This is a genomic window from Paenibacillus eucommiae, assembly GCF_017874215.1.
GTDB classification, from domain to species: domain Bacteria; phylum Bacillota; class Bacilli; order Paenibacillales; family NBRC-103111; genus Paenibacillus_AI; species Paenibacillus_AI eucommiae.
This window is the reverse complement of record NZ_JAGGLB010000001.1, coordinates 346,029-403,699: the sequence shown is the minus strand read 5'-3', so window position 1 is coordinate 403,699 and position 57,671 is coordinate 346,029. Positions and strand designations below refer to the sequence as shown.

General features: G+C 45.8%; 39 protein-coding genes and 1 pseudogene (2 of these 40 cut by a window edge). 35 read left to right on the top strand and 5 right to left on the bottom strand.

Features of this window, described 5'->3' with window-relative positions:
- From J2Z66_RS01325 to J2Z66_RS01270, 13 genes and pseudogenes are all read left to right on the top strand, one after another.
- Nucleotides 1-1,599 carry the end of a DUF4838 domain-containing protein gene (locus tag J2Z66_RS01325; protein ID WP_209968921.1) on the top strand. Its footprint begins 2,841 nt before the window's first position, so 1,599 of the gene's 4,440 nt are visible here — the last part of the coding sequence; its start codon lies off the left edge, out of view; its stop codon occupies nt 1,597-1,599.
- Nucleotides 1,600-1,680: 81 nt separating this feature from the next.
- A complete protein-coding gene (locus J2Z66_RS01320) occupies nt 1,681-3,795 on the top strand; it encodes a DUF4838 domain-containing protein (protein WP_209968918.1) in 2,115 nt (704 codons plus the stop codon).
- 205 nt (nt 3,796-4,000) lie between these two features.
- Nucleotides 4,001-4,912 (top strand): AraC family transcriptional regulator, encoded by a 912-nt coding sequence (locus J2Z66_RS01315; protein WP_209968915.1) that lies wholly within the window; start codon nt 4,001-4,003, stop codon nt 4,910-4,912.
- Nucleotides 4,913-5,127: 215 nt separating this feature from the next.
- Nucleotides 5,128-6,585: an extracellular solute-binding protein gene (locus tag J2Z66_RS01310; protein WP_209968912.1), complete on the top strand. Its 1,458-nt coding sequence runs from the start codon at nt 5,128-5,130 to the stop codon at nt 6,583-6,585.
- A 92-nt stretch (nt 6,586-6,677) separates the two neighbouring features.
- Nucleotides 6,678-7,610, top strand: a complete 933-nt coding sequence (locus tag J2Z66_RS01305; RefSeq protein WP_245375219.1) for a carbohydrate ABC transporter permease — start codon at nt 6,678-6,680, stop codon at nt 7,608-7,610.
- Between the two features lie 29 nt (nt 7,611-7,639).
- On the top strand, nt 7,640-8,476 hold the full coding sequence (locus tag J2Z66_RS01300; protein WP_209968907.1) for a carbohydrate ABC transporter permease: 837 nt from the start codon (nt 7,640-7,642) through the stop codon (nt 8,474-8,476).
- A 306-nt stretch (nt 8,477-8,782) separates the two neighbouring features.
- Nucleotides 8,783-8,974 (top strand): hypothetical protein, encoded by a 192-nt coding sequence (locus J2Z66_RS42370; RefSeq protein ID WP_245375191.1) that lies wholly within the window; start codon nt 8,783-8,785, stop codon nt 8,972-8,974.
- Nucleotides 8,975-9,012: 38 nt separating this feature from the next.
- Nucleotides 9,013-9,219, top strand: a complete 207-nt coding sequence (locus tag J2Z66_RS42365) for a hypothetical protein (RefSeq protein WP_245375190.1) — start codon at nt 9,013-9,015, stop codon at nt 9,217-9,219.
- 37 nt (nt 9,220-9,256) lie between these two features.
- Nucleotides 9,257-10,012 carry a barstar family protein gene (locus J2Z66_RS42360; protein WP_245375189.1) on the top strand — a complete coding sequence of 252 codons (756 nt, stop codon included), beginning with the start codon at nt 9,257-9,259 and terminating at the stop codon, nt 10,010-10,012.
- A 213-nt stretch (nt 10,013-10,225) separates the two neighbouring features.
- Complete coding sequence (locus J2Z66_RS01285) at nt 10,226-10,468, top strand: hypothetical protein (RefSeq protein WP_209968904.1); 243 nt, start codon at nt 10,226-10,228, stop codon at nt 10,466-10,468.
- 162 nt (nt 10,469-10,630) lie between these two features.
- On the top strand, nt 10,631-11,119 hold the full coding sequence (locus tag J2Z66_RS01280) for a pentapeptide repeat-containing protein (RefSeq protein WP_209968901.1): 489 nt from the start codon (nt 10,631-10,633) through the stop codon (nt 11,117-11,119).
- Between the two features lie 263 nt (nt 11,120-11,382).
- A pseudogene (locus J2Z66_RS44275) lies at nt 11,383-11,792 on the top strand (transposase); the annotation flags it as partial.
- Nucleotides 11,793-12,030: 238 nt separating this feature from the next.
- On the top strand, nt 12,031-12,276 hold the full coding sequence (locus tag J2Z66_RS01270; protein ID WP_209968898.1) for a hypothetical protein: 246 nt from the start codon (nt 12,031-12,033) through the stop codon (nt 12,274-12,276).
- A 452-nt stretch (nt 12,277-12,728) separates the two neighbouring features.
- Here J2Z66_RS01270 and J2Z66_RS01265 read toward each other — a convergent pair whose 3' ends face one another.
- The 3 genes from J2Z66_RS01265 to J2Z66_RS01255 all read right to left on the bottom strand — a co-directional run bounded on the left by J2Z66_RS01265 (nt 12,729) and on the right by J2Z66_RS01255 (nt 16,336).
- Nucleotides 12,729-12,929, bottom strand: coding sequence for a helix-turn-helix domain-containing protein (locus J2Z66_RS01265; protein WP_209968895.1), 201 nt, complete (start codon nt 12,927-12,929; stop codon nt 12,729-12,731).
- Nucleotides 12,930-13,115: 186 nt separating this feature from the next.
- Nucleotides 13,116-14,492: a response regulator transcription factor gene (locus J2Z66_RS01260; RefSeq protein ID WP_209968892.1), complete on the bottom strand. Its 1,377-nt coding sequence runs from the start codon at nt 14,490-14,492 to the stop codon at nt 13,116-13,118.
- Nucleotides 14,493-14,548: 56 nt separating this feature from the next.
- Nucleotides 14,549-16,336, bottom strand: a complete 1,788-nt coding sequence (locus tag J2Z66_RS01255; RefSeq protein WP_209968890.1) for a sensor histidine kinase — start codon at nt 16,334-16,336, stop codon at nt 14,549-14,551.
- A 157-nt stretch (nt 16,337-16,493) separates the two neighbouring features.
- Between J2Z66_RS01255 and J2Z66_RS01250 the strand changes: the two genes are divergently transcribed.
- From J2Z66_RS01250 to J2Z66_RS01240, 3 genes are read left to right on the top strand one after another with little or no spacing between them, the layout of a single operon-like run.
- Complete coding sequence (locus J2Z66_RS01250) at nt 16,494-17,798, top strand: ABC transporter substrate-binding protein (protein ID WP_209968887.1); 1,305 nt, start codon at nt 16,494-16,496, stop codon at nt 17,796-17,798.
- A 50-nt stretch (nt 17,799-17,848) separates the two neighbouring features.
- On the top strand, nt 17,849-18,739 hold the full coding sequence (locus J2Z66_RS01245) for a carbohydrate ABC transporter permease (protein WP_209968884.1): 891 nt from the start codon (nt 17,849-17,851) through the stop codon (nt 18,737-18,739).
- On the top strand, nt 18,736-19,575 hold the full coding sequence (locus tag J2Z66_RS01240; RefSeq protein ID WP_209968881.1) for a carbohydrate ABC transporter permease: 840 nt from the start codon (nt 18,736-18,738) through the stop codon (nt 19,573-19,575). The genes J2Z66_RS01245 and J2Z66_RS01240 overlap by 4 nt, the downstream gene beginning before the upstream one ends.
- A 7-nt stretch (nt 19,576-19,582) precedes the next feature.
- On the opposite strand, the gene J2Z66_RS01235 is transcribed toward J2Z66_RS01240, so the two are convergent.
- The gene (locus J2Z66_RS01235) at nt 19,583-21,109 is read right to left on the bottom strand and encodes a glycosyltransferase family 39 protein (RefSeq protein WP_209968877.1); all 1,527 of its coding nucleotides are present in this window, start codon (nt 21,107-21,109) and stop codon (nt 19,583-19,585) included.
- A gap of 204 nt (nt 21,110-21,313) precedes the next feature.
- On the opposite strand from J2Z66_RS01235, the gene J2Z66_RS01230 reads away from it, so the two are divergent.
- The 3 genes from J2Z66_RS01230 (at nt 21,314) to J2Z66_RS01220 (ending at nt 25,067) form a co-directional block, all read left to right on the top strand.
- The gene (locus J2Z66_RS01230; RefSeq protein ID WP_209968875.1) at nt 21,314-22,099 is read left to right on the top strand and encodes a class I SAM-dependent methyltransferase; all 786 of its coding nucleotides are present in this window, start codon (nt 21,314-21,316) and stop codon (nt 22,097-22,099) included.
- Nucleotides 22,100-22,266: 167 nt separating this feature from the next.
- A complete protein-coding gene (locus J2Z66_RS01225) occupies nt 22,267-24,348 on the top strand; it encodes a hypothetical protein (RefSeq protein ID WP_209968872.1) in 2,082 nt (693 codons plus the stop codon).
- Nucleotides 24,349-24,698: 350 nt separating this feature from the next.
- A complete protein-coding gene (locus tag J2Z66_RS01220) occupies nt 24,699-25,067 on the top strand; it encodes an NUDIX hydrolase (protein ID WP_209968869.1) in 369 nt (122 codons plus the stop codon).
- Between the two features lie 292 nt (nt 25,068-25,359).
- Here the strand turns inward: J2Z66_RS01220 and J2Z66_RS01215 are convergent, their stop codons facing one another.
- Nucleotides 25,360-25,575 (bottom strand): hypothetical protein, encoded by a 216-nt coding sequence (locus tag J2Z66_RS01215; protein ID WP_209968866.1) that lies wholly within the window; start codon nt 25,573-25,575, stop codon nt 25,360-25,362.
- Nucleotides 25,576-25,910: 335 nt separating this feature from the next.
- Between J2Z66_RS01215 and J2Z66_RS01210 the strand changes: the two genes are divergently transcribed.
- From J2Z66_RS01210 to J2Z66_RS01135, 16 genes are all read left to right on the top strand, one after another.
- The gene (locus tag J2Z66_RS01210) at nt 25,911-27,593 is read left to right on the top strand and encodes an extracellular solute-binding protein (RefSeq protein ID WP_245375187.1); all 1,683 of its coding nucleotides are present in this window, start codon (nt 25,911-25,913) and stop codon (nt 27,591-27,593) included.
- 149 nt (nt 27,594-27,742) lie between these two features.
- On the top strand, nt 27,743-28,600 hold the full coding sequence (locus J2Z66_RS01205) for an ABC transporter permease (protein WP_209969518.1): 858 nt from the start codon (nt 27,743-27,745) through the stop codon (nt 28,598-28,600).
- A 19-nt stretch (nt 28,601-28,619) separates the two neighbouring features.
- Complete coding sequence (locus tag J2Z66_RS01200) at nt 28,620-29,504, top strand: carbohydrate ABC transporter permease (protein WP_209968863.1); 885 nt, start codon at nt 28,620-28,622, stop codon at nt 29,502-29,504.
- Nucleotides 29,505-29,610: 106 nt separating this feature from the next.
- Entirely contained in the window at nt 29,611-31,362 is a 1,752-nt protein-coding gene (locus tag J2Z66_RS01195) for a sensor histidine kinase (RefSeq protein ID WP_209968860.1), read from the top strand.
- Complete coding sequence (locus tag J2Z66_RS01190; protein WP_209968858.1) at nt 31,363-33,009, top strand: response regulator transcription factor; 1,647 nt, start codon at nt 31,363-31,365, stop codon at nt 33,007-33,009.
- A 205-nt stretch (nt 33,010-33,214) separates the two neighbouring features.
- A complete protein-coding gene (locus J2Z66_RS01185) occupies nt 33,215-35,932 on the top strand; it encodes a cohesin domain-containing protein (protein WP_245375217.1) in 2,718 nt (905 codons plus the stop codon).
- A 143-nt stretch (nt 35,933-36,075) separates the two neighbouring features.
- A complete protein-coding gene (locus J2Z66_RS01180; RefSeq protein ID WP_209968853.1) occupies nt 36,076-38,013 on the top strand; it encodes an S-layer homology domain-containing protein in 1,938 nt (645 codons plus the stop codon).
- A 153-nt stretch (nt 38,014-38,166) separates the two neighbouring features.
- Nucleotides 38,167-40,188 carry a DUF5696 domain-containing protein gene (locus J2Z66_RS01175; protein ID WP_209968850.1) on the top strand — a complete coding sequence of 674 codons (2,022 nt, stop codon included), beginning with the start codon at nt 38,167-38,169 and terminating at the stop codon, nt 40,186-40,188.
- Nucleotides 40,189-40,209: 21 nt separating this feature from the next.
- Nucleotides 40,210-42,702, top strand: coding sequence for a glycosyl hydrolase family 95 catalytic domain-containing protein (locus J2Z66_RS01170; protein ID WP_209968847.1), 2,493 nt, complete (start codon nt 40,210-40,212; stop codon nt 42,700-42,702).
- A gap of 1,057 nt (nt 42,703-43,759) precedes the next feature.
- Entirely contained in the window at nt 43,760-45,373 is a 1,614-nt protein-coding gene (locus tag J2Z66_RS01165; RefSeq protein WP_209968841.1) for a type 2 periplasmic-binding domain-containing protein, read from the top strand.
- Between the two features lie 92 nt (nt 45,374-45,465).
- Nucleotides 45,466-46,374 carry an ABC transporter permease gene (locus tag J2Z66_RS01160; protein ID WP_209968838.1) on the top strand — a complete coding sequence of 303 codons (909 nt, stop codon included), beginning with the start codon at nt 45,466-45,468 and terminating at the stop codon, nt 46,372-46,374.
- A gap of 16 nt (nt 46,375-46,390) precedes the next feature.
- Complete coding sequence (locus tag J2Z66_RS01155; protein WP_209968834.1) at nt 46,391-47,266, top strand: carbohydrate ABC transporter permease; 876 nt, start codon at nt 46,391-46,393, stop codon at nt 47,264-47,266.
- 71 nt (nt 47,267-47,337) lie between these two features.
- Nucleotides 47,338-49,128, top strand: a complete 1,791-nt coding sequence (locus tag J2Z66_RS01150; RefSeq protein WP_209968829.1) for a sensor histidine kinase — start codon at nt 47,338-47,340, stop codon at nt 49,126-49,128.
- Nucleotides 49,129-50,184 carry a response regulator transcription factor gene (locus tag J2Z66_RS01145; protein WP_209968825.1) on the top strand — a complete coding sequence of 352 codons (1,056 nt, stop codon included), beginning with the start codon at nt 49,129-49,131 and terminating at the stop codon, nt 50,182-50,184.
- Nucleotides 50,185-50,270: 86 nt separating this feature from the next.
- On the top strand, nt 50,271-51,617 hold the full coding sequence (locus J2Z66_RS01140) for a neutral/alkaline non-lysosomal ceramidase N-terminal domain-containing protein (RefSeq protein WP_209968822.1): 1,347 nt from the start codon (nt 50,271-50,273) through the stop codon (nt 51,615-51,617).
- A 120-nt stretch (nt 51,618-51,737) separates the two neighbouring features.
- Nucleotides 51,738-57,671 carry the 5' portion of an S-layer homology domain-containing protein gene (locus tag J2Z66_RS01135; protein WP_209968818.1) on the top strand. It continues 1,521 nt past the right edge of the window, so the window shows 5,934 of its 7,455 coding nt (coding positions 1-5,934); its start codon is at nt 51,738-51,740; its stop codon lies beyond the right edge, outside the window.

The following is a 57,671-nucleotide window of genomic DNA, read 5'->3' as shown; positions in this document are numbered from 1 at the left end:
GAGTGGTATCTGGAATGGAAAAACAGAGACAAGCGCAGCAACTATTTAGACTTTTCCAAACATGGATATCTAAAGGAAATCACCAAAGAAGAATTGGCTGACAGCCGTAAGTTGCTGGAGAAAGTTGCAGCGCTTGCAGTCACAGATCCTCAAAAGAAGAGAGTTCAACTGCTGCTGCGCGCATTTGAGTTCTACGAGGCATCTGCTTTGAGCTATCCGAAGGATAAACCTGCTATACCTACTTCCGAAGAGGCTGCGATGAAGATGTTGGATGAAGTGAAGGTCAGCTATCAAATGGGGCAGGAACGTAATCAGCTTATAAATGAATTTGTCGAACTTTTTGATTCAGCGGATTCATCTATCGGCATATGGGATGGTATACAGAGGCAAATGATTTCTGTCCTGCAATCGTACGTAACCAACGAGCCTGAGGACGGGCCTGTACGCAGAGCTTTAAGAGCGTTTTTGAAGCAGATTCCGGGATTCCAGGGCATCGCGGAGCAGCTATCGGCCTATGCAGTCAAAACAAATGCCGGCAAAGAAACGATTCTGAATGCGCTGGATTTTCATGCCGGTCCTTGGACAGCAGCTGAGCCATTCTCCGATTTCCTGATCATGGACACAAAGGCCAGCCCGCCTGTAAAAACGAAGGTGTATCTCTTATGGGATGATGAGAATCTATACGTAGGCTATGAGAACTTCATTAATGAGGGTGACAAACTGGTTATCAGTGATAATGCGGATGACGGATGGTGGAGCAGCGGCTACGATGATTCCAATGAAACCTATATTACACCAGATCCAGACGCAGGAATGAAAGGATTCTTTACGAATCCCAAAGCTGTTAAATTTGTGATTGAAAAGACGAACACAGGATTGAAGTTGGTGACGGACGGCAACTGGGAAGCAAATGCGGTTGTGAATGAAGATCGCTGGAATCTTGTTCAGGTGATTCCATTCGCAAGTATAGGCGTAGATAACCCGAATGACAACCGAACCCTACAAGGCTTTTTCTTCCGTAATTATATCGGGGGTACAAACTGGATCAGCTGGGGAGGGGGGGCCACCTGGAAAACGAAATATTTTAACCCAGTTCATTTGGTCGAAAGTAAAAATCTGATCGGCAATCCGTCTTTTGAAGATGGCAATGGTGACGTTCCAGTTCTATGGAGTTCCTATGTTGTTTCTCCGTCTTATGTGAAGCGGTCTACTGTGCCTGTTGTTACGGGAGAGTACAGCATGATGGCTGATGGTTTATGGGGAGGCATGAGTCTTTATCAAGTATTGCCTGCCGCTCCGGGTAAGTACCGGGCATCCTTCTACTATTTCGTGCCAGGGAATACTGAAACGGAAGGTGAAATTTTCTGGATTGCTGGCGTTAGGAATAATACAGGAGATTATCTCCCATATAATAGGTCCGAGCAGATCCCACTGAAGCAGAATAAGGGGAATTGGAACTATTATGATTTCGAATACGAGATCAAGGCCGATTATGAAGGGGAGCAACCTGCCGATCAAGTCGTTAATCTCTGTATTTCGAATATGAAACCCGGAGAAAAGGTCTTTTTCGATGATGTAGCTGTTTATAAGATTGAGTAGTATAAATAAGTGATTGTAAGGCGGTCGGACGAAGGAAGTCCTGTCCGACCGCCTATCATTTGGCTGGAGGACTTGGTAGATATGAGTGGCGATACTAACAATAAATTGACGATTGTCGTACCGATTGCGGATGCGGAGAAGCTTATCCCTTACTGGGCGAACGAGGAGGCGGACATTGACTTCAGGCGGGAAGCTTTGCGGGCGGCGCGCTGCACGATCGCATACGCTGCGACCGAGCTGAAGCGCTGCATAAGCCGGACGATCGTTAACACTGCTGTTCATTATGCAGAGAAGAGACCGGCAACAGGCCGCTTCATCGAGCTTGCGGTTGCGAATCCTGCAAGTGTAGACGATTCGTTCTTGCTTGAACCGGACGGCGCAGGCATCGTCATTACCGGCATGGGGAGAGCGGGACTGCTCTATGGCGCATATGAGCTGTTGCGCTATCAGGGATGGCGCTGGTATGCCCCAGGTGAAGCGGGAGAAGTCGCGCCGCCGGAACGAGTCGGCGACTGGACGCTTCCCGAAAGCGCCGTTTCATGCAAACCGGCGATGTCGCTTGGTCGCGGGTTCGAGTTTGAGTACACCTCGCAAGAATCGGCGGCATTTTTCGTGTGGATGTCGAGAAACAGGCTCAATGTGGTGTCTTATCGCCCTTCCACAGTGGCGCTTTGTCGCAAGCTGGGTATGGTGTTCAAGATTGGTGGACATATATTCGAAGCGCTCCTGGATCCCGATCGCAGCCTTGCAGAGGGGGGGACGATATGGGAGAGGCATCCGGAATGGTATGGAATGCCCGCTAGCGGCAAGCGCACGAAGGAAGAGGCGCTTAATACGCAGTTCTGCGTATCGCGACCGGATCTTCTGCAATATTTAGGTGCGGCTCTGGTAAATCGTGTGAAGGCGGAGTGGAAAGAAGCTGATTTAATCGATGTGTGGGGCTTCGACACTTGGGGGAATTCATGTATGTGCGCGGATTGCGAGAAACTAGGCGGCAGTACAGACGCCTTGCTAAATCTTATTAGCGCGCTTCGGCGATCGATTGACGAAGCGCGCCGGAACGGGGAGATCGGACACGAAGTCAAGCTCATCCTGTGCGGCTATGAGGGTACCGACTCGTTATTCGGGCCAGATCGTCCGGTATCCGACAACTTGCGGCAGTCGGGAGATCGTGTCGTCTATGCTCCAATCAACCGCTGCTATGCACATGATTTTGACGATTGCGAATGTCCGGATAACGTACACTACCGAACCGCCTTGGAAAGCTGGCTGAATGAACGTGTCGAATTTCCGGTCACGATCAGCGAGTATTACAACGTTTCCAAATTTGAAGATCTTCCGTTGCTGTTTACGAAACGTATCGTTCGCGAGATTCCTGTCTATCACCGCATGGGGGTACGCGGCGCCACTTACATGCATGTGCCAATGATCAACTGGGGGGTACGAACGCTTACGCAACATTTGTATGCCCAGATGACATGGGACGTTGACACCGATAGCGATAGCTACATTTCGGAATACTTTGACCGCTGGTATGGTCCCTATGCCGGTATGATGAGTGAGGCATATTTGCGCATAGAGCAAGCGTGGTACGACATTGCCGATTGGCGCGCTTGGAAGCTGGATAGTATATTGTCGCTCTTGCTTGCATGGGACGGAGCGCCCCCCGATACGCAGCTAGCCGTTGGAGGTCACTTTCAGACTCAACAGACCGCGGCAGAGAAGGGGCGCGAATCGTTAATTTTGTTGGAAGAAGCGTTGTTATGGATTGACAAAGCCAGAATGAAAGAGAAGGCGGAAGCCGTATTCACGCCAAGGAACGAATATAAACGAGCAGTGAATCCACAAGAGCTTAGCATACAGCAATTATCCGAGCAGCAGTACGAGGTGCGTCTCGGAGAGGACCGGCGTATGCTGCTGTACGGAATTGACACGATGCGATTGATGACCGAGTTCGTTGTATATCATACTTCGCTGCTGAACAATGACCACAAGGGAGCGGATGACGCTTGGCTCACCATTGAGGCTACTGCCGAGAAAATGAATAACTATTACGTGCCGATCAAATACGTCGCTCCGGAAGACGGCGTTCTCAGAGCCGGACTCGTCAGCCAGGATGCTTTAACGCGCAGCCAATTGAGGGAGCTTGTCCGGCGGTGCCGGGCGTGGAGACTGTCGTCGGGCCTGCTGGTTTAATCGGCGTGTGATGAATGATGCCATAGAATGGAATTAAAACCGGGGGATTCCCCCGGTTTTGTTTGACATTATAGAAAGTACATAGTTAAAAAAACTAGAAAATATCCCAATTTGTGATAAAATAATTTTAGAGAGCGCTTACTTTCTCATTGCGTTATGCTATAACATATTGGGATAAAATGTATACATAGTCAGGGGGGGTTACATGCGATTCAATCAATTTGACATAGAGGAGCATCGGAATATATTGCTCTTTACACTTGACGAAAACAAACATGGAGATTATCCGTTTTTTATTCAAAACGTAGCTCTGGAAAATTTCGATGGAATCCTGCACCGGCATGAATATTTCCAAATTTATTATATTTCGAAAGGCAAACTAAAGCATCGAATTAATAATAAGGAGTTTGATTTGGTTAAAGGCGATGTGTTTGTCATCCCTCCATATACCCCTCACAGCGTTGCCACTTGTGACAATGTGCCCTGCGAGGCGATCGAGCTCGAATTCAAACCGGAATTTATTAACCAAAGCTTTAGAAACGATGCGGATGTTAAATCGTTCTTGGACTTTATGTATATTGAGCCGTTTATGGTAGTAAGACCGAGATTAAGCTTATCCGGAAAGCTTGAATTCGATGTGGAAAGCATTTTGAATGATTTTATGTATGAATTCAATAAAAAGAAGCCGGGTTTCGAGCTGATGACCAAATCGATGATTCTGAAATTGCTTGCCATGCTAGGCAGGGAGGCAGCCTATGAACATCATGCGCCGGAGAAGGTTACGCTTGTCGATAAACAGAGGGATTCGATACTGAAGGTCGTGAATTATTTAGAGGAACATTATACAGAGAAAATATATTTGGAAGATGCCGTGAAATTATCGCTCCTTAGTTATTCTAATTTTTGCATGGTATTCAAGAGTGTTACTAACAAGTCGTTTACCCGATATTTGAACGAACTGAGAGTGTCCAGGGCCAAAGAGTATCTGAAAAAGACGGATAATAAAATTATTGATATATGCAGTAAGTCGGGATTTGAAAATGTAACCCATTTCAACAGAACATTCAAACAAATTACGTCTTTGACTCCTAGAGAATATAAGCAAGTGAACCGATAGTCGCGGATTATGATAGGAATCAAGAACCTCAAAATTATGCAGAAAACTGCGTAGTTATTGAGGTTTTTTATTATATATAATATAGGATTCGTTGTAAAGTCAATGAAATATACGTTTGGTTAAGCCAAACATACGATAGGTTAAGAAATCGGGAATGGAAGCCACGTATAATGAAATCGTTCACAATATAATGCATATCAGAGGGGGGCCAAAGCATGAAAAGTTCCAAAAAAACAGTTGTGCTTGTTGTAGCTGTTTTGCTGCTCATCGTCAGCGTACTTGCGGGATGCGGCAGCGGTAAAGAGGTGAAAGACGGGGAAAAGAGCGACCCGACGTCAAACCTGACAGATCAGGGAAAGGAAGCCGAACAGCCGAAAGATAACCTGTACGACAACGGATTATCGAAGGATGACAAAGTATCGCTTAAAATTGCCGCAGCTGATCAAGGATACGGCAAGGAGATGTACGAATTCGCCGTTGCGAAATTTATGGAGATGTACCCGAATGTCAAGATCGAACTGACGGCTAGTCCGAAAATTAACGATATCGTCTCTGCGAAAGTTGCAGCAAACGATGATAACGACATGTTCGACCTCGTACTTGGCAAATACGGTTTTAACACCAGCATGATCAAAGGCGGTTTGGTCGAAGATTTGACCGATGTCCTGGATTTGCCGACATGGGACAATAAAGATGTCAAATTTGGCGCAGATTTAATGGAATCCGCGAAGAACCTGTACATGTATGACGGCAAGCTAAGGCTCATACCGCTTGATTTGTCACTGATCGGGATCGTTTATAATAAGAAGATGTTCGTGGAAAACGGCTGGAATGAAAATCCGAAGACATGGGACGAATTCCTGAAGCTGTGCGAAACGATCAAAAACTCGGGCAAAACGGTTCCGTTCGCATTCGGAGGCACTGTAGGATATTTGCCTTGGATGACGAATATGGCGGCTATTTATCACGACGGTTGGCTGGACAGGTACGTCAAGAGGGAGAAAGGGATTTACTCTGACCCTGCCAACCTCTCACCATTGGTCAAGCTCAAGCAACTAAAGGATAAAGGGTACTTCCTGAAAGGGACGGAAGCGCTCGATCATACGCAAAGTCAGATGGAATTCCTGCAAGGCAAAGCAGCGATGATTCCTACCGGCAGCTGGATCGAGAATGAAATGAAAAATTCGGCGCCGGCAGATTTCCAATACGGCTTTATGTTACAGCCTATAAATGATAAGCCTGTTACAACCCGGTATATTCAAGGCTTTGCCATCGGACTTTGGATGTATGAGAAGAAGCCGGACTTGAGCAAAAAATGGACGAAGGAATTCATCCGTTATTACTACAGCAAGGCAGTTCAAGGCAAGTTTATCCAAAATGGCGGCATTCCGGTCATGAAGTCGATGCAGATTGACGAATCGATGCTGCAGCTGGCCAGCCCGTTTAATCGGGAAGTGATGACACTGCTCTCAAGCAACGTGGAACTGAACTTGGCATTCTCTATGCTGCCTCCGGATAAGCTTACGGCCAATCCTAAATATCCGGATGCGGAGAATAAAGTGATGAGTAACGGATATTTGGAAGTATATATGGGCATCAAGACTCCGGAGCAAGTTGGTGCCGAAGCGGATGCGGAAATTGAGAAGGCTTGGGCGGAAGTCGGAGGGCGTTAAGCTGAATTAATCATACGACACGAATCCGAATGTAGGGTGTGTAACCTTTTATTCGGATTCTCAATCTTTCGCTAGGAGGCAGCAGATTGGAAATGAGCAGATTGCGCAACAACGTCAAGCTTCGAAAAAATATGGTCATTACGTTATATTTGGCACCTTCGCTTGTTTTGTTTTTCCTGTTTATATTGTATCCGAACGTACTTAGTTTTTATTATGCACTGCTGAAGTGGGACGGTTTATCGCCGATCAAGGAATTTATCGGTTTGAAAAACTTTATAGACCTTTTTAAGGACAAGTATTTTTACAATGCGCTGTGGAACAACCTGATTTATCTTGTCACCATCCCTATTTTAACGTTTGGGCTCGCTACCTTTTTCGCCATTGTGTTGACGCAGAGGAAATATAAGGAATCCGGATTCTATAAGGTCTTATTTTATTTTCCCAATGTGATGGCGATATCGCTGATCGGACTGTTGTGGATTTTTATTTACAGTCCCCGAAACGGGATTTTAAACAGCTTTATCAGCTTTCTCAGCATCAGTCAACTGGAAAACTTCCCTTGGCTCGGCAATACGGACACGGCCCTCTTGGCGCTCATTCTTCCTCAGGTGTGGGCCGGCGTCGGCTTTTATATGGTGTTAATGATGGCCGCCATCAATGGCATTCCCGTAACTTTATATGAAGCTGCCGATATAGACGGCGCCGGAAAATGGGTGCAAACGTTTAAGATCACCATTCCACTCGTGTGGGATATGATTCAGGTATCGTTTATTTTTGCGATTATCAATGTCTTCGGCTCGTTCCAACTGATTATGGCAACGACAGGAGGCGGTCCTCTGGGTTCAACCGAACTGCTCGGTTCTTATATGATCAGTTATATTATGCCTAGACTTATTGGCTCGACAGGTCAGTTTGTACCGGCTTTCGGCTATGCGTCCGCGATCGGGGTTGTAACCTTCTTTATCAGCTTGCTTGTCACCTTTATTTTAACGAAGGCGATGAAGCGTGAATCCGTGCAGTATTAGTCAGCTTCGATGATGGAGAGGAAAAATCGATGAAAATCAAGCATAATGTTTGGGATGTCGTCATCAGAATCATTTTGTTGTTCTGGGCGATTTTAATCATCCTGCCGCTGTTTTGGTTCTTATACGAATCGTTGAAAACAAATCAGGAATTTTTTATGAATATATGGGCATTGCCAAGCAAGCTGCAATTCAACAACTACGCAAAAGCCTGGAAGAGCGCCGGCATCATGATGTATATGGGCAACACGGTGTTTATTTTGGCGGTTACCTTGTTGTTATCCACCGCATTGGCGGGGATGGCTTCCTATATCCTTGCCAGATTCAAATTCAAGCTGAACAGGATCATCTTCTGGATGATCACGCTTAGTATGATGCTGCCGGGGATCAACGCGATTACAACGCAATTTATTTTAATGAAACAATTGAAGTTGACCGACAGCTTGTGGGGGCTATGCATTTACTTGACTGCGTCAGCCATTCCGTTCTCCATCTTTATTCTGACAGGGTTTATGAAAACGATTCCCCATGAGATGGAAGAAAGTGCGTATATGGACGGCTGCTCTTATTCCAGAACCTTTTTCAGCATCTTGCTGCCGATGTGCAAGCCTGGCATTGTCGCCATCAACATTTTCAATTTTCTTGGCGTGTACAACAGTTACTTGGCCCCACTGTTATTTATTTCGGATGAGAAAAAATACCCGATCGCGGTCGGGATCAGCAATTTGTATATCAAGATGATGTATCAAGCTGACTGGGTCACGCTGTTCGCCGGATCGGTCATTACGATGGTGCCGGTTATTTTGTTCTATACCTTGTTCCAGAAGCAGCTTATTTCGGGTACGACGATCGGAGCCATCAAGGGCTGAAGGTGATAAAATGCGCCTTGCCGTCAGCCTCGCTCGCTGGCGCTGAACATCTAAGAGAGGCAGAACCGTCCGCTGCAGTCGTGTTTGCGGTAAAATTTCTAAGACGCCATTCATTTTGAAGTCAAGCAGTTACAACGCTTCCCAAACCGCCTAACAGGTGGAAGGGGGGCGTTTTTTATTTCATTCAATCCCCCCCCATATCTTCCTTATTCCGGTTTTCAGAATTCCTCTTGTAAGTAAACAACAGATGTAAGATATTTAAAGGGAAATGACTTGCTGGCCAGAAAAAGTAAATAGGAGGGTACAATGGAGAGAGCGGAAAAAGTACATGGTGCTTACTCAAAAGTTTTTATTCAATATAATGACACTTTAAAAGACTTAGGCTCAAAAATAGAGAAAGGACTAAACATACCTACTTTAAGATATGAAAATATAGAAGATGAACCCTATGATTGGGTTGGTTACGCTGAGATTTTTGGCTTTGAAAAATTGAATTAAAAGAATTAAACAATGGAAAGTGGCAAGAATATCACTATTTGCTAGAAGCAACAACTACTGATTCATTGCAAGAGGTATTTAATGACCGTATGTTTGATATTTCACTTTGGATGGCACGGCATATTTCACTTATGTGTGAAGTAACCACTATGGCGGAAAATTTAGATAAACAAGCAGCTCAATCGTTTTATATGAATAAAATCACTTCAAAAAGAGAAAGTAGTTTTGTTGAAACAAAGCTTTAAGTTGCATATGATGCTTTATAAAGGGGATAGAGGCTAGATGATTAATAAATTTTCTTTAATAGATGCTGAAAATGGCTTGACTATTGGCAATTCCTCTGATTTGATTGGGTTGACTGGAAGTTGTATTGAGAAAATTGACGATGAGGATTTCCATAAAATTACTCTAGTAAATTTTCGATTTAATGAGAAATTTGTGGAGTATTGTAAGAAAAACAAAACATATATTAATAATTTATATCTAACTATATTAAACAATGAAGGGACTCCAATAGGGGCGTACTATTATGTTTTAAAAGAACCTCATTACTATCATAGGTCTGGGTTTGGTGAAGGTTTGATTAAGCTTGAATTCGTTGGAGCATTGTTACAAATAGCAACGGAAGATAGTTTGGCGATTTGGGATATGCGAAGATCGTTACTTTCTAAAAGTAACATATGGACAACGTTATCAAAAAAACTACGAATAGGATGGTTAGAAGTTGCCCGATTGTACTACAACACAAATCATAATTTTCAAGATCAACAGAATGGGAAATACTATATTGATGCAACAAATGTAACAGATTCGATTGATTTCTTTTGTGCATTAGGTGAGGCCATTAATGGTCCGGGTGGTTACTATGGTTATGATTTACAAAGTCTTGGGGATTGTCTTTGTGGAGGGTTTGGAGCAACACCACCATTTGTCATTTATTTGATTAACGCAAGTAGTAAGTGGGTAGAGTGTGACAGTTTCTTTCGCCAATTAGAAGATATATTTGCTAACAGAAATGTAACATTAGTCTGTAATTAATCACGTAAGGACCTTGAAGGAAATACTCTTTCAAAGTGGTAACCAAGTGGAATCCTTTATGCTTGCAAACACAAACAGGGATTGATTTTACAGAAAATCCACAAATGATTTTGAAGTATTGCACAATAATGTTGAGTAAGGAACTATGTTTAAGCTGACTAGAGGTTAAGGTTACTTCGATAGTCAATAGCTACTAAAGAAAGGGTGGATACTGTGAACTTCTGTTTGGTTTGTGGAAATAAACTAGAATCTCCGCAATATACATCGGATGGTAAACCAATGTATAATATTTGTCCGTGTTGTGGTTTTCAATCAGGCTTTGATGATGATGATAGAGGTATGACCTTTGAGGAGTATAGAAAAGCTTGGTTATCAGAGGGTGCCAATTGGTTTAACCAAAAGTCAAAACCAAGCGGTTGGGAATTGAAAGCACAATTAAAAAATATAAACCTTTGAAATAGTATTTTCTATTGACCACCTTGCGATTGACCTAAGTCAATAGAGTGGATGTTCTGAAAAGAGAATATCCTTAGCCAAACCGAAGAAGTAATCAATACATTTCTTGGGAAAACCTAAAGATTGATCCTAAGGACTGGGACAATAGATAGGAGGCAGGCAATGATAAAAATATTCAGTCATTCGTTGGATGAACCCATAACAATTAATCTTGAAACGCTTGATAATGCAATATTAGATGAATTTAATTTTCATCGAGCAATTCTCAATGAGCGTTCATTATTTAATGCAAGTCTTGTTAAAGCTGACTTGCGGAATGCTGAACTGAATGGTGCTAATCTTAGTAAGGCAAATTTTTCCGATGCCTCAATGATATTGTGCAGCCTTAATGGTGCTAATTTGCATAAGGCAGTATTGCATAGAGCGAGATGCTATTATGCTAGCTTTAATAAAACCAATCTAAGTTTCGCTGATTTTACAGATGCACAACTGGAGAATGCTAGCTTTGAAGACGCGATACTTTTAGGTGCAATTATGAACTGTAGTGGGTTAGATGAAGCGAATCTGAATGGTGCGAAGTATGATACACTGACAATTTGGCCACAAGGGTTCAAGCCTGATCTATTCGGAGCAGTATTGGTTACAAAATAAATATTCAAAAACCACCTTACGACTAACCCTCATAAGGTTCTTTTTTTGCGCCGCGGCGTAGTGCTTCGCGCTTTCCCTTGATTTAATAATACATAGTTAGTTCTCTCGGTGAGTAAGGTGTCGTTGTCCCGCTTTTCCATAGGCTTCTGCTCAATTACAAGGAAAAAAGACTGGGTGAATATGGCCACGATTGGGCATAAAACTCCCCGTAGTCGTCATCATTACCCTGGCCATAATTCTTGTACTTTGGTCGAGTCCTTATACTGGTGACGATGACAGGGATTGATCTGGTCACCTCAGCGGAGCTTGTGGCGGAGATTGGGGACATTCATCACTTTGCTAACCGGACAAACTGGCTCAGTTCGCCGGAATAGCACCTGTCAAGGCCGGCTCGGGAAATAAGTCACGTAATTGCAAGAGCAAGCAGGGCAATCGGGAACCGCATGCCACATCATAAAAGTTGGCGATTCGACATTTGGCCGTTACCAGAACGAAGAAAGAGCTGCGAAATCCATATTTTCATCAGTACTATGAACAAAAACTGAAGGCAGGTAAGACGAAACAACAGGCCACTGTATGCATCATGCGGAAGCTGGTGAACATTATCTATTATTTAATGAAAACAAATGCGGCATATATTATTCCAGAAGTATCCAATCAAGATGCCGGATGATACAATGAATGGATAGAGAAGAGAATAATCCTTCTAGATATATGGATGAAAGTGGACATAAACCTATGTATGTACATAAAAAAATCAGATTATTAATATTATGTGGTCTTAGGGGCATTCGGATATTTTCCATTTGGTTCTGCTATTGTTGGGGGACAAAAAGACTTCATGAAAATATTGAATTTCGAACCGCTCAGGGACTTGTATACAGCAGGGATCAATAGAAGGAAGTGTAATTTTGTCGATTATTCCAAAATCTTTGCATAGGATTCTTTCCCTAATAGCAGGTGCTTTCTTTATATATAAAGGAGTTGTGGGTCTAGTAAGTGGTGAGTTGTCACTGATGTCAAGGACTGGACTCAGATATGCTCCACTTAATGAAGATGAAGTTTTCAAATTTTCAATTTTGTTTATATTAATTGGAGTTTTAGGGATTTTTTTGCCTGTTAGAGATTTTATGAAAAATCACAAAAAGAAAGATTAATATTTTAAAGGCGCTAAGTTGCAATCGACCATCTTGGTGGAGCAAAAGCTACCTATAAATATAGGAGCGTGCTTTTTGGAGCGAGGTATGGGAGGATTAATAAAAAGATGAAGATTCTGTATAGCTTACTAAAAAAAACAATGCTTGCTATGATGATTTGTTTTCCTTATTTATTTATTGTTTTGCATCTAATCCTTAGTATTTTTATTGAAAAGGAAAGGAAGCTAACAAGAATAACATCCCCAATTATCATAGCCATAGCATTTATAGTAGTTGACTTCAATTTTGAACAAAGAATAATAATTACCATCATTGCATATATGATTACCATTATTACAAATATAAAAAGAGAACCACCACGATTAAAAAGGTGAAATCTTGCAAAGCCACCAGTGCTATAAATCTTAAGCTTGGTGGTTTTTTGTTTGTGGTTTGGTTGATTAAAGGAGAGATTAATCAATCTCTATTAATTTGTCAATGGAGATGTTTAAGGTCTTACATACGAGTTCCAAAGTCTCCAAGTAAACTCTGTCTACATTATTGGAACATAAATGGTTGACGGTGCTTGCACGAAGTCCTGTCATTCTTGCCAGTTCCCGTTGAGAAATCCGCTTCTGCTCTAACAATTGTCTTAATTTTACTCGAATGGCCATGTCTACCCTCCCATAGTTCAACACTTAACCCTAGTAAGTATGAACTGATTATAACAGTGCTTTGATAAAAATTATTGACCGTTTCGGTTAAGCGATACATAATGAAAATGGTAATTCGGCTAAGCGTTACGATAGTGCAGCCTAAGCCAATTGGAACTATGCCAAGGAGCACTTTTTGATCTATGTTTATCCATCCAAATCCTCTCCATTCCGATATTCAGTGGGCGAAAGCCCCGTCATTTGCTTAAATTTGCGGAAAAAATAGTTATGATCCAGAAATCCAACCTGGGCGGCTATTTCGAATCCTTTTAAAGAAGTTTGTCTAAGCAATGCTTTCGCTTTATCCATTCTTAGCCGATTGAGGTAATCGCTGAAATATTCGTCCGTTTCTTCTTTAAATAGGCGGCCTAAATAGAAGTTGTTTACACTAAATCGGGCTGCCAAAAGCTTTAAGGATAATTCCTTGGCATAATGCTCCTCCAGATAGCTTTCGACTTGCACGATAAGACGATTTTTTCTCTTCGTTGCTTGCTCTCCGATTTGCTCTTCGCTCTGCTCTCCAATTTGTTCTTCGGTTTGCTTTTCAGTTTGATTGCCCTGATTGATGGCTCTACCCATCTTATTGGCATCTGCAGCTCGCCCCAAAGTGCTGTCATCTACACATAAAGGACCGCCAGTCCGTTCGATACATTTGTGAAGACGCTTGGCTTCGGAATAGGAGAGATGGAGCCAATCCGCTTGCGGCTGCACGGAGCCTAATGTACAGAACCAGGGTGTTTTTAGGATACCTGCGAATCGTTCGGAAATTTCCCGCATCCACAGCAAATTAACCTGGGCATAGGCCGAAGCGTTATCGGCATCTGAGCTGCCATGAAGCAAAAGAACAATTTGTTTTTGTTCATTAAAAAAGGCAATGCCTTTATGCTCGGCCTGAAGCGCTTCTTGCATGCTGTTTAAAATGGCAAAGGAACGGAACTGCTCCTCAGCTTGGCTGAGCTCCCCATCCTTCAGATCGTGCCAAGAGATCAGGCCAGCCTGATAGAAATCGGCCTGCTGCAGATCCAGTTCCAAAAACCGCAGTTTTTGCCGAAGCTGATCCGCCTCTATCCGGTTGCTGACCCAGCGCAGTAATATGTTGTTACGCAGCAATTGAAACGATTCGCGCTGAAGCTGCTCGTGCAGCCACTGATTTCTGGTGCGCTCACAGCAGGTTTTCATAATCTCTTTGAGTTCATGGGGATCAACCGGCTTCAGTAAATAGTCCTCCACCTGAAATTTCATGGCCTGTCTGACATAAGCGTAATCATTATAGCCGCTGAGTACAATAAACTGAGTATTCCAGCCCCGGCTCCGGACCTGTTCAATAAGCTCCAAGCCGCTGCCTTGAGGCATCCTAATATCCGTTAGAATGATGTGAGGGGAGTGCTCTTCGAAAAGACGCAATGCTTCTATGCCACCTTCTGCTTCCCCAACAATCTCGATGCCCAGTTCATCCCAGTCAATCAGCTTTTTTAACCCTTCACGAATAAACCTGTCATCATCCACAATGAGCAGCTTGGTCATGGTACATTCCCTCCTTCGGCAGAAGCCGATTGGTCAATCTTCATTCATTTCCCTAATCATCGCCCACTAACTCCCTTCAGCATTTCAAAAGGCAGCTTAATAACCACTCCAAAGTCATGATTTTCTCTGACGGGGGCAAGGAATAGTCCATATTCGCTGCCGCAATAGTTTTTGATTCGCTCGTGGAGGTTTTTCAAGCCCAGATGCTCCTGAGGCAGGTAGTCTGGGTGTTCCAGCTTTTCCTGAAGCTGCTTTCGCGCTTCCTTATTTATGGGTTGTCCATTGTTGGACAGCTCGATGACAAGCACGTCCGCCTGCCGGGCAATGTGAAGAGCGATCACGGGCTGCTCCTGTTTCTCCAGTTCACCATGCTGAATGGCATTCTCGATGATTGGTTGAAAGCTGAATTTGAGCATATGACAATGGCTTAAATCCAGTTCTGACTCCACCTGAATGGCGATACGGTTAGATTTTCCCAGCATTAAAAGATCCAAAAAATACTCCGTATATTGCAGCTCTTCCTGAATCGGAATTACGTCGTCAGCAGTCCTTAGCATCCAGCGAAACAAAATGCCAAGCCGGTACAGTTTTTCCGCAAGCAGATTCTGATCCCCTATGACTGCCTGCATACGCAGCGATTCAAGGGTGTTATACAGGAAGTGCGGGTGCACTTGCATTTTCATCGCGGTGAATTCGGCGTCCCTTTTTTGAATATCGGCTACATATACGCGGTTAATGAATTGCTGCAGCTCGGATGTCATACGGTTAAAACCGATCATTAAATCATTAATTTCGTCTTCGCCCTGGACCTGTATTGGTTCGGTGAAAGGGTTGATTTGTACTTTTTTGAAATGTCGGGTCATTAGCTTTAGCCGTTTCACGATAATGTTCTGGATACTGTAAATCGCCACAAAACATATCACCCAACTGAAGCCTAGAATAAGGATAATATAAACAGCAATGTCCCCCAGCTTAGCTTGAATATCTGATTTGCTTTTGCTTCCAGTGATTTCAAGACCGCTTTGTTTTAAAGAAATCGTATGTTCTATATAAGGGCTGCTGCCCTTACTATCTTTATCCCGCTCGCCTTGCGGATCGCTTTCAAACAACAGCTTGCCTTGATGCTTAATAGTGAGCATGCTTTTCGTATCCTGCTTGGCTAGCACCGCATCGCTCAAAGACTTCATGTCGAGAATCATTAAATAGTAGCCGTATACCTGATCGGGCCGGATGCTTTTGAGATCGAATACGGGATTGGCAAAATAGATCAATGTTTCCTCAGCATTTGCTGTAGGTTGAAAGAGTCCACCGGCTTGTCCCAGGTATGGATTTTCATAATTTTGAGGAAACGACGAGAAAAATAAGGGCAGGTTAAAAGAATCATCCACTTGAAGCTGCTTGGGACCGGATTGTAAAAACAGCTTTTGATCCTGTACCCGGTAAAAAAGGAAGGCGTCAGCTTTGGGATTACGGCTTAGCATGAGTGATAATACGGTAGAAAAATAACGCTTTTCGAGTAATTTCTGCTGCTCGTTTCCCTCGGAGGGGATGTTGCCTGGAAGGAAATATTGATTGGTTTCTACCGTCTGGCCGACAACTGTATCTTTATAAATGGAGATGGTTTCCCGTTTGAACCGGTCGACGATATCCAGTAAGTTTAGCTCCAGCTTCTCCGTGTTCGTATTCAGCAGCTCCACTTCTCTTCGCTCCAGCAATTGATAAAATTTATTATAGGTCAGTAAACCAAGTGAAATGAAAACGGCCAGCAACGTTAAGCCAATAACGACATTCAGCTTGCGAAAAATAAAACGACCCAAATACCGCTTATACAAGCCTGCCAACATCTGAACAACTCCTTCCCCGGGAGGAAAGTGCCTAAGGGCGCTCAAAGGGTTTGATTCCTCCAGTAAATGTACTGTAATTGCTATGGAAACGCTTTTAAAGGCAGCGGTATAATGAAAATGTACTTCAAATATTAAAGACAATAGAGGGGGAAGTCAATTGAAAAAGTTCATGGTTACTTTGATTGCTATCATGCTGGTAATCAGTTTGGCTGCATGCGGCAGCGAAGGAAGCAAGACCAAGAATGGGCAGGGGACAGCTGGAGCGGGCAATGAAAATGGCGGTGAAAAGCAGGAGGTTGTGTTCCAGCTGTGGATCACTCCGAACCTGACTAAGGAATATTATGACGGCATTATCAAAAAGTTCGAAGCGGTCAACCCCGACATCAAGGTCACCACAATTCAGCCTCCGGCTAACGAGGGAACACCCGACAACTATTTGAAAACACTGCTTGCCGCAGGAGATTTCCCTGATATAATTCAGAATGCGACGACAAAGCTGTTTGTAGACGCCGATGCATTGCTGGAAATTCCAGTCGATAGCGAGATCGAGAAAATCAACAATTACCAAAACGACTTCATAGATGGCAAACTTTACAACATTTCGCCGATCAGAGAGCCGCATTCCTTTATTTTTTATAACAAAAAATTGTTCGCTGATGCCGGTATTACGGCACTGCCGACAACCTGGGCTGAGCTTGAGGCCGTAAGCGCGAAGCTGAAGGAGAAAGGCATCACACCTCTTCTAGGCTCCGGGGATTGGGTATCCGGGTTCCAAATGTCTCTCTTGACCTCACCGACAGTTTATAAGGATCAACCGAATTGGTATGCCGACCGTTATGACGATAAAGTGAAATTTAGCGATCCGGGCTGGATGGAAGCTGCGCAATATTATGCGGGTCTTGTGAATAAAGGTTACTTCAACAAGGGTGTACTCAGCATTGACTATGCGGCCGTAGAGCAAGAATTCCTCAAGGGCAACGGGGCGATGTACCCGATGGGCGTCTGGTTCTCCGCAGCAGAAGCGAAGGCGGTTAAGGATTTTGAAGTAGGCGTATTTCCGGCACCGACAAAGGATGGCTCCAAGTCGCTCGTGGGCGGCGAAAATGTAGGCGGATACTCCGTTTCGAAAAACAGCAAAAATCCCGAAGCAGCATTAAAGTTCGCCAAGTACATAGCACTTGACCCGGAAGCGCTCAAAGGCTTTCTGCAGGCGGATGGCTCATTTTCAAGTCTGAAGGATCCCGTTCAGTGGGATATGTCTCCGCTTCAATTGGAAATTGCCGAAATGCTGAAGGACTTCCCTTTAATGTCAGGCCACTGGAGCCTCAAGGCCGGTAAAATTCCTGTATCCGGACTTCAGAATCAGTATGACAAAGTAGCCCAGAACATTTTGCTCGGCAATGCGGATGTCGCCAAAGAAATGCAGTCCCTGGATGAATATTGGGATAAGAACGAAAAATAAAGCAGCAGCTATAGGGCATCAAGGACAACTGCAAGAGGGTGGTGACAGAGTTGAAGAAAATAAGGAATCAGTCCTATGCCTATAATTGGTCCTATATATGGATGTTTGCACCAGGCTATATCATTTATTTCTTATTTTTGCTCATTCCGATTTTATTGCTGTTTTATTATTCTTTCTTCAATTGGAATGGGATTGACCGTGTGTATCAGTATGTGGGTCTGGAAAATTATATCGAAGCGCTGCATGATAAGGATTTTGGCCGTGCGTTAAAAGTGACCCTGTTTATTTCGATAACCGCGACTTTTTGTGTCAATGTACTCGGTATTTTGTTTGCTGTATTACTGAATAAAAAAGGAAGAATGACCAACTTCTACCGTTCGGTATTTTTCTTCCCGCTGCTGATCAGCCCTGTCGCTGTAGGTTTTATTTGGAAAAGTATTTTGAGCTATAACGGTTTGTTGAATAATTTGCTGGAGCATCTGAGTCTCGAACGCATTGAATTTCTGGGTGATCCACAGCTTGGCGTTATTACGATTACGTGCTTGGCAATTTGGCAAAACACAGGGTTCGTTATTGTGATTTACCTGGCTGGTCTTCAGACCGTGCCGGGGGAATTGTACGATGCCGCCAATATCGACGGAGCTTCAAGGTGGCAGCAGTTTACGAACGTAACTTTCCCGATGCTGGCTCCCGCGTTAACTATGAGCGTCGTGTTTATGTTCACTGGCATGATGCGGGAATACGATTTGGTTGCCGTGTTAACTTATGGCGGGCCGGCACGCGCTACTGAAACGATAGCCTATCAAGTCGTACGCGTCGGATTCAGTGCCAACCGGTTGAGCTACTCATCCAGCTTGGCCGTATACATGTTAGTCCTGGTAGGTATTCTGGCTATTTCATTGACTGTCTTTCTACGAAGAAGGGAGGAGCGCATATTATGAATGCGGCAACCAACAGGCTGGAAGCCATTCGGCACGTTTTTTTGCTGGCGCTCTCGCTCGTTCTTCTGATTCCGTTCTATATTGCACTGGTCAATGCTTTTAAAACGAGGGCCGATATTCTCAGTAATCCCTTATCGCTGCCGCTCGGCCGTTTCACACTCGATAATTTCAGCCGGTCGGCGATAACGTCTTCCTTTAATATTTTCAAAGCTTATCAAACTTCGATTTTCATCACAGTGGTTTCCGTTATTTTGCTCATTTTTATTTGTTCGATGATGTCGTTTGTTTTTGCCCGGAATAAAAACAAGTTTTTATCCGTTTCGTATTTGATTCTGCTGTCAGGTCTTATGATCCCGCCGCAGGTTATTTTGATCCCGCTCGTGCAGGTGCTGGCGAAGTTTGGGCTCATGTTTACTCCGCAGGGGCTTATTCTCTACAATATCGGGTTCTATGTCCCGTTCACTGTATTTATTTACGTCGGACATATCCGCACGATATCCAAGGAGCTGGACGAGTCGGCACGGATGGATGGGGCTAGTCATTTCACGATATTTTGGCGGATTATTTTTCCGCTTCTGCGTCCTGCCACTGCTTCTTGTGTCATCTTTCTTAGCTTGTGGATTTGGAATGATTTTATCAATCCTCTTATTATTTTGGGCTCGACCAAGGGTTATACAGTAACTACGGGGATTTTTCGCGCTGTTGGCCAGTACAGTACCAATTGGGAGGACATTTTTGCTCTGGTGGTGCTGGCTTCATTCCCTATATTTTTGTTATATCTGCTTATGCAAAAGCAATTTATTTCAGGACTAACCGAGGGATCGGTTAAAGGATAATAAATGGTTAACCACCTTGCGATTGCTTTTTCGCTTGGTGGTTTTCTTGACTGCTCTTCTTCCACCAATTAACCATTAAATACCGGCCACCCGCACCCGCCAAAACAATAAAATGAGGCATGATATCCAGTCTGTAGCGAATTTGAATCTCAATGAACAGGTGCAATGACGCATAACAAAAGAGAAGAAGCAAAGGCAGAATAAGCGTTGAAGGCAGCCCTTCATATTCTTTCTTTTCCTTGGACCGCTGATTTCTCAGCAGCTGCAGCAACGTTAGTGTTCCGCATACAGCGATTACAATATATTGGCACCGCTCAATAATCGTCAACACTCGTTCCCATCCAGGCAAATTTAGCCCCTCCAAGCTCCAACTGGCCGCTGCGTCCTCACCTCCCCACATAATTGCAAATTTGCGTATGAACAGCCAAGTTAGCTTTACCGGATTTTCTATACGCTCCTTGATTAAAGCCAGCTCAGCCTGATTGCGCTCTTCACCAATGGAGTATTGCACGACATAACGGGCATCCGCATCAGACCAGAATCCATGCGACTCCGCATTCAGTCCAACCATGAACTTCCAATAAGGCTCACGGCTTCCCAAGGGCAGGTCAGAGATGCCAGACCCGATCAAAGCCAGATTAACAGCCTGCAGGAATAGGAAATAGACTGCAATTAAGCTGATTAGCTTGCGGGTCAGAATCCAGAAGCGAGACCAGGCAAGCCCCGATGCCCTCCATTCAGAGATGACGAGGAAAGCGATGAAGCACATAAGATAGACAGACCCTACCGGGCGGATAATGTGTCCTAAGCCAAAGCATAATGCTACTGCCATCACAGCGTAACTGCGGCGATTTGTCCGATATTTAATACCCAGGTAACAGCCCAGCACAAAAAATAAAATGGATAAATGCTGATTCGATAAAATAGAACACAGCAATATGTTGGGCACATATAAAGCATAGAAGATTCCTGCAATCCTGCCACCGAATTCACCGAACAGTATAGCAGCCATGCGGTATACAAGATAAACTGTAATCGTCTGGTAGACGCAATTCAGACATTCAAGAACAAGCACGTGATTGCCGAACAGGGTTAAAATCAGCGATTCATAAAGAGCAAAGCCAAGCTGGTAACCCCATCTCACATAATATTCACTGTTCGCGAATGAGTAATCTCCAGAGGCTCCCTGTACGGCCGATTGATACATTACGCTGAAATCCGAAGTGATCGGTGTATCAATTCCGACAGCCCATATGATTCGTAAGCCCAGGCTGGTTACAAGGAGCAGCAGAACGAACCACTTTCTCGTTAAGTATTTTTGAATTACATAAATGATTACTGCGAATGAAGCTGTTGTTGCAATTAAGGAAACAGCCATTAGCAGAATAGAGCCTGTTATCCATCCTGTGCGTATGGCGGCCATTATAGCAATGGAGCTGTAAAACAAGATTCCAAGCCAAATTACAAAATAAATGAGTCTTTTTGGCTTTTCGTGAAACTCCATAATTTCTGTCCGCAGCTGATTATTATCCATAACGACCTCATTATCTTTAACATATTAATTTTTGTTCTAGATAAATATTTGTTTTATCTTACCACATTTTTTTAATAAAGCATCTCAATAAAAAAATACATACGTATATGTTTGGAATTTTATGGATGTGTGCTATAATTACCCTTGATGTAAATGAAACTTAGTTTCACTTGATGGAACTTTTTTTGTAGGGGAGCGACCTATATGCCAATAAACTTTCACGATGAACAAAACAGACTGACCTATACAACAAGGACTGCCGATGAATCCTGGCTCACGCGCATTAAAGAAGTTATCGATGTCTCCAATAAAGAGGTTGTTGATATCGGCTGCGGTGGGGGGATTTACACAAAAGCCTTGGTTAGCTTGGGGGCATCGCATGTCACAGGTGTGGATTTTTCAGAGGAAATGTTAAAAGGTGCTTCCTTGAACTGTGAGGGGATAGAGAATGTTGCATTTTTTCAAGGAGATGCTTACGATTCAAAGCTGCCTGCGAACCAATTTGATTTGGTTTTGGAAAGGGCTTTAATCCATCATTTGGATGATTTGAATCGTTGTTTTAAAGAAGCGAACCGTATTTTGAAAAACGATGGTGCCTGTTTGGTACAAGATCGGACCCCCGAAGATTGCATACTGCCAGGTGATGAGAATCACATTCGGGGTTATTTTTTTGAAAAGTATCCTGCTTTGATTCCAAAGGAAGTATCCCGGAGACACGATTCCCTTAAAGTTCGCAGTGCACTTGAGTCTAATGGATTTAGAATAGCGAAAGAGGTACAGTTCTGGGAGACGCGACGTGTTTACGACGATTTTGAAACATTAAGTAAAGACTTGCTTCAACGGACAGGACGTTCCATTCTTCATGAATTATCGGACAATGAGCTTGATGAGCTGGTATTATTTATTGGAAAAAAACTTGAACATATTGCATTCCCAATTGTAGAGAAAGATTCGTGGACACTGTGGTTGGCTATAAAAAATAGGTTATAAAGAGTAGTAAAAAAATAATAAAAGTATAGTAGAAACAAAAAGATGTTTTTACAGTCGTTGTCAAGGATTGTGCATGAATGTAAACACATGTGTATAGTAATAGTCCAAAGTTACCTCTATAATGTTCGTATGAATCCGAATCAGCGAATTAAAAAGGAGAGTCACTTATGTCAGGATACGCCTATATGCTGCGTTATGCTTTGCAGCCGGGTCATGGAGAAGAGGAACGAATTCAAGCTTTGATCGATTTTTGCCGTAAGGCGAGGATTGATGATGTTATGTTTTTTATTAATCCGTTAAATTTGAACCACGGTACTATAGAAGAAACAAAGCCTTGGATGGATGCAATTGCGCGGGCTCAGGTTTTATTGGAGCCAATGGGTGTGCGGACTTCGATCAACCCGCTGAACTCGCTGCTACACGATGATGTTGATAATACGCCGCAAGAGGGTCATAACTTTCACAAAATGGTAGATCCGTATGGTAACAGCTCATCTGTAGTAGTGTGCCCGCTTTGTCCGGAGTGGCGCAGTTATATAACTGAAATGTATGCCTATTATGCGACTTTACATCCTTACTCTTTGTGGGTGGAAGATGATTTTCGCTTTCATAATCATGCTCCGTTGAGCTGGGGCGGCTGCTTCTGTGAGGAGCATTTGCGGGAATTTGCCAAGCAGGCTGGGACCGAAACGATGGAACGGGAGGCTTTTGTCCAGGGGCTGCTGGCTCCGGGAGATCCGCATGCCTATCGGCGCATCTGGCTAGATACTTGCAGGCAAACCATCATAGATTTAGCCGCGGAAATAGGCGAAGCCGTACATCGGGTATCCCCAGAGACACGGATTGGCCTCATGACAAGCGATCCGAGCACACATGCTGCGGAAGCACGGGATTGGAAGGGGCTTTTCGAAGCCTTCGATGGCAGTCAGTCTGCGATCATTCGTCCTCATTTGCCTGCGTATGGTGAAACTAGCGGCATTCAGTATGCGTGGAATTTTAACGCGGTGTCGCGTTTGACGGCTGCTTTCATTCCTGCTCATACGGAGATGTATCCCGAGCTGGAGAATGTTCCGTATACGTCTTATTCCAAGTCGCAGACTTTTCAGAAATACCAGGTGGAAACCTCTCTGCTTCTGGGCAGCCGGGGTGTGACGCTGAATATTATAGATATGGTCGGAAATGGCATGTATCCACAAGAGCAGCATGATCGATGGTTGAACGAGGAAAAAGATTTCCTGGAAGCTGTAGCTTCTATGGATCTACATGTGCAAGACCAGGCCGGGGTACAGGTGCTCGTAAATGAAACCTCAGCCTATACGCTGCAGACGAGCAAGAAATCATCGGCATCGATGGAAGGGTTGTATCCGAAGGAGACGTTCTGGTCCAGTCTGCTATCTGCTTATGGCATAGCGAACTCTTATGCGGTAGAGTGGCCTCAAAGACAAGGTGTAGTGGCGCTATCGGGACAAGTCCTGCGCAATTATGATGAAGCCAAGATCCGCGAACTATTTGCGAGTCATTGCGTATTGCTGGAAGGTGATGCGGTCTACACGCTTTATGAAATGGGACTCGGCTCTTTATGTGGAATTACACAGGCATCATGGCGTCAGGGCCTATCCTATGAGAAAATCTCTAACGGACGTGAATACACCGGCATGCAGGAAGCGCGCATGAGGCCTTACCTGGGCCTGGGAACTTGTCTGGATATTCAATATGAGCAAGAAGCAGCGACAGTTATCTCTCAGATTTACAACGCTCGGGGTGATCGTGTATGTACGGGAATGACGGTAGTGGGAGAGCGGATATTTATTTTGCCTTACCCTGGGGATGGAGCGATGCAGAATCCGATTCGGCGCGCCGTTATCCAGGAAGTCTTGCAGAGTTTCAGCGAGCAGCCAACGCTTATGATTACAAGCTACTCCTCGCATGTGGCGGTGTATGATTTTCAATCGAGTGACAGGCATACGATTGCTGTCGTCAATAACTCGCTGGATGAAGTCGAGGCGATCGAGCTGTCAGGTGAGGGACTACGTGGTGAATGGCTGGCGTACAGCCGATTGGAGCCACAGGGGAAAGAAGTCGTGTTCAGCAGCAATATCGTCAACAGTGTAGAAAGTGTAGAAAGTGTAGACAGCGTAGACAGGGTCAAAATCGTCAAAAGTGTCAGCAGCGTTGACAAGCGTTTTCTCGTTGAAGGCAGCATTCCTGCGCTCAGCATGAGAGTGTTTCACAGACGATTAGACCAGTAGTAGTTCTGGGGGAAGTTGTCTTGGGGGAAAGGATAAGCTGTGTGGACGAATTGTATTCGATTCGTTCGTGCAGCTTTATTTTTCATTTCGAAAAATCCGCAAGTACACGAAAAGGTGGAACCTTGTTGAAAAGCCCGAGAGCAAAATGCTTACGGACATCACTGACGTTATTTATGGCAACCAACTATCCATGACCTGCTTCGGCCAACTCCATCTTTAGACTCGCGTGCTATTGTTGCTATTTCAGAAATTTGTTATAGTGGAATAGGATCGTTTGTTCGCTTTCGTGGGATGGTTGATGCTGCAAGGATGAGGACGTAGTACTACTCTAAAAACGGGGGGCTCAACTATTGATAGCTCAAGGAATCATCATTCAAAGTAATCGTGTGTTAATGGTGAAGCAGTTTGTTCAGCGAGGAGATATCGTTTGGAATTTTCCGGGTGGAGGTATCGAAGAAAATGAAACTCCTGAACAAGCCTGTATCAGGGAAGTAAAGGAAGAAACCGGGTATGACATTAGGATAACCGGGCTGCTGCATGAAAAGAACGAAAAATACACATATTCAGCCGAAATCATAGCTGGAGAACTCTTTCTTGATACTGAGGATGAATCTAATCAAGATATCATAGAAATTGCATGGATTGGTCTTGATGACTATGACAAATTTGATTCTTTTATAGCCCCTATGCTTAAGCTATATTTGGAAGATAATATTTAGAAGATGTGGGCTTTTGGGTTGATTTCGCGCCTGCACCCGGGGCCTAACAAGAAATAATGATGAAAAACATCGCTATTGCGTGTATTCTGCCAGAATTGTCGCACTTAACGATGAAAAACATCGTTAAAGTGCCCGAAGCAGGCAGCAATGACGGCTTTACTTAGCTTTAACGATATAAAACATCACTAAAGAGTAGGATTCTCCGGAAATCCATCTTTTAGTGATGAAAAACATCGTTAAAGTCGCAGAAGCTTTAGCATCTCCGGCCCGTTTATGCTAATTTCCCATACATTTATCGTTTCTTCATCTCGAAAAACTCGCAAGTATCTCTTTGATGATAGGCGAACTGGCTGACTGTGGTCTGAATCACAACAACCTCTTCCGTATAACGGACGATGGTTCCGCCTGAATCGACGATATGACCATCGAGGAAAACCCGCACTTTGGCTTGGCTATCAAGTACTTCCTGCAAATCCTCGTCGGTTTCTAAGCGGCGGTTTTGTGCCATGCTGAACATCTCCTTTCCGTTACGTCTGGCTCTGGCATCAGATGTCACCTCTTACACTATCAAAGATAGAGCGCTTTTTCCACTTTTTTATCCTCTTGTTTTTCTAATGTATCTCCAGATTCTCTCTCCTAATGACTACTCAGTTCTTGTCCCTCACTTAAATCCCTTACAAATCGATCTTCATCTATGTCGCGCTTTCCCAAACAAACCTCATCAATGAATGTATACGAATGTCAACATAAGTATATGGAAGAGAGGATCAGGTGTCTCTATAATAAACACATGGGTCGTCGCTCGCCTAGGAACGAATCCAATATAAATCAGGGGGATTGTGAATGAATAAAATGAAAAGAATACCGTTGTTATGCTTGATGATGGCTGTTATGGTTCTGGTATCCGCATGTGGAGGCAGTCCAGCCAGTACTAGTGAAGGAACCAAGAAGCCTGCAGCGACAGATGCCTCAACAGCGACTCCCGAAGCGGGAAAGCAGACGGTAGAGCTGACGACGATTAGGTCGAGTCACAAGGAGATCAAGTTTGACGCAGGGGAAACGATGGATAAAAATGCCGTATACGATGCTTATGAAAAAGAGCTGGGCGTTGCAGTCAAAAATCTCTGGGTGGCCGATGGCGCACAATATGAGCAAAAGCTGAAAATGAGCATTGCCTCCAACGATATTCCCGATTTTATGGTCGTTTCAAGCACACAGCTGCAGCAGCTGATCGAAGCGGATATGATCATGGATATCTCAAGCGTCTATGACAAGACGGCTACGGATGCAACCAAGGCGTTTCTGACGAAAGACGGAGGCAATCAGATGAATTCTGCCAAATTTGGCGGAAAGCTGATGGCGATCCCTGCAACAGACAGTCCTTTTAACGGTTCTACTTATTTATGGGTTCGTAAGGATTGGTTGAAGCAGTTAAACCTTCCTGAGCCAAAAACGATGCAGGATGTCATCAAAATTTCCGAGGCCTTTACGGAACAGGACCCTGGCGGTACTGGAAAATCTTTTGGACTTACGCTGACAAAGGAGCTGTGGAGTCCTGCTTATGGCCTCACAGGTTTCTTCAATGGTTACAAAGCATACCCGGGACAATGGATTAAAAATAGCGATGGCAAGCTTGTATACGGCAGTATACAGCCTGAAATGAAGACAGCTTTAAAGCAGCTTCAGGATATGTTTAACGCTGGGCAAATCGATCCGGAATTTGGCGTTAAGGACGCTGCCAAGGAGAATGAACTGATCGCTGGCAATAAACTCGGAATGGCCTATGGCGCATTTTGGCTAAGCTCCTATCCACTTGCCGAAGCGGCGGTTAAAGACGGCAAATTGGTGCAGGACTGGGAAGCTTACCCGATTGTTTCAATCGATGCCCAGCCAGCCAAGACGCAAGTCGCATCGGCAGCCGGCAGCTACTGGGTTATATCCAAGGATTGCAAAAATCCTGAGGCCGTCATTCAAATTCTGAATAAATGGATTCAAATTATGGAGGCTCCATCAGATGCAGATAAGGTGTACAGCTTTGGAAATAGTCTCGAAGATAAAGGTCAAAATTATTGGATGCTAAACCCTGTACTCGTATACTCGCAGGATCAGAATGTGCAGGCAGGCGAGCTGCTGCCGAAAGCTATTGAGGCGAAGGATCCGAGTTTGCTGGGAGACAATGCAGACCGGCTTGGGCGTTATGATCATGTGCAAAAATATGTAAGCGGAGATGCCAGCATGTGGTTTGATTGGGCGATTTCCAAGCCAGGCGGTACATTTGCGATCATGAATCAGTATTTAAAAGAGGATCGTTATCATTTTGATGCTTTTTATGGTGCTCAAACGCCTACGATGACAGAGAAAAATGCTGTTTTACAAACTAAAATGGACGAAATTTTCATGAAGATTATTATGAATCAAGTTTCCGTCGACGAGTTCGATAAGTTTGTTCAAGAGTGGCAAAATCTCGGCGGGGAAACGATTACGAAAGAAGTTAACGATTGGTATGCAGCCGTGTCGAAAAACTGACGATCCAACCGTACAATAAAGTCATTTTTTTCAAGGGGAAATTGCTACTTACGGGTTTCCCTTTTTCCCTGTACTCATTTTTCTTGTTATTAAAGGAGGCTGCGCTGTTGTTATTGAAAAGGTTTGCCAAGGAATGGCCGCTGCATGTGATGCTTATACCGAGTTTAATCATCGTGATCATTTTCAGTTATGTGCCAATGGCGGGGATATGGATTGCCTTTGAGAAATTTATCCCGACGAAGGGGATATTCGGCTCGCCGTTTGTAGGACTGAAGAACTTCAAGTACCTAATGGATTATCCCGACATTCCGCGAATCATTTATAATACGATTTATATTGCGTGCTTGAAAATTATTGGAGGGCTGGCCGTTCCGATCACCATTGCTATTCTGCTTAATGAATTAAAAAAAGAAATGTTCAAACGCACCTTCCAAACGCTCGTGTACCTGCCACATTTCCTGTCCTGGGTGCTGCTTGGAGGCATTCTGATCGATATTCTTTCGCCATCGACAGGCATTGTGAACCAGCTTCTTCAATGGATGGGAATAAAGCCGATATTTTTTCTGGGCAATAATTTCTGGTTTCCCTATGTTCTGGTCATCTCCGACATTTGGAAGGAATTTGGCTTTAGCACGATCGTCTACTTGGCAGCGCTGACCTCCATCAATCCGTCCCAATATGAAGCTGCAGAAATAGATGGAGCCAACCGCTGGAAGCAAACCTGGCATATTACACTGCCCGGAATGACGCCAATCATCGTGTTAATGATGACTTTAAGTCTCGCAAGGGTGCTGGATGCCGGTTTTGATCAAATATTTAACCTATACAGCCCGCAGGTTTATGAAAGCGGAGATATTATCGATACCTTTGTATATCGGATGGGACTGCAGCAGGTGCAGTACGGCTTTGCTACGGCTGTCGGACTTTTGAAATCGGTTGTTTCCTTAGGCTTTGTCGCTGCATCCTATTATTTGGCCTATCGGTTGGCCAATTACCGCATATTTTAACGAAAGAGGGTGGAACAAGATGGCTTACAAGATGTCGCTTGGCAGAAAAATGTTCATGGCCTTCAACTATACCTTCCTGGGTGTGCTTTCCCTGTTATGCGTGCTGCCGTTAATTCATATTCTTGCCCTGTCGTTCAGTTCTGGAGCAGCGGCGGCGGCCGGCGAGGTTACCTTATGGCCGATTAACTTTACAACAGCAGCTTATCAAAATATTATAAATAAAACCGAATATTTAACGGCTTTCTGGATTTCGATTCAGCGGGTCGTTCTCGGCACTACGATCAGTATGCTGCTCGTTATTTTGACGGCATACCCTTTGTCTAAGGAGTCCAATCTGTTTCAATTTCGGACCTTTTACGCCTGGTTTTATGTGTTCACGATTTTTTTTGGAGGTGGACTGATTCCCTGGTATATGACGATTAAGGCTGTTGGGTTAATGGATACGATTTGGGCGCTCGTTTTGCCGACTGCCGTTCCGGTTTTTAATGTTATTTTACTGCTTAACTTTTATCGCAATTTGCCGAAGGAACTGGACGAATCCGCCAAAATAGACGGCGCAGGCCACTGGACAACGATCTGGAAGATTTATGTGCCCTTATCTATGCCTGCCTTGGCAACGCTCATTTTGTTTACGATGGTGATGCATTGGAACAGCTGGTTCGATGGATTGGTGCTGATGAATCGGCCGGAGCATTATCCTTTGCAGACATTTTTGCAGACGATAGTCATTAGTAGAGACCTGAGGTATTTGACCTCGCAGGAGATTCAGCTGCTGGCGCTTATATCCGACCGCACGAGTATTGCAGCACAAATTTTTGTGGCCGCTTTTCCGATACTGGCAGTGTACCCCTTCCTGCAAAAGTTTTTCATTAAAGGCATTGTAATGGGGAGTGTAAAGGAATAAAGGCGATTTGGGCATGAATAAAGGAGAACCTCCCCAAATCTCGAAGTAGTAGTGAGCAGACTAAACATCCGATTCATAACTTCAATCCGGATCAGGGGAGAACAACATGAGCCTTGTTCAAAGCAGGAATAGATCCACCATTTTCATCAAGCTAATGATTACGTTCTTGGCTGTGCTGACGCCAATTTTTCTGTTAACACTGATTATTAATCAGAAAGGCTCAACCAGCATTCGCAATGAGGTTTCGCAATCCATGGCCAACCGCAACGGTTTTTATTTGAATTTGCTGGAAATGGAGATTGGGAGAATTATCAAATTACTACCGGAATATGTGGTTGATAAGGATCTTATGGAGCTAAGCGTCACCGGAGATAAGATCACGTCTTACGAGAAAATGGAGAAGATTTCTGCAATCCAAAGAGGCATGCATCTGATGAAGTACTCAAGCCTGTATATTCAAGAGGCCCGCGCTTACATTCCGCTCATGGAGCGAACGATCCTGAGCTCCGATTTCGAAACGACGATCAATCAGCAGCAATTCGAAGCCATCCAACAGAAGAACAATATTCAGGCAAGCCCGCTGATTTATTTAAATCATAGATTGTATGTAAGTATGCAGTATCCTGCGCTGCTTAACCGCCAGCCCGTTTTTGTCGTAGAAGTCGAATTGTCTGTCGAGAAGCTGCAGGATACGTTATCCAATGTGGTAAGCACCTTCAAGGGGAATGCCGTTCTCATGAACTTGACAGAGGATTGGAAAATATCAGGCGAACAGGATTCGGCAATCCTTTCTTCGATCCAATTATTTTTGCAGGGGCAGGAAGAACGGGGTTTGCTGGCTGGCTACAATACGCTCGTTTTTAACCATCAGAAATATCTGGTTTCCTACCAAAAATCCGCTACATTGGATTCCTACCTTGTGAGCTACGTGCCTGAAGGCCAGATTCTTGGGCAGGTCGATAAATACCGTAGTTTAATTTGGGTGCTGTCACTTTTATCTTTATGCATTATTTTGTTTTTCTCGTTTTCGATTATACGGTTGATTCATCGTCCCTTGAAGAGACTGATCAGAGCATTCAATAGAATGCAAGCCGGAGATCTGCAGCCTATCTTTCATAGTGAAAGAAAGGATGAGTTCGGTTATTTGTACCAAGGCTTCAATGATACGGTCAGTCATTTAAAAACGTTGATTTTTCAAAACTATGAGCAGAAAATCAGAAATCAGCGCTCAGAATTAAAATGGCTGCAATCACAAATTAATCCTCATTTTTTGTATAACTGCTTTTTTGTGCTATGCCGGTTAATCAAGCTTGAAGATAATGAGTTGGCTTATCGATTCTGTCTGTATGTCGGGGAGTATTTCCAGTTTATTACCCGGGATGGAGCCGATGATATTGCAATTGAACTGGAAATCAAGCATGCCAGCACCTACGTGGATATCCAGAAAATATGTTTTGGAAAACGTATAAAAATTCAATTTGATCCTCTCGATCAAGTTTTATATGGCAAGGTGGTTCCACGGCTTATTCTCCAACCGATCATTGAAAATGTGTATAAGTATGCATTTGGGCATATGGAGGGGAAGGGGGAACTGCGGTTTCATATGGCGCAAGAGGGCGATGATTTATTCATCTTCATTGAAGACAGCGGGGATAGCTTGACCGATCAAGAGATAACCAAGCTTAATGAGAAGCTGCGGTTGTCCTCTAATTATATCGAAGATACGACCGGAATTATGAATGTACACCGGCGTATTCAGTTGAAATACGGCGAAGGCTACGGAATTTATCTGGTAAGGTCGGAGCTCGGCGGGCTGCGGGTTGAAATTCGCATAGCGCTGCGGGAAGGGGAGATTTAGATGTATCGTCTGCTGATTGTTGATGATCTTCCGCTCATTGTTGAGGGGCTGCAGGAATTGTTTTTCAAAGCGGAGCATCTGGATTTGGAGGTGTACAAAGCCTACTCGGGCTTTGAAGCGCTTGAAACGCTGCAAAACTACAGAATTGACATCGTGCTGTCCGATATTAGAATGCCAGGGATGCAGGGGATCGAACTGCTTAAAGAAATACGCTGCCAGTGGCCTAATTGCAAGGTCATCTTTTTGACGAGCTATAATGATTTTACGTATGTTCAGCATGCGATTTCTCTCGGTGGCTTTGAGTATATTCTGAAAACCGAAGGTGACGACAAAATATTGCTTTCCGTGGAAAAGGCGATAGCCAGCCTGGACGAAGAGCATAATGCCCGCAACCTGATCGATAAAGCGGAGAAGCATATGAAATTAGCGCTGCCTGCGCTGCAGAAGGATTATTTATGGGCCTTATTGCAGCGTAAAAAGGTGGACGCAGAGCTGCTCCCTGATCATTTTGCCAATATTCAGCTGCCCTTGCGTGCGGATCGTCCCGTTCTGCTGTTGATTGGCCGTGTCGATGCGTGGAAGGAAATCACAAGTGCTCCTGATAAAGCGCTCCTGATCTATGCGGTTCAGAATATCGTGGAAGAGTATTTATCCGTCTCCGTTCAAATGATCGATCTCGTCTACGAGCAGTCGAAAATACTGTGGTTCATTCAACCGAATGCGCTGGAGGATATAGTGGAAACCGACCGCGCGGATGCCATGGGCTGGGATCAGACCTTCCATTTTGTCAACGGCACATTGGAAACGATCCAGGACGCCTGCAGGCAGCTGTTGAAATTAACGGTGTCCTTCGTGTTAAGCAGTACGCCCATCCAGTGGGACGAGCTACCGGAACGCTTTAACTCCTTGAAATTTCTGCTCATTAAAGGACTCGGGCAGCGCAGCGAAATTCTGATGACGGATGAAACGAACCGCAATAAAGGTCATTTTCAAAGCATTCGAACGAATTTATTAAGCAACTGCCTGGAAAGCGGTCATGCGGAAGAATTTTACAAATTATATGATGAAATCTCGGATATTTTTTTGAAGGAGTCGTTTACCTATTTTCAAAAGGTGGAGCTGTATCATTCCTTGTCGACGATTTTCTTAGCTTATCTAAATAAGCATGGACAGCAAATAAATCCAAACCCTGAGCTAGAATGGAGTCTGTTGACCGGCTTGAAGGATACGACTTCGTGGCAGGAAGTGCAGGAATTCTTTTTTCGTCTGGCTTACTTTATTTTTGAAACGAACAAGACCGAGCAGGAAGAGAGCAGCCATGAAATCGTCCGAAAGGTTCACGAATATATCGAAAGTAACATTTCTGATGACATCTCCTTAATTAAGCTTGCTGAATATGTGCATTTCAATCCTTCCTATTTATCCAGACTTTACAAACAGATCACGGGCAACGGATTATCGGATTATATTACGGAATTTAGAAATATGAAGGCGAAGGAGCTGCTGAAGGACAGCCATCTCAAGGTGCAGGAAATAGCTATGGAGCTTGGCTATAATTCGGCACTGGCCTTTATTCGTTTTTTCAAAAAACAGAATCAGATGATGACCCCGCAGGAATACAGAAGCTCCCGCCGGGCGGATATTTAGGTAAACAGATATATATCAAAGTAACCAACTGTATATATAATTCCCCGATTCCCAATCTTATAATGAGATCACAGGCTTGGAGGCTTGATACAGCCCGATAGAGCTTGATTGAGCTCGATGCAGCCCGATTGAGTTAGTCTGAGCTCAAGAAGCTTGAAGAAGCCTGATGCTTATGAAATTTTGGGAGGGGAAGGATTTGAAAAGAATGAAGCTTTATCGCAGGTTTGCTCGTTTATTTACGGCTTTGATGATTGTTGTTTGCTGCTTTAGCTCCACCGTGTTGGCCGATACGGCTCAATTCCCGATTGGCATTTATATGGGGCCTGCGCCGGAGGATGTGGCTGATGCCAAATATGCCGAGATTAAAGAAATGAATGCCAATTTCATCGTCCATACAAATCTTCTGGAATGGATGGCCGACAACGATAGAGCGTTGGATTTGGCAGGAGCCCATGGGCTTAAAATTCTCGTTAGCGATGTTGGCGTACGCTGGGAGCAGGAAGAGCTGGTTACGCAGCAGATTGCGGGCAGCACTCTCTCTGTCCGGGCGGGACATCCGGTTGGCCAGACCTTTACGACTACGGCTGACACCAATATGACGTCATTGGCTTTTTCTTTCAAAACTTCCCAGTGGCCTGCCGACGCGCAGCTAACGCTTAGCTTGTACGACAATCCGTCCAAGTCGAATTTGATTGGAACGGCGGTGCCCAAAGTACGCCAAACCAAGGACTATCCGCTGTTTGAGCTGCGTACACCAGTTCAACCGAATACGAGCTACTACATGGAAATAACTTCAAGTAGCATGGAGAACGTCGATCTTCTGGCAAGTACAACCGACGTATACAGCGGGGGAAAAGCTTATGTAAATCATGTCGAGTCCAGCGTTGACTTGTATTTTATCAGCTACTACTTTGGCTCGCGGATGGCTATTACGCCAACGGATAGACCCTCGGACAGCTATCTCGCTCAATGGACGAGCCACTACAAGTCTAATCCTGCAGTGCTGGGCTACCATCTTTATGATGAACCCGTGTTCAACTTGCTCCCTACATTGAAAGCAACAACCGATAAGATCAATGAGTATGATCCTGACCATATGGTTTTCGTGAACCTGGCAGTGGGTGGAGTAGGCGTTTATCAATCGTATGGAGGCTTCATCACTCCCGCCCATGCACTAGGCCAGACGATCCGCACCCATGATGATCAAACCTCGCTTGATTCAATAACTTTGAGCATGGATCGTACGGTGTGGAGCTCAGCAACCTTAACTTTATGGGATTCTTCAGCCAAAACAGTAAAAATAGGCGAAAGCCAGCTGTTAACACGTCCAGACTCGAATACGCCGACATTCCAATTTGATTCTACGGCTGTTCAACCGGATACGAACTATTATTTGGAATTGACCGTTGACGGGAACATGGAAGGTCAGATATGGGCCAACTACATCGTGGACCCTAATGGCACAGGAACCTTAGGCGGCACCTTGGTAGGCGGGAATTTCTGGATGGAGATTAACGACAGAGATGTAACCGGTGAGGAATTTGTCCGCGCTTGGGTGGATAAACAACCGGATGTGCTATCGTTTGATGTGTACCCATTCCTTGCTGACGGAACCCTTCTTGATAAGTACTTTGTGTACCAGGAGCTTTTTAGACGCGAATCGCTGCGTGGCCAAATAGTTTTGTGGTCCTATATCCAATCGGTTGGCATTAACGGAAGTCTCCGTGCGCCGAACGAAGATGAATTGCGCTATCATATTTATACGAATCTTGCCTATGGGGTAAAAGGGATAACTTACTTCACCTATAATACTCCAAGTGGACCAGGGAATGATGCGTTCCATGACGGACTGCTTCTTCGCGACGGCTCCAAAAACGCCTCCTATACGTGGGCGAAAAACCTGAACGCCGAAGTGCTCAAGCTGGGCCCAACGCTGCTTGGACTTACGTCCGATGCGGTGTATCATACGGGGACGCTGCCGAAAGGAACTAAGGCGCTTCCTACCAATTTCTTCTGGCAGCCGGCTGATGCGAACCAGCCTATGGTCATTAGCTCATTCACGAATGAAAGCGGTCGCAAATATGTGATGGTCGTGAACCGGGATACGGAGCAAGCGCGTACGTTATCTTTTACACTTCCTGCTAAGCCGGCAACGGTACATGAAATATCCAAAAGCACGGGAGCAGAAGTCAATACGAATTACAACAGCACAACGGGAACCTTATCTTCAAGCTTTGCAGCAGGCGAAGGCAGATTATATGCGCTGGATGCAGCATTCTCTGAACCGACAGGGAGTACAAGTACCTTATCTACTGGGGTGAGCTCCATACCTTCAGGTACCCAATTTACAGTTAAGTATGGATTAAAAGGTGTTGCTGAAAGTGTTTATGCACAGGACATTAATTTCGAATATGATCCTGCTGTTATGGAATTTGTATCTGCTAAATCAATAAGAAGCGGAGTAAGTATTGTAAAAACCGTGCAGGTTGCGGGAACAGGAGCGGGAACTGGTGCAGGTACAGACACTGGAGCTTCGAAGCTTCGATTGATTTTGGCCAGCGAGGGTGCTGGGCATGCTGTTTCAGGTGATGCGGACCTTGTAGAGCTAACCTTTAAAGCGAAAAATGTTTCACAAACAGCAGCAGGTATCATCTCGATAGCAAGCGCTCTGCTTGGCAATGCCGAAGGCAACGAGCATTCAGCGGCTCCGGCCTCCGTCAGCATTCAGGTAACAGCAGGACTTCCAGGTGATTTCAACCATGATGGAAAAGTGTCCATTGGCGATCTTGCGGTACTGGCAGCCCATTACGGCAAAAGCACAAGCAGTCCGGATTGGAAGCAAGTGAAGCATTTGGATCTTAGTGGAGATGGCAGCATCGATATCGCAGATTTGGCGGCAATCGCCCAGAAAATCGTCCAGTAGTTTGTTTAGACGAAAGATAGGAGGAGATCTGCGTCTCCTCTTATCTTTTTTTCCGGCTATAGAGTCCCACTTCTGCCGGATGGTTGCCGGGTAGGATAGGTTACGCACAGAAAATGTGTGCTGATTTCGGAAGGAAGAGTGAGATGAAGCATAAAATGAAATTAAACATAAAAACATTTCTAATTGCATTAATTGGCTCATTACTGTGGCTGTTTATGCAGCTTTCACCCGCACCTGAACTTGCACATGCAGAGGGGATTCCTCAATTTGTTATATCCACGAATAAGGTGGGGCTTCCTGTTGGTGAGATAGTTACGGTCATCTTGAACGGGCAGAACCTCAAAGATATGTATGCCTATGAAGCAAAAATTACGTTTGACCCCAATAAGCTGAAACTAATAGAAGCGAAGTCGAGTTTGGAAGGCTATTCTGTAATGCCAATTATCGAAAATAATGAAATCATCCTAGCGCATACCCAAATCGGAAATATCCCTGGGCAAAACGGCAATCTAACAATTGGAACGCTGATTTTTGAAGCACAAAGTACTGGAGCTACTGAGGTGAACTGGAAATCGATGAAGCTCGTTGATTCGAATTTGAAGGATCAAGCTTATCTGGTTGGCAAGAAAACTATAATTTCCGTAAGCGAAAAAAACAATACCACCCCAGTCCCGCCGCAAACCCATGTAACGCCAACACCGTCAACTCCTGCAGGGCCAGTAGCATCTCCGAATGTAACAGTTCCTGATTTATTGATCGATGACAAGCAGGGTGTCAGGTTTTCGCCTGAAGCGATTCAAGTAAAGAAGACTCGTAACGAAAACGGGCAGCAAGTAACAAGTGTTTCAGTCGATGAACATACAATGATCCAAGCATTCACGTTTCTTCGGAAAAAGGCGCTGCCTTCACCTTATATGTTTATAGAAGTGGAAGAAATGAAAGATGAAATTGTGCAGATTGAGCTTTCCGCGCAAGCGCTGGCTGATGCAAAGAATACTGGAGATACCGTCATTATTTCCATGCAGGCGGGCTCCGTAGGCTCAGAAGGTGCTGTCCGATATGAACTCCCGGTCCATGTCCTTCCCTTACAAGCTTTGACCAAACAAATGGGAGACGAAATCAAGGATATGAAGGTGATCGTCAGCTTTGTCAGTGTCAAACAAGGGGAGAGAGGAGCAGCAGAAGTTGATCATATTTCAGAAATAGTTGGCAAAATGGGGGCTATTCAGCTTTTGAAGCCTGTGACGTTCGGTGTTTTTGTGGAATCAGGTCGCGAGCGTATTGAAGTTCTCGATTTCGATGCTACTTATATCCATAGGACGTTTACGATTTCAGGGGAAATACGGCCATCTTCATCGACAGTCGTGTGGTTGACTCCAGGAGGAAAGCTTGAATTTGTGCCAGCCACCTTCAAAACGGTTAATGGCAGCACCGAAGTAACGATCAAACATAGAGGCAATGGTACATATACAGTCATTCAATATAAAAAAATGTTTGCAGATGCGGGTAAGCATTGGGCGAAACAAGAGATCGAGCTGCTCGCTTCGAAGCTTATTATTAAAGGGACAACAGATACGAGATATGATCCGGAAGCGCCGGTCACACGTGCTGAGTTTGCTGCTTTGTTAGTCCGGTCCCTGGGATTAGAGGAGGACTATTTAGCTGCAAAAGCTTTTTCTGATGTATCTGCAAACAATGGATATATCGGGGTGATTGGGGCGGCGGTGAAAGCAGGGCTGATTGAGGGTTACTCGCATACGAAATTTCAGCCATCCGGGAAGATTACGCGTGAAGAAATGACAGTCATGATTTCCAGAGCTATACATACTGCCGGGAAACGGATGATGAGTGAAGGGTCCGGGACCGGGAACGGGAACGGGGCAGGGGCAGGGACATTGGAGGCTTTTAAGGACAGCAGCCTGATTCAACCTTGGGCACGGGCTTCGGTAGCGGAAGCTGCAGCCAGCGGTATCATCCAAGGTAAGACGGAGACGGTTTTTGCTCCGGGGGAGCAGGCAACTCGGGCGCAGGCGGCAGTTATTTTAAAACGAATGCTTCAGTTGCTCGAATTTATCAATTGAATGATGATTTGGTGATGAATTGAATGATAAATTGATTGAATGAAAAATTGAATGATAGATTAAATGATAAATAATCAACGAATATGACGATGAAAGCATATATATAGCGGCACGAATATGACTAAAAACACGACTAAGAATAGGACAGGGAAAATGATTAAGAATAGGACAGTGAAAATGACTAAGAATACGACAATGAAAATGACAACAGGATCAGATGATAATGGTTGGATAATTACATCGCCAGAGCTGCAAGTAAAGGTGGACCGGGACACTTTGGTGTTGGAAGTCGAGATTCTCCCGGAGGTTGAGAGGCAGGAGCTGGAGCAAGAGCAAGAGCATAAAGAGCTTAAGGGACGACAGAAATGGCGGACGGTTCAAGGGATGGACAGGATAACCGTGAGGGATGGCGGCCAGAACAGAGCCATTTCGCTGGCTGAGGCTGGGTTGAAGCATTTTAGCGAGTATAAATCAGGTTACTTTCAAGGCGTACAAATTGGGCTCTCACAATTTCCGGATTCCTCGGGACTGGGTGACCTGGAAATCAAACTAACTGTTGCCATTCATCCTTATACGCAGGAGCTGGTTTGCGAGCTTTATTCTTTTGGGAGAAATAAGGATGAAGGGGCTGAAGAACGAGGGGCTGAGGCCCGTATCGAGCATATCGCTTGGCCGGCTCCTTTTGACTTCGAAAGCAGCTTGGCAGAGGATTATACCGCTATTCCTGCGATGCAGGGCTACCTTGTTCCCGCCAATTGGGAGAAGCCGGTGTTCCGCTATGAAGAAGGATCTCTGCAGGGGCGGGATGCCTATATGCCTTGGTGGGGGCAGGTGATGGACGGGGGCGGCTATCTGGCGATTGTCGATACACTGTGGGACGCAAGGAGCAGCTTTGAGCATATTCCTTCAGTTCATTCCCGATATGGTATTTTGTGGTTGCCGAGCTTGGGGGAATACAACTATACTCGAAGAATAAGGTACTGTTTTCAAGATGAAATGAACTATGTGAAGATGGCGAAGCTCTATCGTGATTATGTGAAGCGGTATGGGAGATTTCGTTCACTACGCGAGAAAATTGCCCAGAATCCACAAGTTGGGCGGATGATAGGTGCGGCTGTTGTGCATACGATGGTTCACTTTTACTGCGTTCCTGAGTCTGATTTTTACGATAAGGAGAACCTTGCCAACAATGACCAGAGAACGCCATTTGCAGATCGGGCGGCTCAGCTTGAACGTTTGAACGATCGGTATGACGGTTCGCTCTATGTACATGTCGACGGCTGGGGACGGAGGGGCTATGATAACCTGCATCCGGATATTCTTCCTCCTAATCCTTACTGCGGCGGGTGGGAAGGCTTCCGGCAATTGCGGGATACCTGCTCGGAACTTGGTATTCTGCTTGCGGTGCATGATCAATACCGGGATTTCTACAAGGATGCGGATTCCTATGATGATCGGTTGGCCGTACAGGATGAGGCGGGCGCGATTGAAAGCTGCAGCATTTGGCCAGGCGGTGATCACAGCTTTCTTTGCGCAAGCGTGGCTAAAGGTTACATTGAACGGAATTACAATCAACTGCAGGATGAAGGGATTGAGCTGGATGGCGCATATCTGGATGTATTCGCTATCGTTCCCCTGGAGGAATGTCATAATGCGACTCATCCAATGACCCGTAGGGAATGCGCAGAGCACCGCAGCGCCTGCTTCCAGTCGATTCGTTCGCGCGGCATGATCGTAAGCTCGGAGGAGCCTGTCGATTGGGCAATCCCGGCTTTGGATCTCGTTCATCACGGACCCTATGCGCTCAATCCAAATCCCGGACGGGGACCAGCCATTGGATTGCCTGTTCCCCTGTTCTCGCTCGTGTATCACGATGCAATTTTGCTGCCGTGGACGCTTGATACGAGCGGTTGGGGAATCCCTGAGGGTGACTGGGGCTTCCTGCACGGGCTGCTAAATGCAGGACTGCCCTATCTGTCCATAGACCCTACAGATGAAGAAATAGTCCTCGTCAAGCAATTGGCAGAGCTGCACCAAAGAGTCGGCCTGCTTGAGCTGGTCAGCCATGAATTCATTGATGGCCATGTCCGGAAGCAGCGTGCCGTCTACGCGGATGGAACAAGGATAGAGATTGATTTGGACAGCAATAAGTACGATATCCAATATCAGGTTTAGTGAGGAAAGGTTGAGATCGACTTGGAAATAGCGGGAATTCGTTCTGTGCCTAAGTGGCCTGGAGATAAACATGCACTGCGATTTACTGATCCGATTACACGCTGGGACGAAGCTCTGCCGCTTGGTAACGGCTTAACCGGCTGTCTCCTGTGGGGCGATGGCGCCCCGCTGCGCTTTAGCCTGGACCGGGGCGATCTTTGGGATACCCGTCAGGCTCCTGAAACGTTGGCGGGAGATTTTACGTACGCTGAACTGATCGTACTTGTGCGGCAGCAGGATCAGGAAGCGATTGAGCGACGCTTCGATTCGTTCTTTAGTTTGTATCCCTATCCGACGAAGCTGCCGGCCGGACGGCTTGAGCTCGATTACGGCTGTGCAGCAAGGCGTGTGGAGAGCAGTTTGTCGCTTGCTGATGCAGTGGCTGAAGTGAGACTTGAGTACACTTGCACGGCTGTGAATGATGAGACGACAAATAGTCAGTCGAATAGTAAGTCAGATTATTATTCAGATAGACGATTAGATAGACAATCAGATAGTCTGTCGAATAGTGATTCAGATAGACAATCAGATCATAAATCAGAACGTAAGTCGGATAGTAGACAGTCAGACAAACAGTCAGACAAACAGTCACACGTAAGGTCGTACTTGCATGCGGTCAATGGACTAGGCTATATCCGCGTCAAAGGGATGGCAGAGCAGGTCAATCTGCGGCTCGTGCCTCCGGATTTTACAGGCCAGGCAGCTGAACGCGAAGACAAGCATTCCTCATTCAACATTAGTTTAGCTTCGCTCGGCATTCCCGCTGCAGTGCATGGTGAAGACGGCAACGTCCGCTGGTTCCGCCAGCCAACCTGCGAAGCGTTGGAGTATGCTATCGTTGTAGCCTCCAGAAGGACTGAAGCGGACGAGGTGGAGTATGTATACCAAGTAGCAAGCAGCATAGATGGTGAAGATTGGTTGAATATGGCGATAAGTCATGTGCGCAGCGCGGTGGAAGAAGGTTTTGATATCGCGCTCAAGGAGCATGTGGAGTGGTGGCAGCGCTTTTGGTCGAAAAGCTCCGTAAGCCTACCCGATACAGATGCCGAGAGCATGTGGTACATGGCAAATTATTTCTTGGGCTCAAGCTCACGCCAAGGTTCCCCACCTATGCCGCTGCAAGGGGTATGGACAGCAGATGAAGGGCTGCTGCCGCCCTGGAAGGGTGACTATCATAATGATTTGAATCTGCAAATGAATTATTGGCATTACATGAAAGCGAATCATCTCGATGAAGGGGCGAGTTATCTTGATTTTTTATGGAAGCTCCTTCCACAGGGCAGGGTGTTTGCCAAAGAGTTTTATGATGCTCCGGGTATCAATTTGCCTTCCGTAATGACGATCGAAGGGAAGCCGCTTGGGGGCTGGCCGATGTACAGTTTGAGTATTGCCAACCAGATGTGGACCTGTCAGGCCTTCGACCATTACTGGCGTTATACAGGGGATGAAGACTTTTTGCGTGAAAAGATGGTTGTTATATTTCGTGAAACGGCTCATTGTGTGCTGCGCTGGCTGACAGAGGGGGAGGATGGCAAGCTGCGGCTGCCGGTATCGAGCTCTCCGGAAATCTACAATAATACACTGCAGGCCTGGTTGACTCCAAATAGTAATTATGATCTTTCCTTAATGCGTTATTTGTTTGGCAGACTTGTGTGGATGGCCGATTATTTGCAGGATGAAGAGGGGCTTAAGTTGTGGCGGCATACACTGGAAAAGCTTCCGGAGTTGGCGGTGTCGCAGGGTAACGAGCTGATGCTCAGTCCCGATCAGCCGTTCTTCGAAAGCCACCGGCATTTCTCGCATGCGATGGCGATCTATCCTCTTAAGCAGCTTCGTTATTATGGATATGGCAGCTTGGAGTGTTCGGAGCGCTTGGAGAAAGAACGGGCGATCATTGATGCTACTGTAACCCAACTAGAGATCTTGGGTAAAGGTTGGTGGGTGGGCTATTCGTTTACATGGATGGCCGCCATCTATGCCATGCAGGGTAACGGAGAAGGAGCTTGGTATCATCTCCAACAGTTCTGGACTTACATGTGCTCACCCAACGGTTTTCACCTGAATGGCGATTACACCAAAGCAGGTCTGAGCATGTTCCACTACCGTCCATTTACTCTGGAAGCGAACATGTCAGCAGCGGATTCCTTACAGGAAATGCTGCTGCAAAGCTCGGACGGCATCCTTCACGTCTTTCCAGCTATACCGAAGCGTTGGTCCCGGCAGGGAGCTGCGTTTACTACGCTTCGCGGTGAGATGGGCGTGCTTGTTTCAGCGCGAATGGCGGACGAGAAACTGCAGTACATCGAGCTATATGCTGAGCGCAGCGGTACATTCCGTGTGCAAAACAATTTTGAGTGTGAACATTTGTGGATTGCAATGGAGGGGGAGGCTCCTCGTTTGCTGCAGGGGCGAGTGCCATCCATACTTGCCATTACTTTGGAAGCGGGAAAAGCTTGCGTGATATCCTTTAAATAAGCATTTTTCAATTAAAAGTAGAGTCCTCTTGTAGTTTTGGTGCTTTTCGTCGCCATCAACACTATATAGCAGGGCTCTTTTTTTATTATCGAGGGTTATTTTTACAGCGGTAAAATGTTATTGCATTCAGGTGTTTAATTTTCAATTGTACAGCGCAGCTTTACAGTGATAAAGTATTCGGTATTACAATTAATTCTCTAAGGAACCAGAAAGGAAACGCAGTTTTTCCATATCGTTACTATCCCTTTCGTTCAGGAAATTAATGTATATTGGCAGTCCGTTTGAGCGTGGCATGTTCGGCACTTTTGTAGCTGATAGGAAAGGGTTGGGGGGAAGAGAGATAGCAGCAGCTCCCTCCCCCGAATGGAGAGGCACTTCACTTAACGATGTTTTTCATCGTTAAAGTAAGTGTTCCAGGTCAATCAGTCACGTTAACGATGATTTTCATCGCTAAAAGAGGACAGATGGCACATCTTGGTGGATAAAGGGACGATGTTTTTCATTGTTAAAGTAAGGTTGTGGAGACGAGCTGGTGCTTTTAGTGATGAAAAACATCGTTAAAAGTATCAGGTCTTTCTCAGCTGCGCGCGCTCTTCATCCCTAGACCTAGCACCTGCGCACGCTCATCATCCTCAGCGCCTAAGCCCGCTAGGAAATCTCCTTCAGCTTAGAGAAAACCCCTTGCTGGCAGTCCGTTTGAGCTTGGTTTGAACTTGGTTTGAGCGTGGCATGTTCGGCATCAGCATTAGCACAATGTAGCTTAGAGAGGGAATGGCTGTGGGTGGAAGAGCGGTAGCGTCCGCATTTAAAGATTTGTTCCACCCCCTATATCCATTCCATTCAAGGGAACAAATCTTTAACAGCGGCTGGAGCCCACAGCCATTCCCTCCGCAAACGCTCCCACGTCACGGACACCCTCCTCAAAGGACACCGGAAGGTGTTGTTCTTTTAATTAAAAATAGTACATGAAAGTATAAATTCCTGCATAGTCAAGCACACGCATAATTCCTATAATAAAATAGTTAGCAAAACACATACATACAGGGGAGATGGGTCTATGATATGTAAGCGGAAACACATTGCAATTACAAGCTTGCTCATTTTTGCAATGCTGCTCTCAGCTTGTGCAGGAAACAATGGGAAGACAGAAACTAACGCATCCTCGCCTGCTGGAACTACGGCCGGAACGACGGCTGGTGAGACGACAAAGACGGAAAAAAGCAAAATTAGTATTTTGACGACATCTGCAGCTGCTTACAACCAGACTGTAGCGAATTGGAAGGAGAGTCCTTACCTGAAAAAGGTGGAGGAGCTTACCAATACGGATCTGGATATGGAATTCCTGAGCTGGGCGGATTACCAGACGCAATTGACGCTGCGCTTTGCTTCCAATGAGCTGGCCGACTTGGTGCAAACGTCAGCGATCGATGCTCCAGCTCACGCCAACGCTGTGGAACAAGGAGCCATTCTGGAGCTGAATGAGCTGATCGACAAGTATGGTCCTACCCTGAAGGCCAAAATTCCGGAGAGAGTGTGGAAGGATCCGGCTGTCAGCAAGGACGGTAAAATTTATGCAATACCAGGACTTGTACCGAACGCACATACCGTGGTGCCATACATTCGGGAGGATTGGTTGAAGAAGGCAGAGATGGAAATGCCGGTAACCTTGGACGATTGGGTTGCTTATTTCGAGAAGGTTAAGACGATGGACATGAACGGAAATGGAGATCCGAATGACGAGTATGGCTTCTACGTAAGGGAGAACCTGGGCAGCAGCGATATGTTCTTCTACGAATTTGGCGTAGCCCAGAATCATTGGGTCGTGCAGGGTGAGGAATACGTACCATCGGTTATTACACCAAATATGAAAGAAGCTTTGGCCTTCTGGAGGAAGCTGTATAAGAATGGATACATCAATCCTAATTTTCTTACCAATAAATATGCAGACTGGCAGGCAGGCATAACGAACGGTAAAGCGGGCAGCTGGCTTCATTACGTAGACAATATAGCCAATATGTGGTCTCCAGATAAATTTATAGATCAGCCGGACGTCAAGGTTACAGCGGTTGAACCTCCGGTAGGTCCTCATGCACAGGGGGCGGGTCTTGCGAACACGGGCATGTATTACGTATGGATCATTCCTTCGAAAACGAAAAATCCGGAGAAGGTCATTCAATTATTGGATAAGGCCTGGAGCAACGAGGAATTGCAGAAGTTTTACTCCTTCGGTCTTGAAGGGCATAACCATGAAGTCGTGGATGGAAAAATCAAGTGGGATCCTTCTGCCCCGAATAATGCAACCAATGGTGAGTCTTTCGCTTATCAAGCGGACATGAATTTCACAGGTCACAGCATTAACAATGCAGAAGAAGTTAAAATGAGTCCATTTGCCGAGCAATTGGAGCGCGGATTCGCGATTTCTGAGAAATATAAAATTGAAGCGGATTCGATGTACATGCCAATTCCTGAGGCTTTCAAAACCAGACCGGAGCTGCTTCCGAATTTCGCGAGTGGTGCAACACTGCTGCTGGATATGTTCGCCAAGGTCATCACAAGTGATGTCGATATCGATGCTGAATTCGATAAGTTCGTGCAGGAGTGGAGAAGCCGCGGAGGTAACGATGCAATCAAGCAAGCAACAGAATGGCATAATAAATTTATTGCAAACTAACGGGTGAAAGCCCGCATAGCTTTGCATGGACAGCGGGACGTTCTTCAGAACGTCCCGGCGTCCTAATCAGGCTAAGATGGGCGGCGTATATAATGAAGAACCTCATAAGGAATGGGCGCATCAGTGATTCGCTGATGTTGTGGCTTATCGCATTGCCAGGTATTTTATATTTTGTGATTTTTAAGTATGTGCCTCTGTTAGGCAATGTGATCGCTTTTCAGGATTACAGCATTTTTAAAGGGATACTGGAAAGTCCTTTTGTCGGTTGGAAGCACTTTGTCTTCATGTTTCAATATGAAGAATTCATCCATATATTAAAAAATACAGTGATTCTCAGCTTCTATCAAATTGTAGTTGGTTTTCCAGCACCACTATTCCTTGCTTTATTGTTGAATGAAATTCGACTCAGTCTATACAAGCGGACGGTGCAGACATTATTATATTTGCCTCATTTTCTATCTTGGGTCATTGTCGGCGGTGTTTTCATTAATTTATTGTCGCTTGATGGCTTGTTGAATCAACTTATTGGCTTGTTCGGCATATCATCCATCGACTTTATAACGGATAAGAGCTTTTTCCGCAGTGTTGTTGTGTTATCCAGTATATGGAAGGAAGTCGGCTGGGGAATGATCATCTATTTGGCTGCGATGAGCGCCGTTAATCCGCATTTGTACGAAGCTGCGGTAGTAGATGGCGCCGGAAGATGGAGACAAATGTGGTCCATTACACTGCCTTCGATCTCTCCAGCCATTATTACTTTGTTCCTCTTACAGATTGGCAACCTGCTGGACGCGAATGTGGAGCAGATGCTTGTCCTGCTGAATCCGCTCGTGCGCCCGATTGGTGAAGTTATCGATACCTATGTATACAGGGCTGGCTTACTCGGGGCACAGTTCAGCTTTACGACAGCCATCGGTCTGTTCAAATCGCTGATCGGACTTTGTATGATCGTTAGCTTGAACAGGCTAAGCAAACGGATGACCGGCAACGGAATCTACTAAAGGGGGGAGAGTAAGTATGGTATTCAACAAGTCAGAGCGCATCTTTCAGGGAATCAATAATGTTGTTTTTTTGCTGGTTAGTCTGACGATGATTGCGCCGCTGATTAACCTGCTGGCCATATCGCTCAGTTCTCCGCTCTTTGTGAACAGTAAGCGGGTGCTATTCTGGCCCAAAGGGTTTAACGTGGATGTGTATGAAACGATTTTTGGACTTCAATCCCTATGGCGCGCCATGGGCGTAAGTGTCTGGATTACGGTTGTAGGAACGGCACTTACACTGTTCCTCGGTTCGTCATTATCGTACGCGCTTTCGCGCAGGAATATGAAGGGCAGGACGTTTGTACTACAGGCCGTCGTTATCACCTTTATTTTCACTTCACCACTGATTCCTACGTATCTGCTTGTTAGTGCGCTTGGTTTAAAAAATACGCTATGGGCACTTATCGTTCCTAGTGCACTCAGCGCTTTCTATGTGCTGATCATCAAAACCTTCTTCGAGGGTATTTCGGCAGAAATATTCGAATCGGCCAAAATGGATGGATGCACAGAGTTGAAAATCTATTACCGGATTGTGCTTCCGTTATCCAAGCCAGTTATGGCGACGATCGCTTTATTCCATGCGGTCTTTCAGTGGAACAGCTATTTCGGTGCTCTGATGTACATTACCGCACGGGATTTGCTGCCGCTGCAAATCATTCTGCGGAACATGGTTATCGAAGATCAGGCGCAGAAGGTGCTGAATAACGTCAGCACAGAGGCGCTTCAGAACGCTACACCCGAAATGATGAAGGCTGGAGTTATTTTGTTTGCAACCTTGCCAATCTTGATCGTTTATCCGTTTTTACAGCGTTATTTTGTCAAGGGAGCCATGCTTGGCTCTGTTAAAGAATAGATATTCACCCCATCACCAGACACCCATTCGTGTTATAATTTTCTGATCAACGCACAGAATGGGGGAGTGATATGAGATTTTCTTTGAAACGCAAGCTGGCTTTAATCATTGTTATCAGCCTGTTCCTGCCGTTTATGCTGCTCGGCTATTTATGGTACAGCCAGACTGAGCGGACCATTGAGCATAATGCGTCGTATTACAGCCGGATGCTCCTGGATCAAACCAATAATTACATACATACCTATTTATCAGAGCTCGACAGGCTTACGCTTCCGTTTCTGCTAAATCCGTCGATTCAGGAATTTTTGCATCTGAAGCCGGATGACTATTATGGGCAATTTCTGCTGCAGAGACGGATTCGCACTGAGCTCTACAAGAACCTTTTTTCCAGCCGCAATGACATCTATAAGTTTACCTTCATCATCAATGAGAAAGTCTACTTCAGCAGTGAAGAATATTCATCGGATGACCGGAATGAGCGTTATTTGAAGCTGCTTAATCTGGAAACTCCTGTTACGGAATTTACGATTGAAGGTGTTAATCGGCTTAACGTTACCCCAGTTGTCACCGCTTTCAAAATATTTTACGATCCGCTTGTGCCCTTGAGCAGAGGCATTCTGATTGTCGATCTGAAGCTGAATAAATTTGCTGAAATCATTGGTGGACTTAAGTTTGAAAATGTCGGTCAGGCTTATTTGTTAAACAGCCTCGGGCAATATATGTATCATCCGGATACCCGGCTTATTGGCACCATCGCTGATGAGTCCGTGCTTAGCAGACTGCGGGGGAAAGACGGGTTTGTTATGAAGGGCAGCGGGCAGAGCAGAAGTATGATTAGCTATAGGACTTCCGAGTTGACTGAATGGACCCTTATGTTCGAGGTGCCGATGAAGCATCTGACTGCCGAGCTTGTGCAGTTAAGGACGATGGCTTTTGTTATTTTTCTCTGTATTGCCGCTGTTGTGCTGCTGATGCTGGGTGGCTTTAACTACTATTTAATTAAGTCATTATCCTTGATCCAACAGCTGATGAAGCGTGCTGAAACCGGCAATCTGGATGTTCGGGCCCCTGTGAAAGCGCAAGATGAGATTGGGATGCTGTATCGCAGCTTTAACCGAATGATGGATGAATACCGCAGGCTCATTCATGTGGAGCATACGTCCCAGCTGAAGGCTAAGGAAATGCAGGTGCGGCAGAAGGAATCGATGCTGACCGTGCTGCAGTCGCAGATCAACCCGCATTTTCTGTACAACACGCTCGGTACAATTCATTCTTATGCAATTTTGGCTGGCGTGCAGCCGATTAGCAGAATGGTAACCAACCTGGCTGATATTTTCCGCTATAGCATGGATAGTGATGCCCAGGTTGTCTCTTTGTGGAATGAGATTCGATATATCCGCACTTATTTTGATATTCAGAAGGAGCGGTATGAAGATCTCTTTACTGAAATCGAGGTTGATCAGGAGCCGCGACTGAAGGAAATCCCCTGCGTCAAGCTGATGCTTCAGCCGCTGGTGGAGAACGCGCTGATTCATGGGTATCAGGATTACAATCTGCATCCGGATTACGTAAGTATTAGGGGCTCTTCCTCCCAGTCAGGTTACGAAATTCGTGTTATCGATAAGGGGCGGGGAATGCCGCCAGAGGTGAAGGAGCAATTTAACCGCTTGTTTGAGAGCATGACCGATAACAGGCTTGTTGAAGAAGATCAGACGGCTGTTTCGGGTAGTGTTGGACTCTATAATGTTCACAAAAGGCTGCGGCTTGTCTACGGGGAACCCTACGGCTTATGGATTGAAAAATCGGGCGTCGAAGGCACTGTTATCCGGTTATTGGTGCCTTATGACAATAAGGCGGAATAGATGATGCTGCAGGTGCTTGTTGTGGAAGATGAACGTTGGATCAGACAAAGTATATGTAAAATGATCGGGCAAATCGACGGCTGTCAGGTTGCAGGAGAGGCGAAGGATGGACAGGAAGGTCTGAGGCTGCTCAAGGAGCTGGCTCCTGATGTGCTGATGACAGATATTCATATGCCGGTCATGAATGGATTGCAATTGATAGGTGAAGCGCGGCGTCTGCTGCCCAAGCTCGAAATTATTTTATTCTCGGGATTTAATGACTTCGATTATGTACGGGAGGGACTCCGTCAGGGGGTTCATGACTATTTGCTGAAGCCGATTCAGCCTGAAGAGCTCTATCGGGTTACCCAGCAGGTCGCCCAGAAAATCGCGCAGAAAAAGGGGAAGCTGCCCCAGCAGTTCGTCTGGATTGAAGCCTGGCGCGGCAATGCAAAGCGGCTTGCTGAATACCTCTGGCTGGCCGACAAGCCGAAGTTTGAGGCAGAGTGGTCCTTGCTGTCTTCCGAATGGATTAAGCATGAGAAGGAAGTTGAGGACGTATATGAGTTCTTCCATCTGCTGGTCTACATCCTTAACGAGCGTATCCGCGAAAACTATGGCGCTCAACTGCCGGAGCAGATTTTCCATCCGCTGGACTTCACGGGTGACGCAGCACGGGATGCGGATATGATCCGGGAGCACCTGCTTGGGGTAATGAATGAGCTGCTTACTGAACGCAACTGGCGTAAAAGTCACGTCGTAGTGAAAGCGGTCAGCTATATTGAAGCCCAGTATGCGAATCCACATTTGTCTTTGTTTGATGCTGCTGAATTAATCGGCCTATCGCATCCTTATCTTAGCCGTTTGTTCAAGGAAGAGATGGGCAAAACCTTCGTGGAATATGTGACAGAGCTGCGGATCAATAAAGCCCGGGAAATGCTCGGAGATCCGGATGTGAAAGTATATGAGGTTGCCGGTGCGGTTGGGTACACGGAATATACGTACTTTGTACGGGTATTCAAGCGAGTTGTGGGGTATTCTCCCTCTGATTACCGTAAGCAGTTGGGAATTAGATGAATTAAGGCAAAGGGAACAGAAGGCATAAGGAATAAAAGGCATGAGGAATAAAACGCAGAGAATAAAAGGCATAGGTGGTATCCAATATGAAATTTGGTATAGCAAAAGAACAGATAACTCCACAGAACCCGGTATACATGCACGGGTTTGGGAGCAGAACGCACAAGAGTGAAGGCGTGCTGGAACCGCTCTATATGACGGCAACGTTGATGCAGGCCGACCGCTCCCTCTTGATCGTGACTATCGATGCGCTTGGATCGGATCGCAGCTTTGTTGTTGGCATCAAGGATGCATTGAAGAGCGCATACGGACTTGCGCATGAGGAGGTGCTGATTAACTTCTCACATACGCATCACTCTGTATTTTTGACAGGCCTTGATCCCTCGCTTCGCAGAGGCGGCTACAGCATCGGTCAATCCGGCTGGGCCTACGATGAGAGTGAGCTGGATTATGCCGAAGATGAGGCTTATTACGTCCTGCTTCGCGACACTTTGCTGCGGATGGTAGGCTCGTGTTACGAAAATTTGACGGAAGGTGAGCTTCAGATGGCCCGCGGATCGTCAGACTTTGCCTGCAGTCGGAGGCGGCCGGACGGAACGGGTGGCGTGCGATGGATGCCTTATTACGAAGGGGAAATCGATAAGGATTTGTTCATTCTGAAGCTGGCCGGCCAGGCTGGTGAAATACGGGGCATCGTGTATTGTTACGGCTGCCATACCACAGCGATGGGATCCGACAATTACAAGTTTGGCAATGATTTCGCAGGTTCTGTTTCCGCCAGGCTGGAGGACCGGTATCCGGGTGCCGTTGCGATATTTCTGCAGGGCTGTGGGGGTGAATTGAAGCCACGGCCAGGAGCCGTCGAGGACGAGTTTGTGTCGTGTGATGAAGAGAGCCTCCATCAAGTCAGCAATGTGCTGGCTCAGGATATTATTGCTCTTATGGAGCAGGGTTCGTTCAAGACTGTGCAGTGCCAATTCCGGGCTGAGCTATGCGATCCGCTGCTGTATACCGAGCAATTGCCAGCTTCTTTCTATAAAACCATCGCAGAGGATCCGCAGCAGGATGATTTTCACCGCTCCGCAGCTCTGCGCACAGTCAAGGCGATCGAGAATGGAACGATCAAAGACCGGGTGCCCTTCTACATATCCCTGTGGCAGCTGGATAAAGACACGAGCCTGATTGCCATGGAGGGAGAAGTGACGACGGGATATGCTTTGAAAATCAAGCGGTTATTCGGAAATGGAAGCATGATTGTCCTTGGGTATACGAATGGTGTGTTCAGTTATGTTCCGACCCGCCAAATTATTGGCGAGGGTGGTTATGAAGCTGAATGCAATTACTATTTTGGACTTCATGGGCCGTTCATTCCCGAAATTGAGGATATCATAATTGGGCAAGTGGCTGAGGGGATAGGACGTATGTCGAAATAAGCTCGTGAGAAGCACATGGAGAGGAGGTGTTGCAGGTGTGATTTTCAAGAGGCCTTCTACACTGAGGCCAAGCGGCTGCTGAGCAGTCTATATAATCAGAATAAGAGGGAGTGTTTTCGAGTGAAAAGTCGCGGGCGCTATGCAGCCAAAAGGATGTTCAATGTGTTTATGGTGCTGACGGTCTTGTTGGGATCGATTGGAATAGTACCTACATCATCTAAGGCTGAAGGAAATGAAGTGACCTATTTATTTAAATCGAGTACCTTGAATCCAGGCACGCCAGAGTGGCATTTGATCGGTCCGGCGACCGGTGAAGGCGTCGTACCTACAGTTAGCATGTTCGATACCCTGATCAGCGTAGATGCATTTCAGGATGGACACGCACGTTCTTTCGGCTTTGATGTTCCTGCAACTGGAACCTATATCGTCAAGCTGCAGGGACAATTGATGGACATGGGCGGCATCAGCAGGGTGTATGTCGATAACAATCCTGTTGGCATCTTCGATTTTTACGATATTGCAGACATGGCTAATCAGTTTGAAAGTGAAGTGACACCCCTTGCTGTGATGAACCTGGAAGCGGGGATGCATGAATTGAAACTGGAAGCAATCGGGCATACAGCCGGATCATGGCGGCGTAATTTGCATCCAACTAAATTTATTTTGGAAGCGGTTACAGATTCTGTAAATGTGGCTGGTGTTTCCATACAGTGGGATGCGCCGCAATTAAAAATAGGAACCCGCGCCCAATTAACAGCCAAAACGACATTGACCGATGGTACCCAGCCGAATTTGATAGGAGCTCAGATAAGCTACCAAAGCGGTGATACCAATGTGGCCGTAGTCGATGCGCAAAGCGGCATGCTCGAGGCCACAGGCTCCGGATCGACGACGATAACGGCGACTGTGGTCTATGAAGGAGCGACATATACAGGGAGCCTTCCGATTACCGTGCAAGATGCGCAGCCTACACAGGTTAAGTATTTATTTAAGGCAAGCACCCTGAATCCAGGAACGCCAGAGTGGCATCTGATCGGGCCGGCGACTGGTGAAGGTGCCGTTCCCACAGTGGGCATGTTCGATACGCTGATCAGTATCGATGCCTTCCAGGACGGCCATGCCCGTTCATTCGGCTTTGATGTTCCTGCAACTGGCAGCTATTTCGTCCAACTGCAGGGGCAATTGATGGATCTGGGCGGCATCAGCAGGGTGTATGTCGACGGCAGCCCCATCGGGATTTTTGATTTTTACGATGTGGCGGACATGGCCAATCAATTTGAAAGTGAAGTGACCTCCATCGCAGTAATGAATCTGACAGCGGGTATGCATGAACTGAAACTGGAAGCGATTGGTCATACAGCCGGTTCGTGGCGGCGCAATCTGCATCCTACCAAGTTCATTTTGGAACCGGCTGCTGGAGCGGTGAATGTGACGGGGGTATCGATACAGTGGAGTGCGCCTGAATTAAATATAGGAACCCGCACCCAATTAACCGCCAAGACGACTTTAAGCGACGGCTCACAGCCGAATTTGATAGGAGCGGAGATTAGTTATCAAAGCAGTGATACGGCAGTAGCAATGATTGATGCGCAAAGCGGCCTGCTGGAGGCCAAAGGGCTGGGAGCGGCGACAATTACAGCAACCGTTGTTTATGAGGGCGCAACGTATACAGGGACCCTTCCGGTTACTGTGCAAGCTGCACAGCAGAAATTACTTACGTACTTGTTCAATAAAACAAATTTGGTTCCGGGGACGGAAAACTGGCATTTGATAGGTCCCCCGCTTGGTGTATCTCCTGGAGTCGGCATGTTTGATACCTTGATCAGTATTGAAGCAGCTGCTGACGGTCAGGGGCGCTCGTTCGGATTTTATGTCCCAGCTGCCGGCACGTATCATGTCAATTTTCAGGGACAATTGATGGATATTGGGGGCATAAGCAGGCTGTATATCGATGGCAAAGCTATCGGCACCTTTGATTTTTATGACCCTGCCGATATGGCCCACCAATTTGAAAGCGCTGTGACAGCAATCGGAGCTATGGATCTGGAGGCGGGTATGCATGAGCTGAAGCTGGAAGCGATCGGCCATACGGCGGGATCATGGAGACGCAACCTGCATCCGACGAAATTCATTTTAGATCCGGTGGTGGGGCCTCTGGATATAAGAGAACTATTGATCGACTGGAAAGATCCGGAATTATTTATAGGAACCCGTACCCAATTAGCACCTAAAATCATTTTGAACAATGGTACCCAGGCTATTCTGGCTGGCATTCAAGTAAGCTACACAAGTGATGATGAAGCTGTAGCGATTGTGAATCCGCAGAGCGGCAAGCTGGAAGCCACGGGTATTGGAGAGACTATGATCCGGGCAACGATGGAGTATAATGGAGCCACGTATAGCGCAAGTCTTCCGGTCGAGGTTCATGAATTAACCAGTGTCAAAACACGCAGCACCCTGTATACAGCTAGTAAAGTGCAGGCTGCGCGCAGCAACATTGAAAACTATGATTGGGCAAAAAGCATGAAAGACAGCGCAGTTGCTCAAGCGGATGTTTATATGGCCAAAGGATTGGATTTTTTATGGAATCTGGTACCTCCGCAAAGCTTGCCAAGGAGCGTATTCGTTAATCAAACATTAGGAAGTCCCATTACGGGAAAAGAAATAGATTTATTTGGCGTTTATCCCTACACGCTTGATCCGATCAACGAACCATGGAAAATAACGGATCCAAGCAGCGGCTATAAGTTTCCTACGAATGATTTTAAAAGCTATTATGAGAGCGGTTTAAATGAAAATGGGCTATTTGACCGGAATTTGGCCGACCCGCAGTTTCTGGTCAATGAACTTTACCCTGAGAAGGGGCTTACCTGGGGCGTAGATGACGGCATGGGCTGGATTGACGAGAACGGTAACTATTTTACCTTTATTGCTTATTATGTGCATTGGATGTGGGGGGCCTATGATGGGACCGGAGAGATGCGCAAAGCATTGAATTCGCTGCGTGATGCCTATTTATATACTGGCGATACCAAGTATTCGCGTGCAGGAACGGTTTTGTTAGACCGCATAGCTGATGTGTATCCCAGTCAGGATATTTCTGTGTACGGCATGACAAATTATTTTAATTCTCATGGATTTACAGGATTGGGCAAGGCAATAGGGAATATGTGGGAGCCTTTCTTGACTAAAGATCTCATGAGAGCCTATGATGCCTTCTATCCGGCGATGGATGATCCGCTGTTAATTCAATTTTTGCAAGGAAAAGCTCAGACCTATGATTTGGGACCGTTTAAAAGCTCTGCAACGGGAATTCGCAAAAACATTGAAACGGGGATTGTTGAACAAGTGTATTCGGGAACGAAAGCAGCTCAAATGGCCGGAAATAACGGAGTTCACCAAAGTGCACTTGCGATGGCGGCAGTCGTCTATGATAAGCTTCCTGAGACCAAAGAGTGGCTGGACTTTAACTTTGCTTCGGGCGGTTTGGAATGGCCGCCATATTACGTAAGCGGCGGCAATATGGGCGTTACCTTTGTCAACGAGGTTGACCGGGACGGTGCAGGTAACGAATCGTCAGCGGCTTATAACATGTTGTGGTTGAATTCTTATTTGGAAACGGCGGATATACTGGACGGTTACGATGGTTACTCCAGCGCGGATCTGTATGAAAACGTTAAATTTCGTAAAATGTTTTCGGCGCTTTATCCGCTTATGTTAGGTGAACGTTACACTGCGAACATCGGGGATGCCAGCAGAACGGGAAATCCGTGGTTGGCTTTCGATCAGGTCCAGATGCTTAAGGCATTCGAGAAGTATGGCGATCCGATTTTTGCGCAGCTTGCTTATTTCTTGAATGATAACAGCACCGCCGGTATACATGGCAATATTTTTTCGCAAAATGCTGAACAAATTGCGGATGATATTCAGGCGGCCATCGATGAGCATGGATTACTGAAGCTAGATAGTACCAATATGACCGGCTTTGGATTTGCAGCACTGCGTGATGGGAATAATCCGGCGGATATTCTTGGCATCCGATACCCGTTCCAGCAGCTTCCTATTGGAACGAAGAGTGCAGACGCTGTAGTGTCAACGAAGAGTGGCACGCTGGAGTTTGTGCCTGCAGCCGAAGGGGACTCGATTTCCTTTGTATTGCAGGTTGCAGCGGCTGACAGCTATGAGGTATTGCTCAAGCCTGCCCGTTCTATCTGGTATGGAGGGTCCGGCAAGTATCTGGTAAAACTCGACGGGCAGTCTATTCGCGAAATTGACTTTCATGGTACCCGTCAGGACCGTGAATCCCTTGGGATTTTTCCAATGAGTGCCGGAACACATACGATCGAATTTATCCATACAGGGAAAAGTCCGCTCTCCAGCAGCAACAAGATGGCTCTGTTCGAACTCGCGCTGCTTGATGGTCAGGCACAGACTGTCCGCAATGGAATGGGATCTAATACACTACGGGATATGTGGATGTATTACGGGCGCAACTATGCACATGGGCATGCGGATAATCTGAATCTGGGGTTAATAGCTTTTGGGCTCGATTTAAGTCCCGACCTTGGTTATCCGGAGAGCACGCAAGCGACAGACACCCATAACCACGAGTGGGTAAGAAATACGATATCCCACAATACGGTAGTAGTGGATCAGACGAAGCAGGGGGAGCAGTGGTCTGGTACGCCGAAGCAGTTCGACGACGGCTCCATGGTGAAGCTGATTGATGTGGAAGGGGATGACGTATATCCGCAGACAGAGCTGTACAAACGAACCTCGGCAATGATTCATGTGGACGATGCGAACTCGTATGTGGTCGATTTCTTCCGGGTTAAAGGTGGCAGCGAGCACCATTTCAGCTTCCACGGGGCGGAAGGAGAAGTAACCGTAGAAGGGCTGAATATGGAGACTCAGGCGACAGGAAGCTATGCTGGACCTGATGTGCCCTTCGGAACACGGATCTCAGATGAGCATGGAGGCGGATCTGGATACACAGGCTCAGGCTTTCATTATTTGAAAAATGTGGAGCGGGACACAGCGCCGTCCTCCCAGTACAGTGTGGATTGGGCAATCAAGGACACGTGGAAAGTGCTTGCACAACCAGAAAATATCCATCTTCGTTTAACGATGCTGAATGACGTCGATGAAGTAGCACTGGCCGATGGAATTCCATCGCGCACGGAGAAGGGCAACCCGGAAAGCTTGAGGTATATGGTTGCCAAACGGAGCGGCACAGATTTGCAAAGTACATTTACTTCTGTCATCGAACCCTACAAAGATGAGAGATTTATTAGCTCAATGTCTAACCTGGAAGTGAAAGCAGGAGGCGTCGTAGCAGCAGATATGGATGTCAGGGCTGTAAAGGTAACGCTTGAAAACGGTCGCGTGGACTACATCATCAGTGCGTTAAATCCTAATATTACCTACACAATAGCTGACAAGCTGAAGTTTAAAGGAAGCTTCGGGGTGTATTCAGAATTGAATGGCCAACCCGTATACAGCTACGTAAATGAAGGAACTCTTATTGGGCAAATCAGCTCAACTGAAATCAATACGAATCCGGGCTCAATCTCTGGGACTATTGTAGATTTCACGAAGCTATTGCAAATGGATAATGAAATCATTGTAGATATGGATTTGCAGGGGCACCCTGCAACTGATCTCGTTAACAGAACCATCTATGTACAAAATGATGGCCTTCGGAAAGCCGTATATAAAATAACGGGCATCACGGATCAGGGCAATGGGCGCTATGCGCTATCGATCGGGGATATTACGTTGATACGCAGCTATAAAGACGACCATGATTTCAACAAGGGCTTTATCTATGATATCGCTGCAGGCGCCGGATTCCGGATCCCGCTGTCCTATGTATGGCAGGAGGTTCAGGAGCCGGAAGTGACAATCCCGGCAGCGCCTCAGAACGTGCAGGCACAGGCGGGTAATGGAGCTGTCACGCTGACATGGGATGCCGTGTCACCGGCGGCGGCAGGAACAGTCAGCTATAGTGTGTATTGGACTCAAGGGGCTGCTTCTGCAGCTCCCGGGGATTTC

What these genes read in the sequence shown, in the direction of transcription:
- J2Z66_RS01210 (WP_245375187.1), top strand. Translation starts at nt 25,911, where the DNA reads ATGAATAAAATGAAAAGAATACCGTTGTTATGCTTGATGATGGCTGTT.
- J2Z66_RS01195 (WP_209968860.1), top strand. Translation starts at nt 29,611, where the DNA reads ATGAGCCTTGTTCAAAGCAGGAATAGATCCACCATTTTCATCAAGCTA.
- J2Z66_RS01320 (WP_209968918.1), top strand. Translation starts at nt 1,681, where the DNA reads ATGAGTGGCGATACTAACAATAAATTGACGATTGTCGTACCGATTGCG.
- J2Z66_RS01225 (WP_209968872.1), top strand. Translation starts at nt 22,267, where the DNA reads ATGTCAGGATACGCCTATATGCTGCGTTATGCTTTGCAGCCGGGTCAT.
- J2Z66_RS01230 (WP_209968875.1), top strand. Translation starts at nt 21,314, where the DNA reads ATGCCAATAAACTTTCACGATGAACAAAACAGACTGACCTATACAACA.
- J2Z66_RS01240 (WP_209968881.1), top strand. Translation starts at nt 18,736, where the DNA reads ATGAATGCGGCAACCAACAGGCTGGAAGCCATTCGGCACGTTTTTTTG.
- J2Z66_RS01190 (WP_209968858.1), top strand. Translation starts at nt 31,363, where the DNA reads ATGTATCGTCTGCTGATTGTTGATGATCTTCCGCTCATTGTTGAGGGG.
- J2Z66_RS01165 (WP_209968841.1), top strand. Translation starts at nt 43,760, where the DNA reads ATGATATGTAAGCGGAAACACATTGCAATTACAAGCTTGCTCATTTTT.
- J2Z66_RS01255 (WP_209968890.1), bottom strand. Translation starts at nt 16,336, where the DNA reads ATGTTGGCAGGCTTGTATAAGCGGTATTTGGGTCGTTTTATTTTTCGC.
- J2Z66_RS01215 (WP_209968866.1), bottom strand. Translation starts at nt 25,575, where the DNA reads ATGGCACAAAACCGCCGCTTAGAAACCGACGAGGATTTGCAGGAAGTA.
- J2Z66_RS01140 (WP_209968822.1), top strand. Translation starts at nt 50,271, where the DNA reads ATGAAATTTGGTATAGCAAAAGAACAGATAACTCCACAGAACCCGGTA.
- J2Z66_RS01280 (WP_209968901.1), top strand. Translation starts at nt 10,631, where the DNA reads ATGATAAAAATATTCAGTCATTCGTTGGATGAACCCATAACAATTAAT.
- J2Z66_RS01155 (WP_209968834.1), top strand. Translation starts at nt 46,391, where the DNA reads ATGGTATTCAACAAGTCAGAGCGCATCTTTCAGGGAATCAATAATGTT.
- J2Z66_RS01145 (WP_209968825.1), top strand. Translation starts at nt 49,129, where the DNA reads ATGATGCTGCAGGTGCTTGTTGTGGAAGATGAACGTTGGATCAGACAA.
- J2Z66_RS01260 (WP_209968892.1), bottom strand. Translation starts at nt 14,492, where the DNA reads ATGACCAAGCTGCTCATTGTGGATGATGACAGGTTTATTCGTGAAGGG.
- J2Z66_RS01265 (WP_209968895.1), bottom strand. Translation starts at nt 12,929, where the DNA reads ATGGCCATTCGAGTAAAATTAAGACAATTGTTAGAGCAGAAGCGGATT.
- J2Z66_RS01315 (WP_209968915.1), top strand. Translation starts at nt 4,001, where the DNA reads ATGCGATTCAATCAATTTGACATAGAGGAGCATCGGAATATATTGCTC.
- J2Z66_RS01150 (WP_209968829.1), top strand. Translation starts at nt 47,338, where the DNA reads ATGAGATTTTCTTTGAAACGCAAGCTGGCTTTAATCATTGTTATCAGC.
- J2Z66_RS01305 (WP_245375219.1), top strand. Translation starts at nt 6,678, where the DNA reads ATGAGCAGATTGCGCAACAACGTCAAGCTTCGAAAAAATATGGTCATT.
- J2Z66_RS42370 (WP_245375191.1), top strand. Translation starts at nt 8,783, where the DNA reads ATGGAGAGAGCGGAAAAAGTACATGGTGCTTACTCAAAAGTTTTTATT.
- J2Z66_RS01200 (WP_209968863.1), top strand. Translation starts at nt 28,620, where the DNA reads ATGGCTTACAAGATGTCGCTTGGCAGAAAAATGTTCATGGCCTTCAAC.
- J2Z66_RS01205 (WP_209969518.1), top strand. Translation starts at nt 27,743, where the DNA reads ATGCTTATACCGAGTTTAATCATCGTGATCATTTTCAGTTATGTGCCA.
- J2Z66_RS01235 (WP_209968877.1), bottom strand. Translation starts at nt 21,109, where the DNA reads ATGGATAATAATCAGCTGCGGACAGAAATTATGGAGTTTCACGAAAAG.
- J2Z66_RS01180 (WP_209968853.1), top strand. Translation starts at nt 36,076, where the DNA reads ATGAAGCATAAAATGAAATTAAACATAAAAACATTTCTAATTGCATTA.
- J2Z66_RS01175 (WP_209968850.1), top strand. Translation starts at nt 38,167, where the DNA reads ATGATTAAGAATAGGACAGTGAAAATGACTAAGAATACGACAATGAAA.
- J2Z66_RS01185 (WP_245375217.1), top strand. Translation starts at nt 33,215, where the DNA reads ATGAAGCTTTATCGCAGGTTTGCTCGTTTATTTACGGCTTTGATGATT.
- J2Z66_RS42360 (WP_245375189.1), top strand. Translation starts at nt 9,257, where the DNA reads ATGATTAATAAATTTTCTTTAATAGATGCTGAAAATGGCTTGACTATT.
- J2Z66_RS01300 (WP_209968907.1), top strand. Translation starts at nt 7,640, where the DNA reads ATGAAAATCAAGCATAATGTTTGGGATGTCGTCATCAGAATCATTTTG.
- J2Z66_RS01310 (WP_209968912.1), top strand. Translation starts at nt 5,128, where the DNA reads ATGAAAAGTTCCAAAAAAACAGTTGTGCTTGTTGTAGCTGTTTTGCTG.
- J2Z66_RS01160 (WP_209968838.1), top strand. Translation starts at nt 45,466, where the DNA reads ATGAAGAACCTCATAAGGAATGGGCGCATCAGTGATTCGCTGATGTTG.